Source organism: Georgenia alba (assembly GCF_042665525.1).
Lineage (GTDB): Bacteria > Actinomycetota > Actinomycetes > Actinomycetales > Actinomycetaceae > Allobogoriella > Allobogoriella alba.
In genome coordinates, this window is the sequence record NZ_JBHTCQ010000001.1 from 113,120 (window position 1) to 168,503 (window position 55,384).

Sequence of the window (55,384 nt, forward strand, 5' to 3'; positions counted from 1 at the left end):
CGAAGCCGTCGAACTGGATCTCGCAGACGGGCCGGTACCCGGCGAGGGCCAGGCCGATCGCGGTGCCGACGATGCCGGACTCGGCGAGCGGGGTGTCGACCACGCGGTCGGCACCGAAGGTCTCCTGGAGACCGTCGGTGACCCGGAAGACACCGCCGAGCGGTCCGATGTCCTCGCCCATGAGGACTACGGACGGGTCACGCTCCATGGCGGTCCGCAGCCCGGCGTTGATGGCCTTGGACAGCGCTGTCGCGCTCATGACGCCGCCCCGGCGTCGTCGGCGAAGCTCTCCTCGAGGGCGACGAAGTCGGCGCGCTCGCCCGCCACCAGCGGATGGGGGGTGGCGTAGACGTGGTCGAACATCTCCGTCGGCGGACCAACCCGGAGGCTGCGGCAGTGGTCGCGGGTGGCGGCGGCGAGCTCGTCCGCCTCGTGCTCGACGGCGGAGAAGAAGTCCTCCTCGGCGCGCCCCTCCCGCTCGAGGCAGGCACGTACTCGCCGGATCGGGTCCTTCCGGGCCCAGCTCTCCTCCTCCTCGCGCGTGCGGTAGCGGCTCGGGTCGTCCGAGGTGGTGTGGGCACCCATCCGATAGGTGACCGCCTCGATCAGGGTCGGCCCGCCGCCGGACCGGGCACGCTCCAGGGCGATGCGGGTGGCGGCGTAGCAGGCGAGCGGGTCGTTGCCGTCGACCCGGAGCGACGGGATGCCGAACCCGCCGCCGCGCATGGCCAGCGGAACCCGCGACTGGGTGGAGCTGGGCACCGAGATGGCCCACTGGTTGTTCTGGACGAAGAAGACGACGGGGGCGTTCGCGGAGGCGGCGAAGACCATCCCCTCGTTGGCGTCGCCCTGCGAGGTGGCGCCGTCGCCGAGGTAGCACACGACGGCGCGGTCGCGTGCGGGATTGCCGGTGCCGACATCGCCGTCGCGCTGGATGCCCATGGCGTAGCCGACGGCGTGCAACGCCTGGGTCGCGATGACGATCGAGTAGAGGTGGAAGTTGTGGGCCTTCGGGTCCCAACCGCCGTGCCGCGTGCCGCGGAAGAGCGCGAGCAGCTCGCGCAGATCGAGCCCGCGGACCTGCGCGACGCCGTGCTCGCGGTAGGAGGGGAAGACGTAGTCGCGTGCGGCGAGCGCATGGCCGGAGCCGACCTGGGCGGCCTCCTGGCCGAGGCTCTGCGCCCAGAGGCCGAGCTCTCCCTGACGCTGCAGGGAGGTGGCCTGGGTGTCGAACGCCCGGGTCAGCACCATGTCGCGGTACATCGCGCGGACGGCGTCCTCGCCGAGCGCGTCGAGCGCGGGGGTCAGCTCCGGGTGGCGGTGTCGCCGGCCCTCCTGATCCAGCAGCTGGATCGTCGACGGGGCGGCGTCGGTGAGGGTGAGCGGGTCGGTCAAGGGAACCTCCTCGGCGGGCGGCCTCGGTGAGCCTCCGTGAATCCGCCGTGCCCGCCGCAGGGGTGGCGCGGCGAGGCACGGCGGTGGGTCAGGTCAGGGTGGCGACCCGAAACCTACGCCAGCGTAGGCTACGGCACCGTCGGTTGCGATTCGTGGATACCTCCAAAGAACTGCGGGTCATCGTTGATCAGCCGTCCTCGATCTGTGGGATTCCACAGGGTTGTCCCCTCCTGTGGGTACCACGAGCCGGCGCGGGCGTCCACAGGACACCCCACGGAGAGGCGGAGCGGCGGAGGAACTCTTGGCGGGCGCCGTCAGGCGTTCGCGAGCGGGGCGCGATCGGCGATCCAGTCCGCGGCGATGTCGAGGAAGAGGTCGTTGCCTTCCGGCTCGCCGACCGAGACACGGACCCCCTCGCCGTCGAACGGGCGCACCAGGACCCCACGGTCGCGCGCGGTCGCGGCGAAGGCGGCGGAACGGCGTCCCAGCTCGAGCCAGACGAAGTTGCCCTGCGGATCGGGGATCTGCCATCCCTGCTCGGCGAGCGCCGCCACGACGCGGTCGCGCTCCGCGACCACCTGCGCCACGCGCTCGTGCACGGTCTCCATGGCGCTCAGGGCCGCGAGCGCGCCCGCCTGCGCCATGGCGTTGACGCCGAACGGCGTCGACGCGGCCCGGATCCCGGTGGCGAGCCGCCGCCGGGAGACGGAGTAGCCCACGCGCAGGCCCGCGAGGCCGTACGCCTTGGAAAACGTGCGCAGGACCACGAGGTTCTTGTGCTCTGGGAGCAGAGCGATCCCGTCGGTGGGGTCCTCGATGCGGACGAACTCCAGGTACGCCTCGTCCAGGACTACCAGCACGTCCGGTGGGACGGAGGTGAGGAACTCCCGCACCTCGGTCTGGGTGAGGGCCGGACCGGTCGGGTTGTTGGGGCTGCAGAGCAGCACCACGCGGGTCTGGTCCGTGATCGCGTCGTGCAGCGCGTCCAGGTCGTGCCGTCCGGCATCGTCCACGGGGACCTGGACCGCCACCGCGCCCGCGACCGGGACGGCGATCGGGTAGGCCTCGAAGGACCGCCACGGCATGACCACCTCGTCGCCAGGTCGGCACACCGCCGCGAGGATGTGGGAGAGCACCGCCACGGAACCGTTGCCCACGACGATCTTCTCGGCCGGCACCCCCAGCCGCTCCCCGAGCGCCTCGGTCAGCTCGGCGGCGTACATGTCGGGGTAGCGGTTCAGCTCCACGCCGGCATCGGCGAGCGCAGCGCCCACCGGTGGCAGCAGCGGGAAGGGCAGCTCGTTGCTGGAGAGCTTGTACACCTGCCGCCCGCGGGTCGGTCGCGCGCCGGGGACGTAGGCGGGAAGGGCGGCGATCTCGGGCCTGAGGCTGACGGAGCGGGAGGCGGCCATGCCGCCATGATTCCGCACCGCGTGGCCCGGAGACCAACCCGTGGGGACGGTCCACCACGCCGGCCGGCAGACGCGTGCACCGCGACGATGGCAGGATCGGACCATGAGGTTCGTGATCCGGCTCCTGGTGAACGCGGCGGCCATCTGGTTGTGCGACTGGCTGTTCGGCGGCATCGCCCTGGCGCCGAGCTCGAGCACGGGGCAGATGATCCTGTCGCTGGCGGTGGTCGCCCTCGTCTTCACGCTGGTCAACATGCTGGTGAAGCCGGTGGTCAAGGTGCTGTCGCTGCCGTTCTACATCATCACGCTCGGCCTGTTCTTCCTCGTGGTGAACGCCCTGATGCTGCTGCTGACAGGCTGGATCACGTCCTTCACGAACTTCGGCCTGAGCGTCGACGGCTTCGGTACCGCGGTCGTGGCCGGCGTCGTCATCGCGGTCGTCAGCTGGCTGCTGCATCTGGTCATCCCCGGCAAGCGCTGAGTGCGGCAACGGGGCCACCGGGCTAGCGGTGCACGTGCGCCGGGTGCCCGGTCTGCGCCGTGATGTCGTGCTCGGCGGCCTCCATCAGCCGCTCCGCGAGCCGGTGCAACGCACGGCCCGCGGCGACCTCGTCGCCGATGAGCGGGACCGCGTCGTCGCCGGGATCCTTGCGGGCGTGACCCACCGCCCGTAGCTGGTCCGGGCTCCCGCCCACGAGCGTCGCCTCGGCGACGGTGCTGCCGCCGGACTCCACGAGCGTGAGCTGCACGTGCCAGGTCTGGGACCGCACCTGAGACGGCGGCCGCGGCGCTCCCGCCGCCTCGCCCGGTTCCTCCGGACGGACCACGCTGTCCGGGCCGGGGTGGCAGATGGTCTCCTCGGCGGTGTCCGACCAGCGCACCCGATAGGGCGGTGCGCCGTCGACGCCCATGACCTCGACGATCACGCCCTCGCGCACCGCGCCACCGACGACGCCGGACGCCGTCACGATCCGGTCTCCCGTGGTCGCCTTCATCCGTCCTCCTCGACGTCGAGCTCCGGACACGACCATCATGCGCCCAGCCGGGTGGGTCGGCACGGGGAACGCGGGTCCGGTCCGCGACGGCTACTGCCGGTGGAGCTCGAAGACGAAGGACTCGGTGCTGGCTCCGTCGTCATTCATGCCCATGCTCTCCTCGGCGATCGCCCCCCAGCGTTCCGCGGCGGGGTGGCCGCTCTCGGGCAGGCGCTCGGCCATGTCCACGTAGGGCGGCAGCTCGTGGTACTGCCCGGGGCTGGTGGCGCTCTCGCTGAGGTGCGTCACCGTCGTGCGGTTCGGTGCGGACTCGTTGCTCTCGCCGTCGAGGCCGACGATGCCGTCCTGGATGTCCTCGAGGTGCATGAGGTTCGTCTCGTGCGGGATGTCGTCGATGGTGCCGACGGGGCTGCCCGCGGTGAGCACCGTGGAGATGTCGTACTGCTGCTGCATGATCGGGTCCGCCGCGATCGCCGTCGCGACCATGCCGCCCTGGCTGTGGCCCACGATCGAGACCGGCTCGTCCGCCGGGATGCCCATCTGCCGCATGGCCTGGGCCACGCCGATCTCCATGTCCGACTGCACCCCGGCGATGACCTCGAGGTTGGTCTGCATGTCCATCGGGTTCGTGTTGCCGACGGCGAGGGACTGGGTGCCGGGGACCAGCACCGTCCAGTGCCGCTCGCCGTCCGACGTCGTGGTGCGCAGGATCTCGATCGCTCCGGCCCCTCCCCCCGTGAGGCGGTGCAGCTGGCCGGGCAGACCGGAGCCGTGGCGCCACCGCAGGTAGTTCGAGGTCTCCTCGAGCCGTGCCAGCGCCTCGGCCGGGCTGCGCGGCGTGGCGACGGCGCGTCCGATCGCCGTCGGGATCGCCTGCGGCGTTCCCGTCTGCCCGCTGACGCCAGGCCGTTGGAGGCCGGCACGGTCGATGAACGGGTTCGTCCGCACGTCCGGACCTCCCGCCCCGACCAGGAGCGTGGACGGCACCCGCAGCCAGCTGAACGCGACCAGTGCCGCGCGTTGTACGGGCGTCATCCCGGTGACGTCGATGGGCTGCCCGCCGTGGATGTAGTAGCCGCGGACGATCTCGTGGTTCATGTACTGCATACGCTCACCGAGCTCGTTCGCGAGGAAGCTCGTCATCGGGCCGTAGGGCGCGTCGGGGACGAGCGGGACGTCGCCCGGCACGAGCTGTACGGCGAGCAGGTGTGCGTAACCCCAGAGGTGCAGGGCCACCTCGCCGACGTCCTCCAGGCGGGCCAGGCTGCGCAGCCGACCGCCGATCGGCGGTGGGAGGAGGCTGAGGATCGTCCGCCACCACGGCGGGTCGAACGACGCAGTGACCTGCTGCTCCGCGCCGTTGTACACGATGAGCTGAAGTCGCAGGTCGGACGCCAGCTCCCGGAGGTTGGCGGCGAGCGCCCGCACGCCGGCGGGGCCGTGCCGGACCTCCTCGAGCCGTCCGAGCACCTCCTGGTACAGGTGCTGGACGTCGTGGATGTGTGCCTCGGACTCCACGCCGCCGACGAGCAGCGCCACCCTCTCGTCGACGAGATCCGCGAGCGAGGCGGCAATCTCGAGCGTCGTCGAGAGGTAGAACACCTCGTCCGTGTCGACGCTGATCCGGGCCGGGTCGAAGGGCGGCGAGCCACCGACGACGACGAGGTCGGTGGCCGGGACGTCTCCGGTGAGACCGAGGCCCCCGTCCACCTCCGGGACGCGCACGCTCATACCGAGCGCCCGCTGGCGATGTCGGCTCGTGCCGCGTCCTCGGCCGTGCGAGCCGCCGGGAGCACGCCGTGGAGCGAGGCGTTGATCACCTGGATCTGCTGGAGCAGGCCGGTGATCGCCGACGAGTAGCGGTCGGCTGCGACGCCGTGCCAACGCTGCGGATATGCCTGGACCGTCACCCGGCGCACCTGTTCGAGGGCGTCGAGCGCGGAGCCGACGCCTGCATCGACGGTGAAGATCCCGTGTCCGCCGCTCATCTGAAGCCCTTCCGGTCGTGCCTGCCCCGTCGTCGTGACGCTAGGTCGCGGCACGGGCGCGCCCTCCTCCCGAGCGGCGGCGCTGTGGAAAGCGCGTCATGATTGGTCGGCTGTGGACATGTGCGTCCGGGGCGTTGGGCGCCGCGTGCGAGGATCACGCCCGATGGCCACCGCTGAGCGTCCCGCTGAGACCGACCCGGACGCTGCGCTCGCCGCGCGGCTGCGTGCGGCGGGCTGCGTCTTCGCCGAGGAGGAGGCGACGCTCCTGCGCGTCGAGGCGGGTAGCCCGGAGACGCTCGAGACCATGGTCGCGCGCCGGGTCGGCGGCGAACCGCTCGAGCAGGTGCTGGGATGGGCCGAGCTGGGGGGCGTCCGGGTCGATGTGGCACCCGGGGTGTTCGTGCCCCGGCGACGGTCCGCGCTGCTGGTGCGCCTCGCCGTCGACCAGCTGCGCGCCGTCCGCGACGCCGTCGTGGTCGACCTCGGGTGCGGCACGGGTGCTCTCGCGGCCGCCGTGCTCCGGCAGGTAGGCGATGCGGAGGTCTGGGCGAGCGACGTCGACCCGGACGCCGTCGCGTGCGCGCGGCGGAACCTGCCGCCCGAGCGGGTGCTGCTCGGTGACCTCTACGACCCGTTGCCGGAGAACCTGCGGGGCCGGGTCGACGTGCTGCTGGCGAACGCCCCGTACGTGCCGACCGACCAGATCGCCCGCATGCCGACCGAGGCGCGCGATCACGAGCACCGCGTGGCTCTCGACGGCGGCGGCGACGGGCTCGACGTCCAGCGGCGGGTCATCGCCGGCGCACCGGACTGGCTCGCCCCGGGCGGCATCCTCCTGCTCGAGTGCTCGGCGGGGCAGGCAACCGCCGCGGCGGCGCTCGTCCGCGCCGCCCGCCTGGCGGCATCGATCCACGACGAGGAGGAGATCGGGGCCACGGCTGTGCTCGGACGGTCAGGCACGATGGACGCGTGAGCACCTTTCGGAAGACCGGCCCGGAGCGGGCGATCGCGTTCGAGGTCGCGGGACTGCGCTGGCTGGCGGAGGCCGGCGGCGCCGCGGTCGCCGAGGTCGTCAGCCACTCCCCCGGCGTGCTCGAGACGCGGCGAGTGGACGACGGCGCCCCGACGGCGGAGGCCGCGGAGGCGTTCGGTCGGGCGTTGGCCCTGACCCATGCGGCGGGCGCCTCCCACCACGGCTGCCCACCACCCGGGTTCGACGCCGGCAGTGACCACGCCGGCGGCTTCATGGGCCTCGCGAGGCTGCCGTTGCGCGCGGCGGCCACCGGTACGAGCGACTCGACGGGCGCGGCTCCGGCGTCGGACGCGTCCTGGGGCGAGTTCTACGCCGCGGACCGGATCATGCCGTACCTGGCCGACGCCGTCGGGAACGGCTCGATCGACGAGGCGGGTGCGGCGACCGTCGAACGCTGCGCCGAACGGGTGGCCGCCGGGGTGCACGACGCACCGCAGCCTGCGCTCGTGACCGACGGGGTGGCCCGGCTGCACGGAGATCTGTGGTCGGGCAACGTGCTGTGGTCGCGCGAGCATGGCGGCACACTCATCGATCCGGCCGCCCACGGGGGTCATGCGGAGTCCGACCTGGCGCAGCTGGGCGTGTTCGGCGCCCCGCACCTGGAGCGGATCGTCGCCGGCTACCACGAGATCTCGCCGCTCGCGGAGGGGTGGCGCGAGCGGGTCGGGCTGCACCAGCTGCACATCCTGATCGTGCACGCGGCGCTGTTCGGCGGCGGGTACGGGGCCCAGACCGTCTCGGTGGCGGCGCGCTACGCGTGATCAGTCGGCACAAGAGTGACGAGTCGCGGCGGGGTCAGGTGCGGGGCTGGCGCTCCGCCCAGTCGGCCAGCTCCACGCGCGGGCCGGTGAAGAACGGGACCTCCTCGCGGACGTGCCGGCGCGCGCCCGTGGCGCGCAGGTCCCGCATGAGGTCCACGATGCGGTGCAGCTCCGGCGCCTCGAAGGCGAGGATCCACTCGTAGTCGCCGAGCGCGAACGCCGCCACCGTGTTGGCCCGCACGTCGCCGTAGCCGCGCGCGGCCAGGCCGTGCTCGCGCAGCAGGTCGCGGCGCTCGTCCTCCGGAAGCAGGTACCAGTCGTAGGAGCGCACGAACGGGTAGACGCACAGGTACTTCCCGGGCGCCTCACCGGCGAGGTAGGCCGGGACGTGCCGCTTGTTGAACTCGGCGGGGCGGTGCAGCGCCACCACCGACCACACGGACTCCAGGTGCCCGCCGAGGTCCGAGGCGAGCAGCCGGTGGTAGGCGTCCTGGACCTCCTCGACGGTCTCGGCGTGCCACCACACCATGAGGTCGGCGTCGGCGCGCAGGCCCGCGACGTCGTACCAGCCGCGGACCGTGACACCGGCGGCCTCGACGCCGCCCAGCGCCCCGGCGACGAGCTCCGAGCGCTCGGAGGTGCCGCCGGGCAGCGGTGCGGCCGTGGCGAACACGGCCCACATCGTGTAGCTGACCTGGCTGTTGATGGCCTCGGTCGCGGACTCCTCGAGGTCGCCACCGATCCGCGGGGCGTCGCTCATCAGGCGACCGTCACGACGTCGGTCTGCTCGCACGCGGCCGGCACGCCAGAGTCGACGCCGGCACGCAGGTAGCAGCACCCGGGCGGGCAGACGTCGTGCCAGGGGCCGAGCGTGCCGAGGGTGGGCCGCTCGGGGGCCTCACCCCGCTCGGTCGCGGCGCGCTCGAGGAGGAGGTCCACCAGGCCCGAGACGAACGACGGGTGCGTGCCGGCGGTCGCCGCCCGCTCCATCGGCATGCCGAGCTCGTCCGCGGTCTCCTTCGCCTCGGTGTCGAGGTCGTAGATGACCTCCATGTGGTCGGAGACGAACCCGATCGGGGCAAGCACCACGTTCGCCGCGCCGTCGGCGTGCAGCGCGGCGATGCTCCGGCTCACGTCCGGCTCGGTCCACGGGGTGAACGGCGTGCCCGAGCGGGAGCAGTAGGCCAGCTCCCACGGGATGGGCGCGCCGAGCAGCTCAGCGGCACGGCCGGCGACCACGGACGCCACGTCGAGGTGCTGGCCGGAATAGCTCGCGGGGTTCCCGACGCCGGAGGCGACCTCCATCGTCGTCGGGATGGAGTGGGTGACGAACACCAGGGGCGCCGCGGGCGACGGCGGGACCCCGAGCCGCTCGTACGCGCCCACGACGGCGTCGACGTTCGCCGCGACGAAGCCGGGGTCGTTGAAGTACGGGCGGACCTTGTCGACCTCGAGGTAGCGGCCCTCCTCGGCGAGGGTGCCCAGCGCTGCGGCGAGGTTCTCCCGGTACTGCCGGCAGCCCGAGTAAGAGGCGTAGGCGCTGGTCACGAGGGTGAGGACGCGCCGGGCGCCGTTCTCGTGCAGCTCGCGCAGCGCGTCCACGAGGTACGGGTCCCAGTTGCGGTTGCCCCACGCGACCGGGATGTCCACGCCACGCTCGCCCAGCTCGCTGCGCAGCGCGGCGAGCAGCGCCTTGTTCTGGTCGTTGATCGGGCTTCGGCCGCCGAACGCGTAGTAGTGCTCGCCCACCTCCGCCAGACGGGAGTCCGGGATACCGCGGCCGGCCGTGACATTGCGCAGGAACGGCACGACGTCCTCGGGCTTCTCCGGGCCACCGAAGGAGAGCAGCAGGACGGCGTCGTATGGGGTGAGGTGGTTCATCGCGTTCTTTCGGTGCTGAGGGTCTCCGGCACGGTGACCGGCTCGGGTGCCGCGGCGGGCGCGGTCCTGGTCGTGGTCGTGGGGGGCTGCTCGACGCTGACGCCGAGCACCTGCTCCAGGGCGCGCAGGTGCTCCTCCGCGCGCCCCTCACGGCCGGCCTCGCGGGCCAGGACGGTCGGCAGGTGCACGAGGCGGGCGGCGAGCCGGCGCAGCGACTGCGCGGCACGGTCGGCGGGCACGGACCCGTCCTCGGGCAGGCGGTCGAGCTCGTCGGCGACGACGTCCGCCACCTTCGCGCGCAGTGCGACGACAGCGGCGTCCATCTGCCGCTCCGCCGTCGCCTCGGCGAGGCTCCGCACACCGTCCTCGACGAGGGCGCGGGCCCGGAGGATCTCGGCGGCGGTGGTGGCCGGCGCGTGCTCGCGGACGGCCTCGAGGTCCACGAGCAGCACGCCCGGGCGGGTCGCGACGGAGGGTTCGACGTCGCGGTGCAGCGCGAGGTCGACCACCACGAGCGGCGGGCCGTCCTGGTCCCGGGCGGCGAGGGCTCTGCCGACGGTGCCGGCGTCCAGGACCGGGGTACCGGTGCCGCGGCAGGTGACCACGAGGTCCGCGGCGGCGAGGGCGGCGTCGAGGTCGGCGGGCGCGACGGCGGTCGCGTGGGAGGCGGCGAAGGACTCGGCGCGCCCGGACGCGGACCAGACCGCGACGTCGGAGACGCCGCGGGCACGCAGCGCCGCGAGGGCGGCGCCCGCATAGGCACCGGTGCCGACGAGCAGCGTGCGGCGCCCGGCCCAGCTCTCCTGCGGGATGCCGTGCGCGTTGTGCGTCGCCTGCTCATGGTCGGATCGGGGCTCGTCACCGTGGCAGAAGAGCCGCGCCGCGGCGAGGTCGAGCGCGACCGCCACGACGGATCTGCCGGCACGCGCGAGATCCGTCTCGACCGCAACCTGCCGCGAGGTGCGAGCGGCGTGCTGGAGGGTGCGCTCGAGGAGCGGTGTGGTGATCTCCGCGCGGCGGGCGTCGGCGAGCGCCCGACGTACCTGCCCGGCGATCTCCCGTTCGCCCACGACCATCGAGTCCAGGCCGGCGGCGACCTCGAAGAGATGCGCGACCGCGGTCTGGTCCTGGGAGATCCGCATGAGACGGGCCACCTCGTCCAGCGAGATCCCGCTGCCGTCCGCCACGGCCCGGTAGACGGCCGCCGCGGCCGCGGACTGGCCGCCGTCCTCGGCGTCGAGATAGACCTCGAGCCGGTTGCACGTGGCGAGCACGACGGCGCCGCGCACGGCAGGGGCCTGCTCCACGACGCGGGGGCCGAGCCCGATGGCGCCGGTCGAGAGGCGGTCGATGTCGGCGAGGTCCACGTCGTGGTGGTTGGCGGAGAGCATCACGAGCACCACAAGACCTGTATTCAACCATTTCTCCGACGGGCAGGCACAATGTCCTGGTGACGAATTCAGCACCTGGCGCAGATGTGTCGCCGGACACACCCGAGCACGATTCCCAGGAATTGCCGGGTCCTGCCCTGCTCGAGGCATTCCGCGGCCGGCGCACCCCGACGCTGCCGGTGTGGTTCATGCGACAGGCCGGCCGGTCCCTGCCGGAGTACCGCGAGGCCCGCCGCGGCGTCGGGATGCTCGAGTCGTGCCTGCGGCCGGACCTGGCGGCGGAGATCACCCTGCAGCCGGTGCGACGGCACGGGGTGGACGCCGCGATCCTGTTCTCGGACATCGTCGTCCCGCTCCGCCTGGCGGGCGTCGGGGTGGACATCGTCGCCGGCGTCGGGCCCGTGGTGGAGCACCCGGTGCGCACGGCCGCCGACGTCGACGCGCTCGTCGCACACGAGCCCGGCGACCCGTCCGCCGTCGCCGAGGCGGCCCGCCTCGTGGTCGCCGAGCTCGGGGAGGCCACCCCGCTGATCGGCTTCGCGGGCGCGCCGTTCACGCTGGCCGCCTACCTCGTCGAGGGTCGGCCCTCGCGCGACCACCTCGCGGCCCGGACGCTCATGCACGCCGACCCCGCGACATGGCGGCGACTCATGGAGTGGGCCGCGGATCTGACCGGGCAGTTCATGCGGGCGCAGGTCCTCGCGGGGGCCCGGGCCGCCCAGCTCTTCGACTCGTGGGCCGGCGCGCTCTCGCTGCCGGACTACGCCGCGCACGCGGCTCCCTACAGCGCCCGGGCGCTGGCGCACCTGGACGACCTCGACCCGACCCGCGTACCGCGGGTGCACTTCGGGACCGGCACCGGCGAGCTGCTCGCCGCGATGCGGGACGCCGGCGCGGACGCCGTCGGCGTGGACCACCGGATCCCGCTGGACGAGGCCAACCGGCGCCTCGGTGGCCGCACGCCGCTGCAGGGCAACATCGACCCGGCGTTCCTGGCCGCCCCGTGGCCGGTGCTCGAGGCGCACGTGCGGGACGTCGTCGAACGCGGCCGTACGGCACCCGGGCACGTGGTGAACCTCGGGCACGGGGTGCCGCCGAGCACCGACCCCACCGTGCTGACACGGCTGGTCGAGCTGGTGCACACGCTGTGAGCCTGGTGCCGGGACTGTGAGGCTGGCGAGGTGACCCCGGACGCGCGGCAGGCGGACGCCGTGGTGGTCGGCGCGGGCATGGCGGGCCTGTCCGCCGCCCACGCGCTGGTGAGCCACGGCGTGCGGCCCGTGGTGCTCGAGGCGTCCGGCGACGTGGGCGGCCTGGTGGTCGGCGACGTGGTCGGCGGTCACGAGATCGACCTCGGGGCCGAGGCGTTCGCACTGCGCCGCCCGGACGTGCGCGAGCTTGCCGAGTCGCTCGGGCTGCCGGTCGAGACGCCCGCGGGGCGCTCGTGGGTCTACACGGCGGACGCCACGTTCCCGATCCCGGCCGAGTCCGTCCTCGGCATCCCCGCAGACCCGGCCGACCCGGAGGTGGTGGCGGCACTCGGGCCCGACGGGGCTTCCGCGGCCGCACAGGATCTCCGGCTCGGGGCGGACGTGGGGGCCGGCAGCGAGGACCTGGCGGACCTGGTCCGGCGGCGCATGGGCGAGGCGGTCCTGGACCGGCTGGTGCGGCCCGTGGCGGGCGGTATCCACTCCGCCGACCCGGCCGACCTCGCCGTCGACTCCGTGATCCCCGGGCTGCGGGACGGGCTGGCCCGTCACGGCTCCCTCTCGGCGGCGGTCCGGGCGCTGCGCGCCGCGGCCCCGGCGGGACCGACGGTGGCCACGACGACCGGCGGCCTGTTCCGCCTGCCGCGCGCCCTGGCCGCGGCCGTCCGGGCCGGCGGGGGCAGGATCCGCACGCGCGCCGCGGCCGCCCGGATCGTGCCCGGACGGGGCTGGGAGGTCGAGGTTCGCGCCGGTGACGGCGGGCCCGCCCGGATCGCCACCTCCCGCCTCATCGTCGCCACCGACGGCGCAACCGCGCTGGGGCTGCTCGGCGAGGTCCTGCCCGGCCCGCTCCCCCAGCTGCCGGCCGGCGCGACGATCACCCACGTCACGCTCGTGGTTCGGGCGCCGGCGCTGGACACCGCGCCCCGCGGGTCCGGCCTGCTGGTGGCCCCGGGGGCCGGCCCGGTGGACGCCAAGGCGCTCACCCACGCGTCGGCGAAGTGGCGCTGGCTGGCCGCCGCGACGGCACCCGGGGAGCATGTGCTGCGGCTGTCCTACCACGGTGGTGCCGGCGAGGTGGACCGGGCGACGGCGGACGCGAGCCGGCTGCTCGGCGCCCCGATCGAGGAGGTTCTCGACGCCGCCGTCGTGGTCCGGGCCGGGGCGCTGTCCCCGACCACACCCGCGCACCGTTCCGCGGTCGCGGACCTGCGCAACCGGGTCGCGATGCTGCCCGGGCTGGCCGTGACCGGCTCCTGGGTTGCCGGGACCGGGCTGGGTGCCGTGGTCCCCGACGGCGCGGCGACGGGGACGCGGACGGCGCAGACCACAATTGCTTTCTGACAGCTTGTCAAATAGTTCTGACGGGCCGTCATAATCACATTGTTCGTGATTTTCGGCACGCAACCCTTGCGTATTCGTCGTCCGTCACCCGAAAGAATGACCGGCGTCACACCGCGGGAATTGTTCTGACGCAGCGTCATTAAGCCGTCTCGACTTTTCCTCGGAGGGTGGCGAGACTGGCCTGCGTGACTGCACCCACGCCCGCCACGCGACCCGCGCCGCTCCGCATCGGCACGCGGGGCAGCGACCTGGCCCTCACCCAGACGACGACCGTGGCCGAGGCGATCGGCGCGGCGTCCGGGCGCGATGTCGAGCTGGTCCGGATCCGCACGGAGGGCGACCGCTCGTCCGCGTCCCTGTCCACCCTCGGCGGTGCCGGGGTGTTCGCGGCCGCGCTGCGCGAGGCGCTGCTGGCGGGCGAGTGTGACGTCGCGGTGCACTCCCTCAAGGACCTGCCCACCGTCCCGACCCCGGGCCTCACGGTCGCGGCCCTGCCGCACCGGGCCGACGCCCGTGACGTGCTGTGCGCCCGGGACGGCCGCACGCTCGCAGACCTGCCGCAGGGGGCGCGTGTGGGCACCGGCTCGCCACGCCGCGCCGCGCAGCTGCGTCGGCACCGGCCGGACCTCGAGGTGCTGGACATCCGCGGCAACGTCGAGACCCGCCTGCGCCGGACCGAGGAGGACCTGCACGCCGTGGTGCTGGCCCGTGCCGGGCTCACCCGTCTGGGCCTGCTCGGCCGCGTCACCGAGACCCTCGGTCCCGACATCATGCTCCCCGCCCCCGGGCAGGGGGCGCTGGCCGTGGAGTGCCGCACGGAGGACCTGGACGGCCCGTTGGGCGAGTCCGTACGGCGCATCGACCACGTGCCGACCCGGCTCGCGGTCCTCGCGGAGCGCGCCGTCCTGCGCACCCTCGAGGCGGGCTGCACCGCACCCGTCGGAGCGTACGCCACGCTGCACGACGGCGAGCCGGCGCGGCTCGAGCTGCGGGCGGGTGTCTTCGCCCCGGACGGCGGCGAGGCACTGGTGCGGACCGCCAGCACGGCGGTGCCCACGGAGGCGGACGTCGCGGCGCTGGCGGAGGAGACGCCGGACGCCCTGGACGAGCAGGTCTGGAACCACGCGGTGCAGCTGGGCGAGCGGGTGGCCGAGGAGATGCTCGCCGAGGGGGCAGCGAAGGTCGCCGGGCTGTGACGCACGCGAAGGCCCCGAGACAGGTGACGGTCCCGACACACGTGAAGGCCCCGGCGCGATGAAGGTGCTGCTGCCACGCGACCGGAGGGACGACCCGCTCGCGCGGGCGCTCCGCGACGCCGGTCACCAACCGGTCACGGCCACGCTGGTGCGGACGGTTCCCGCCGAGCCGGCGGTCCTCGACCAGGCCCTGGCGTCCTGGCCCGACCATCGGTGGGTCGCGGTGACCAGCGCCACGACGGCAGAGGTACTTGCCGAGCGCGCCGCGGCCCGTGGCGCCACGCTGGGCGAGCTCGCCGGCCGCGCCTCCGTGGCCGCCGTCGGCCCGTCCACCGCACGGGCTCTCGCCGCCGCCGGCGTCGAGGCGGCGCTCGTCCCACCGCGCAGCTCGGCGGCGGACCTCGTGGCCGCGTGGCCGCCGCCCGGGGAGGACCGGCACGTGCTGTGGCCCCGCTCCGCCCGGGCGTCCGCCACGCTGGCGGCCGGTCTGCGGGAGCGGGGCTGGGACGTGACGGAGATCCCCGTCTACGACACCGTGACCACCCCGCCAGACCTGGAGACCCGGGCCCTGCTCGCCTCCGACGGCCTCGGGGCCGTGGTCCTCACGTCCGGCTCGACAGCGCGGGCCCTGGCCGAGCAGAGCCCGCTGCACGAGGCGATCCGCGTGGTCGCGCTCGGCCCCGTCACGGCTGCGGACGCCCGTCGCGCCGGGCTGACCGTGCACGCCGTCGCCGACGAGCAGACCCCGGACGGCGTGGTCGCCGTCCTCGACTCCCTCGCCCGAACGGAGAACCCATGACACCGACCGGCCCCACCGACCGTCCCAGGCGAGCGCGGACCACGCCGCCGATGCGCCGGCTGCTGGCGGAGCACCGCACGGACCCGGCCGACCTCGTCCTGCCGATGTTCCTCCGGGAGGGCGCCGAGGCACCGGCGCCGCTGGCCTCCATGCCCGGCGTCGCCCAGCACACCCTCGACTCCCTCCGCCGCGCCGCCGTCGAGGCCGCCGAGGCCGGCGTGGGCGGGCTCATGCTCTTCGGCGTCCCCCGGGTGCGCGACGCGGTGGGCAGCGGCGCGACGGACCCGGACGGCATCCTCAACGTCGGGCTGCGCGCCCTGGTGGAGGAGGTCGGCGACACCGTGGTGGTCATGTCCGACCTGTGCCTCGACGAGTTCACCGACCACGGCCACTGCGGCGTCCTGGACGACCGGGGTGCGGTGGACAACGACGCGACCCTCGAGCGCTACCAGGACATGGCGCTCGCCCAGGCAGAGACCGGCGCCCACATGCTCGGCCTGAGCGGGATGATGGACGGCCAGGTCATGGCCGTGCGGGAGGCGCTGGACGCTTCCGGGCACACCCAGACCTCGGTCCTGGCCTACTCGGCGAAGTACGCCTCGGCCTTCTTTGGCCCGTTCCGGGACGCCGTGGAGTCCCAGCTCGAGGGCGACCGGCGCACGTACCAGATGGATCCGGCGAACCGACGGGAGGGTCTGCGCGAGGCGACGCTGGACCTGGTGGAGGGCGCCGACGTCGTCATGGTCAAGCCGGCCATGAGCTACCTGGACGTGCTGTCCGACGTCGCGGCCATCTCTTCCGTGCCGGTGGCCGCCTACCAGGTCTCGGGCGAGTACGCGATGATCGAGGCGGCCGCCGCACAGGGCTGGATCGACCGCCGGGCGGCGATCGAGGAGTCGGTGCTCGGCCTCCGGCGGGCGGGCGCCGACGTCGTGCTGACGTACTGGGCCACCGAGCTGGCCGGCTGGCTGCGCTGAGAGCGCCCGTCAGCCTCGGCGGTACCTTGTGACCGCCGACGACATCCGTACGAGAGGACCGGTATGGACGACCTGTTCGCGCGCGCCCGAGCCGTCATCCCCGGCGGGGTGAACTCGCCCGTTCGGGCCTACGGCTCCGTGGGCGGCGACCCGCGCTTCATCGCCTCCGCCGCCGGCCCGCACGTCACGGACACCGCCGGGCGCCAGTACGTCGACCTCGTCATGAGCTGGGGTCCGGGGCTTCTCGGGCACGCGCACCCCGAGGTGGTCGAGGCCGTGACCGCGGCAGCCCGCCGGGGCCTGTCCTTCGGCGCCCCCACCGAGACGGAGGTGGAGCTGGCGGAGGCGATCCGGGACCGTGTCCGGCCGGCCGAGAAGGTGCGGATGGTCTCCACGGGCACCGAGGCGACGATGACCGCCGTCCGGCTGGCCCGCGGTGCGACTGGGCGCGACCTGATCGTGAAGTTCGCCGGCTGCTACCACGGGCACGTCGACGCGCTGCTCGCCGAGGCCGGGTCGGGCGTCGCGACGCTCTCGCTGCCGGGCTCCGCGGGCGTGACGGCCGCGAGCGCCGCCGAGACCGTCGTGGTGCCGTACAACGACGTCGAGGCCCTGGAGGAGGTCTTCGCCGAGCGTGGCGAGCAGATCGCGGCGGTGATCACCGAGGCGGCGCCGGCCAACATGGGCGTGGTGCCGCCCGAGCCGGGATTCAACGCGACGCTGCGACGGCTGACCGCCGACCACGGGGCGCTGCTGATCCTCGACGAGGTGCTCACCGGCTTCCGGGTCGGGCCCGCCGGCTGGTGGGGCCTGGAGAACGAGCACGACGGCGACGAGCGCGAGCGAGGAACGAGCGGAGCGCGAGGAGCCGGCGACAACAAGCACGACAGCGACGGCGACGGCGACGGCGAGGGTTGGGTCCCCGACCTCGTCACGTTCGGCAAGGTGGTCGGCGGCGGCATGCCGCTCGCCGCCGTCGGCGGACGGGCCGATCTCATGGACCTGCTCGCGCCGAGCGGCCCGGTCTACCAGGCCGGCACCCTGTCCGGGAACCCCCTCGCCACCGCCGCGGGCCTGGCCACGCTCCGGCTGGCTGACGCCGCCGTCTACGCCCGTGTGGACGAGGTCGCCGGTGCGGTCGCGGACGCTTCCGCGGAAGCGCTCACCGCCGCCGGTGTCCCGCACCGGGTGCAGCGCGCGGGCAACCTCTTCTCGGTCATGTTCGGTGAGGCGGCGGCCAAGGACGGCGTGTGGGACTACACCGACGCCCAGGCGCAGGAGACGTTCCGCTACCCGCCGTTCTTCCACGCCATGCTCGAGGCCGGCGTCGCGCTGCCGCCGTCGGTCTTCGAGGCCTGGTTCCTCTCCGCCGCGCACGACGAGGCCGCGGTGGAGGCGATCCTGGCGGCCCTGCCCGCGGCGGCGCGGGCAGCCGCGGAGGCGCGACCCGCCTGACGTCACCGCATGGTCCTACGGTGAGCCGCATGACCGCGCCGTTCGAGTGGCGGCCCGGCTGGGCGTACGACGTCCCCACCTGAGCACGACCACCGCACGCTCAATCCTCCTCCGGAGGAGCCTCCTCGCCCTCGGCCTCGTCGCGCTCGGCCCACTGCAGCAGCGGCGCGATGTCGAAGACCTCCTCGTCGATGCCGGCGTGCAGGTCCCCGAGCCGCCCGTATCTCTCCGGCATGGTCGCGACCGTGAAGTCGCCGGGCTCGCAGTCGGGCACCTCGTCCCAGGTCAGCGGCGCCGAGACGGTGGCCTGTGGGGTGCCGCGAACCGAGTAGGCGCAGGCGATCGTGTGGTCACGGGCGTTCTGGTTGAAGTCGACGAACACCTTGGCCGGATCGCGGTCCTTGCGCCACCAGGTGGTCTCGGCGTCGTCGGGGGTGCGGCGCTCGACCTCGCGGGCGAAGGCGAGCGCGGCGCGGCGCACGTCCTGAAACCCGTGCTCGGGCCGGATGCGCACGTAGACGTGCAGGCCGCCGCCGCCCGTGGTCTTCGGGAACCCGGTGGCGCCGAGCTCGTCGAGGACCTCGTGGGCCACGACCGCGACGCGGCGGACGGTGTCGAACGCGCAGTCGTCGCCCGGGTCGAGGTCGATACGCCACTCGTCGGGTTTCTCCACGTCCGCGCGGCGGCTGTTCCAGGGGTGGAACTCGACCGTGGACATCTGCACCGCCCAGATCACCTGGGCGAGCTCGGTGACGCACAGCTCGTCGGCGGTGCGACCGAAACGTGGGAAATAGACCTGCACGGTCTCCATCCACTCCGGGGCACCGCGCGGCAGCCGCTTCTGGTGGACCTTCTCCCCGGTGATGCCCTCGGGATAGCGATGCAGCATGCACGGCCGTTCCCGCAGGGCGTTCACGATGCCGTCACCGACGGCGAGGTAGTAGTTGGCGAGGTCCAGCTTCGTGTGCCCGGGCTCCGGGAAGTACACCCGGTCCGGGTTGGAGATGCGCACCGTGCGACCGCCGACCTCGAGCTCGGTCGACGGCGCACTCGCCTTGGCCATAGGGCTACTCCACCACAGGCGCGTCACCCGAGGGAGCGAACTGCGCCACGGAAGCCGCACCCGTCTCCCTCGCGGTCACTGCTCCAGAAGGCCGGACGCCGACTCGATGGGCCCAGCCATGCCGTGGGCGCGGACGTGCTCGATCCACCCGGGCGGCAACCAGGCGCCTCGGTCCAGCTGTGGGTGGTTCGGCTGGTAGCGGTTGACCCAGAGGACGAAGACCAGCTCCGCCCAGTCGGAGCGCAGGATCCAGCGGACGGGCCCGCTGGCCGAGCGGCCCGCGAGCAGCAGCTCGCCCGCACCGACCATCTGGACCTGGTGGATGTCCTCGTAGTTCCAGATGTGCAGGCCGCGCGGGGTCTCCAGGTAGAACCCGCGGTCCGAGACGACGAGCTGACCGCCGTCGACCTTGACCCACCGCGGCACCGCGTCCTCCTGGGCCTTCTTCTTCCGTGACCGGTTGCCCGCGAAGGTGGTGGCGGCCACGACGCCGGTGATGGCGAGGCCGACCGGGCCGGTGCCCAGGAACAGCCCGCCGCCACGCCGGTAGCTGCCGTCCCCGACGGCCTGGAAGTTGAGCAACTCGAACCGGCCGGCGGCCATCATCACCTCGTCCGGCCCGAACGCGGGCCGGAAGGTGACGGCGAGGTCGAGCGGCGGGGTGAGGGGGCGGCCGGTGCGCAGCTCGACGTGCGCACGGCATGCCGCCAGGCGTGCCGAGTCCGCCGTCGTCCACGGCTCGAGAGCCGGCGTACCGGTCATGCCAGTCCTCTCTGTCGCGCCGCTGCGACCAGGCATAACCGACGCCGTCGCCGCGGTCAAGGCGGGCCGGCGGACTTGCCAGGACCTCCCCCGGGCCTGGTACGACACGGAGGTCGCCGGCCGCCACGCGGCCCTCGGCCGTCCCAGCCCGCCACGAGCCCCCAGGAGTGTCGTGTCACGTCACCGCCCACCGACCCTGATCCGCCCGTTCGCCGTGGCGGTCGGCCTGCTGCTCGCCACGACGGCGGCCGTCGTCCCGGCCGCGGCGGCGCCGCCCGCCGAGCCTGGCACGGGACCGTCCGCCGACCCCGCGGCCGAGCGAGCCACGCCCCGTGACCCCGACAAGTCCTTCGCCGTGTACGTGGGCAAGAACCTCACGCAGGACGGCGCCACCATGCTCGGCGGCTTCGGTCACGAGCCGTCGAGCCACTGGGTCGAGGTCGTGCCCGCGCAGGACCATCCCGAGGGGTCCACGATCACGGTCGGCGCGACGCCGGAGGCGGACATGCCCGCCCGGCTGACCGAGATCCCGCAGGCCGAGCACACCGCCCGGTACATCACCTCCAACTACTCCGAGTTCGCGGGATTCCCCGCGCCGCTGACCAACGGCGGCCTGAACGAGCACGGTGTGGCCGCCCGGGACGTGTGGTCGAACTCCCGCGAGGAGCTGTGGGACATGACGCCGGAGGACCAGACGGGCCCGCAGTACTCCGACCTGTCCCGCATCGCCATGGAGCGCGCGACCTCGGCTCGGGAGGCCGTGCAGATCCTCGGCGACCTCATCGACGAGCACGGCTTCACCACGTACGGCGGCAACTCGCACCTCTTCGCCGATGAGAACGAGGGCTGGGTCTTCGTCGAGTTCTCCGGCGGCGAGGGCCTCTGGGCCGCCGAGCGGCTCGGCCCGGACGAGATCCGGGTCTCCTACCCCGGCTACATCCAGGACTTCCCCGTCGAGGCCGCCGGCGGAGACCATCCGGACTACATGGGGTCGGCGAACCTCGTCTCCTTCGCCGAGGAGCAGGGCTGGTACGACCCGGAGACCGACGAGACGTTCGACCTCCAGCAGGTCTACGGCCAGCCGTTCCCCACGGAGGAGTTCGACGTCGGGCAGGTTGCCGACCCGGAGGATCCGGCGCCCTACCGGAACCCGATCTCGCTGGAGCGCGAGTTCGCCGGCCTCGGGGACCAGATCCGGCTCGAGGACGTCATGCGGATCGTGCGCGACCCGCGCTGGTCGGACGACCGGTCAGGCTACGGTCACGTCGCGCAGCTGCCGGCCGATGTGGACCCGGCGCTGCGCACGCTGTGGGTGGCACCCACGGCGGCGGCGACCGCGCCGTACATCCCGATCGCCATCGGGACCGAGGAGCTGCCGGTCGAGTACACCCAGCACCGCTACCTCACGGCCGAGGCGTCGTCCACCTACCTCTCTCCGGAGTATGCGGAGCAGGAGGCGACCGAGTACGCCACGCAGACGTACAAGCGGCTGATGTACGCCACGTGCTCCCGTCCCGAGGAGTACCTCGGCGAGGTCACCGCAGCGTTGGAGGGTTTCGAGGCGCAGTCGATCACGGACTGGCGAGAGATCCAGGAGGAGGCCGCCGCGGCGGACGACCCGGGCACGGTGCTGACGGACTACACCTACGACCGGGCGCTGGAGGGTCTGGCCCTCGGCAACCACCTTCTCGACGACGTGCTGGCCCGCTCGCGCCAGGACGGAGGCCTGCGCGCGCCGGAGGTCGACGTGCCGCCGGGCACGACCGCCTCGGGCCGCTCGCTCCCCATGGCCATGGAAGGGGTCTCCGCCCGGGACCGGATGAACTGCGACGTCGGGGGCGGCTGGCAGGCCGGGAACGCCACCGAACGGGCCGGCGAGTACGGCGACCCGGCCGACGTGCCCGACTACTCGGCGGCGCGCATCTCGGGCAACCCCGACGCGACCGGCTCCGGCGGCTCGGCTGACGACGGCCCGTCCGAGGGCGGCTCATCACCGGCCGGCTGGGTCTGGGGCGTGCTCGGCGTCGTCGTCGGAGCGGTGCTGGGCGGCCTCGGCGCCTGGCGGGCGGCGAGCGGACGCCGCTGACCCACCCACCGCTGCACCGGTCGCCCACCGCTGCTGGCATGCCTGCAGCGGTGGGCGACGGTTGCCGCACCCGGCCGATGGAAGGATGGGCGTCATGCCTGCACGCGTCGACCTCTCCTCGATCACCCCGCCCGTCAGCCTCGGCGCCCTCGACGGGCGCTACCGTCCCGCCGTCGCACCGCTCGCCGACCACCTCTCCGAGGCGGCGCTGAACCGGGCCCGGGTGCACGTGGAGGTGGAGTGGCTGATCCACCTGACGGACTCCGGCGCACTCCCGGGCGCCCCGATGCTGTCCGACGCCGAGAAGGACTACCTGCGCTCCGCCGTCGCGTCCTTCGGCGCGGACGAGATCGCTGAGCTCGCCCAGATCGAGCGCGAGACGCTGCACGACGTCAAGGCCGTCGAGTACTTCCTGCGACGCCGGCTCGACGCCGCCCCCTCCGTCCTCGGGGAGGCGAGCGCGCTCGGGTCGCGCGGCGTGGCCGAGATGGTGCACATCTTCTGCACCAGCGAGGACATCAACAACCTCGCCTACGCGCTGATGGTGCAGGGCGCCGTGACCGAGGTGTGGCTGCCCCGGGCGTCCGCGGTCGTCGACGACCTCGCGGCGCTCGCCCGGGAGCACGCGGCGAGGGCGATGCTCGCCCGCACGCACGGCCAGCCCGCGACGCCGACGACCCTCGGCAAGGAGCTGGCCGTGCTGGCGGCCCGGCTGCGCCGGCAGCTGCGGCGCGTCGCGGACGCCGAGTACCTCGGCAAGATCAACGGCGCCACCGGCACCTACGGCGCACACGCGATCTCCGTCCCGGGCACCGACTGGGAGGAGGTCTCCCGCTCCTTCGTCACCCACCTGGGTCTGACCTGGAACCCGCTCACCACGCAGATCGAGTCGCACGACTGGCAGGCCGAGCTGTACGCGGACGTCGCCCGGTTCAACCGGGTCCTGCACAACCTCGCCACCGACGTGTGGTCCTACATCTCGCTGGGCTACTTCACGCAGCGGCTCTCCGCGCAGGGCTCGACCGGGTCCTCGACGATGCCGCACAAGGTCAACCCGATCCGCTTCGAGAACGCCGAGGCGAACCTGGAGATCTCCTGCGCGCTGCTGGACACCCTCGCCTCCACGCTGGTGACCTCGCGCCTGCAGCGGGACCTGACGGACTCCTCCACGCAGCGGAACATCGGCACGGCGTTCGGCCACTCGCTGGTGGCGATCGACAACGTCCGCCGTGGCCTGGCCGGGCTGGACGTCGACCCGGCGGCGTTGGCGGCGGACCTCGACGCCAACTGGGAGGTGCTCGGGGAGGCGGTCCAGTCGGCCATGCGGGCCGCGGCGGTGGCGGGCGCGGAGGGGATGGCGAACCCCTACGAGCGGCTCAAGGAGCTGACCCGGGGGCGCCGCGTGGACGGCGCGGGCATGCGGGAGTTCATCGCCGGGCTCGGCCTGCCGGCGGACGTGGAGCAGCGGCTCCTGGCCCTGGAGCCCGGGACCTACACCGGGCTCGCCGAACGGCTGGTGCGGCACCTCGACGGCTGAGGCCACGGACTGCTCAGAACCAGGCGGTTCCTTCGTCGTCCTCGAGGAGGACGAACTCGTCCACGGAACGGAGCTCGATCCGTGCCTGGCCGGTGAGGTCGAGGATCTCCTCCCCGCCGTCGTGGACCGCCCGCACCGCGGCGGTCAGTGACGCCGTCACGATGCCGGGGGCGCCACCGCCACTGCGGATGGTGACCGTCTGCGGCGCTCGGACCACCGCGTACCCGACGGGCACGTCCTGCACGCCGGCCGGACCGAACCGGCACACCTCGTGCACCACGTAGTCGTAGTTCCGGCTGAGCCCGACGCAGTCCGAGAGCCAGTGGCCCATCTCGTCGGCGATCGCGCGGCCGAGAGCGTCGGTGGCCTCGAGGCCGAGCAGGATCGTGCCGGGATCGGTGTCGCCGCCGCTCGCCACGGTCTGCTCGCTTGCCTCACCCGCGAGCAGCGAGCCGCTCTCGGGCGCGATCGCGTACGTCCCCGGGTAGAGCGTGATGGCCGTGGCCGTCTCCGTCATCGTCGGCGCACCGGCCGAGGTGGTCGCACGGAGGTCTCCGACGGAGAACGCGAACTCGCCGACAGGCACGAGGTCGGCTCCCGGGGCGGCCGTGCGGACCTGCTGGACCGAGGCAAGCGTGTCGGTCAGACGCCAGGTCCCCTGGTCGCCGACGGCGACCTCGAGGACGTCCGTGTGCTCGGCGCCGGCCAGCCGGTACGACACCCTGACCCACGCCTCGTCCCGCCCCGGCCCCTCTCCGCTGTCGATGATCTCCACGTCACCGATCGATGTCGCGCCCGCCATCGCCTCGGGAACCAGCCCGTCGATCGGCCCATGGTCGACGCCCCACGCGTTCTCCGGTTCCACCCCCGGCGCCTCGAGGGCGCGTGCCCGCTCCGGGTCGCCCGCGGCGATGGCCCCCAGGTACCGCAGGACGACGGCGCGCGCCTCGTCGGTCGGGCTCGAGCAGGCGGCCACGCCCGCGAGCACCAGCGCCACCGGCGCCACCGCGACCGCCAGCCGACGGCCAGCCCGTCCGCGACCACGACCCGGCCTCATCGCGGAGGCGACGTCCATGCGGTGTTTCCCAGGTGGTCACCGATCGACATGGAGTCGGCGGACTCGAACTGGCAGGCGAGGAGGCCTTCCACCGGGATCTCCTCGGACTGCGCGGTGCGCCGCCCGTCGGGGCCAGTGGCGTCGAACTCGGCGCGGACGGTCGCGGTCGCGTCACACCAGCCGTCGGTGCGAACCGGCGGGTCCACGATCGACCACGCCACCGGTTCGTGCACCGTGCGCTCCTCGCCGTCCCGCGCACCGGAGACGTAGATCCCCGTGCACAACAGCCTCGTGCGGTGGAGGCACTCCTCGAGGTCCGCCGTCGCCAACTCCGTGAACTCCTCCTCGAACCGTTCGGTGGGTTCGAAGGTGAGGACGACCCGCTCCTCGTCCCACACCGGATCGACGCCCGCCGCGGTGAACGTGCCCGGCACGCCGCGCAGCAGATCGCCACCGGTCGGCGCGATGTCGTAGACACCGGGGTAGAGCGCGAGGACGGTGTTGATCTCATCGCTGTCCTCGGGGAGCGGCTCCACCTCCGCCTCACCGACGGTGAACGCCCAGGGGCCGAAAAGGCCCCTGTCGCCGGTGGAGATCTGCTCCGACCGCCCCCAGATCTGGTACGTCTGGGCCAGGCCTCGGGTCAGCATCAGGTCCTCGCCGGTGTCGTGCACGGTGAGCGTGGACTCGTGCCGCTCGCCGTCGAGCCGGTAGGTCACGTCGAAGGCGAACTCGCCGTCGGACCGCTCGCGGCCCTCGGAGACGGTGGGGTCGGTGATGGTCTCGGCGCCCGCCATCGCCTCGTTCGTGCGCCCGTCGCGGACCGCCGGCATGGCGGATCCGAGCTCGATCGGGTCGTATTCGGGGTCCATCAGCCCGTTCGCCCGCGCGGCGTCCCCCACGGCGATCGCATCCAGATACTCCACGACGACGTCACGCGCCCCGTCGGTCGGGCTCGGCCGCAGCGTCCACACCGCGACGCCCACGGCCACCAAGGCCGCCACGACCAGGACGACGAGCAGACCGCGTCCCTTACCGGATCCGCGACCCGTCCGCTCGGGCGCCGTGGGAGCGCCGGCGTCCTTGACCTCTGTCATGGTCGTGGATCCTTGCGTGGCCGCGTGTCCACGTCGATGGGGAGAAGAGCCCACTGCGCCTGGGACGTGGCAGGCTCACGGACGTGAGCGCCCATCACGGACATGAGCATCGACCCGGCCTGCTGCACCGGCTCCACCGGCGCTTCCACCGCACCGGCGAGATGGGTGTCGACGGGGAGGTCTACGACCGCACCTCCGGCCGGCTGAACGGGCGGCTGTACCGGCGGGCCGCGGCCGACGTCGCCCAGGTGGCGCAGGAGGTCGCGCCGGATGGCGCCGCGGTGCTCGACGTCGGAGCCGGCACGGGGCGGCTTCTCGCCGCCCTGGCCGACGTCTTGCCGGGCGCCCGGATCACCGGCGTCGACGTCGCGGAGACCATGGTGGAGGTGGCCCGACGGCGGACGGCCACGCTCGAACGGGTCACCGTGGACGCCGGCGATGTCGGTGAGCTGCCCTACCCGGACGCACAGTTCGACGTGGTCGTCAGTACCTTGAGCATGCATCACTGGCCCGACCAGGCGGCCGCGGTGGCCGAGGTCGCGCGGGTGCTCCGTCCTGGTGGCGCCCTGCTGGTGTTCGACTTCGCCCGGGTCGACGCCTCCGCGCTGGCCGCCGCCGCCCGCGACGGCGGGCCGTTCGCCGGAGCCGCACCGGACCGGACCAGACTGCCGCTACTGCGGTTCTTCCCGGTGCCGCGGCTTGCCCGGTACACGCTGCACCGGGCGTGACGTCGATCGGTAGCATGCCGCTGTGCTCGAAGGCTTGTTCGTCCTGACGGTGCTGTTCCTGATCGTCATCGGGGTCTGGGGACTCGTGAGCCCGCGGTCGGCCATCCGGTTCGAGCGTTCGCTGCGGGGGTGGCAGTACAAGGACCGCAAGGTCCCGGAACCGTCGGACGCCATGGTCGTCGTGACGCGGGTCGTGGGCTTCGTGTCCATCTTCTTCGCGATCATCGCGGCGGCCCAGCTCTACGGGTAGTCGCCCGTCGGTCGTCGTCGGCGCCTCAACCGGCGAGGATCTGCGCGAGGGCCTCGCGGCCGAGCGCGGCCAGGACCGGTTCGTCGTCGGAGCCGTCGAGCATGGCGGTGGTCATGCTGAGCGCCCAGCCGCGGGCGCGGCACCAGGTGGCGTCGTCGTAGCGGCCCGTCAGCTCGGTGCGGAAGGCCGCCCGGCCTGCCGCGTCGAAGGTGAGCCACGCGGTGGCGAGGTCGGTGGCCGGGTCACCCGCGGTCAGGTCCCCGAAGTCCACGACGGCGACGAGCCCGAGCGAGGAACGAGCGGAGGGCGAGGAGCCGGCGCCATCAGACCCTGCGGCGACGAGCCCGAGCGAGGCGCCGGCGTCACCCACCTCTCCGAGGACGATGTTGTGCGCGTGGAGGTCGCCGTGCAGCCACACCGGCGGACCCGACCAGGCCTCGGTGGCCACCAGCTCCTCCCACAGGGCGGCGACCTCCCGGCCGCGGGGAATCGCACCCCGCGCGAGGCGGTCACGCACGTACGGGTCGCGCGTCGTCAGCGGGATCCCGCGGACCGGGTTCACCGGGTAGTCGGCCGGCGCCGGGACATGCAGCGCCCGCACGACGGCGGCGAGCGGCCCGGCAGCGGGGGTACGGCTCTCGAGGGGCACCGTCGCGGCGGAACGGCCGTCCACCCACGGCACGACCGACCAGGACCAGGGGTACTCCGCCGTCGGTCGCCCGGTCCGCACCGGCACCGGCAGGGTGATGTCGACGGCCGCCTGCACGCGCGTCGCGAGCTCCGGCAGCCAACGTTGCTCGTTCGCCACCAGCTCCACCGCCGCGGCACGGCGGGGCATCCGGACCGCGAGGTCGTCGCCGAGCCGCCAGACGAGGTTGTCCCACCCCTCGTTCGCCAACGCCAGGGGCAGACCCGCGAGGTCGGGGTGCTGCTCGGCGAGCATGCGCCGGACGAGCGCCTCGTCGACGTCGACCTCGGCGGCAGGCATACGGGCCATGACGCTCCTTCCGGGGAATGGCGGCGCGTCAGCATGCCACGGGTCATACCCGGGGTGCAGGCGAAAATCCGTCCGAGGCGTGAGGTGACGCCCGCGGCGGGAACGTACCGTGGTCCCCCGTGACCTCCGTGCTCTCCGCCCAGGCCTCCCAGGACTCCGCCCTCGGCGGGGTCGCCGCGTGGGCGGTGGGCGTCATGGAGGCCCTCGGAGGTCTCGGCGCCGCGCTGCTCATCGCGTTGGAGAACCTCTTCCCGCCGCTGCCGAGCGAGATCATCCTCCCGCTCGCCGGGTTCACCGCCTCGCGCGGCGACCTCGGCCTGCTCGAGGTGATCGCCTGGTGCACGGGCGGCTCCGTCGTCGGGGCGTGGGTGCTGTACGGCATCGGCGCGCTCCTGGGCCGCCGGCGCACGCGGGCGATCATGAACTGGCTGCCGCTGGTGAAGATCGAGGACGTGGACCGCACCGAGGCGTGGTTCGACCGGCACGGCCGGGGCACGGTCTTCCTGGGCCGGATGATCCCGATCTTCCGTTCGCTCATCTCGATCCCCGCCGGGATCACCCGGATGCCCCTGCCGCTGTTCACGGCGCTGACGCTGGCCGGGTCGGCCATCTGGAACACGCTGCTGATCCTGGCGGGGTACTGGCTGGGCGAGCAGTGGCACGTCGTCGAGGAGTACGTGGGCACGTTCTCGAAGCTCGTGATCCTCGCCGTCGTCCTCGCCCTCGCATGGTTCGTGGTGGCGCGTGTGCGCACGATCCGGACGGAGCGCCGCGCCGGGCAGGACGGCTCCGGGAGCGACTGACCGGCGCACCGACCGTCTCCCCAGCCGGAGGATCCGCTGCAACGATGGGCACATGGCCACGGCACAGGAGATCACCGACCGGATCGTGACCGAGACCGGGGCCGCACCCCGTGACCGGACGGTGGACGGCATCGTCTTCGGTGACCCGGCCACCGAGGTCCGCGGTGTCGCGACCGTCATGATGCCCACGCTCGACGCCCTGCGCGGCGTCGTCGAGAGGGGCGCCAACCTCGTGGTGACCCACGAGCCGCTCTTCTACGACCACCTCGGGGACGACGCCGCGCTCGCCTCCGAGCAGGACCCCGTCCACGCCGCCAAGACGGCGTTCCTGGCGCAGCACGGCCTGGTCGTGTGGCGCTTCCACGACGCGTGGCACGACCGGCGGCCGGACGGCATCCTGGCCGGCGTGCTCCGGGCCCTGGGCGTCGCGGACGACGGCGGACCGGCCGCCGCGCGCCCCGCACCCGAGACGCCCGCACCGGCGCACCCGGCCGAGACCACGCTCGGGCAGCTCGCCGCGCACGCCGCGGCGGCCCTCGGCGCGCGGGCGGTCCGCGTGGTCGGCGACACGGCGATGCCCGTGGCGCTCTCCCGGGTGGCGGTCCAGCCCGGCTTCGTCGGCTTCGAGCGGAACCGGCACGCCCTCGCGGACGCCGACGTGCTGATCATCGGTGAGGGTCACGAGTGGGAGATCGGGCAGTACGTCACCGACGCGGCGGCGCTGGGACTCGGCAAGGGGATGGTCGTGCTCGGGCACGCGCCGTCAGAGGCGGCCGGCATGGACGAGTGTGCCCGCTGGCTCCGGACCTTCCTGGAGGAGCCCGTCGAGTTCGTCGCCGTGCCGGACCCCTACCGTCCGGTCCGCGCTACAGCCGCTCCATCCGGCGCAGGATGACGCCCTCGCGCAGCGCCCACGGGCAGATCTCCAGCTCCTCGATCTCGAGCGCCTTCATCGCCCGCTGCGCGACGATCGCCCCGGCGACGATCTGGTAGGTGCGCTCCGCGGTGATGCCCGGCAGCTCCGTACGCTGCTCGGCCGGGATCTTGGCCAGCCGCGGCGTCCAGTCCCGCAGGTCGTCCAGTCGCATGCGGCGGCGTTCCTCCGGCCCGACGACCGCCACCTGGTGGCCGGACAGCCGGGCCAGGGACCGGAACGTCTTCGACGTCGCGACCACGTGGTCTGCCCGGGGCAGCTCGGCAAGGTCCTTGGCCACCGGAGCGAGCACCTTCTTGACGTGGTCCTTCAACGCCTGCAGCTGCTTGGGGCTGGGTGGGTCGTCGGTGAGGAAGTCGCGCGTGAGCCGACCCGCGCCGAGCGGCACCGACACGGCGTACTCGGGTGTCTCGTCCAGGCCCTGGGCCACCTCGAACGAGCCGCCACCGATGTCGAGGACCAGGAGCCGGCCCGCCGCCCAGCCGTGCCAGCGGCGCGCAGCGAGGAACGTCAGCTCCGCCTCCGCCGGCCCGCTGAGCACCTGGAGCTTCACCCCGGCGGTCTCCGCGAGGTGCTCGAGCACGGTCGCGCCGTTGGCCGCCTCCCGGACGGCCGACGTGGCCAGCCCGATCAGCTCGTCGACGTCGTGCTTGGCGGCGGCCTTCACCGCGCGGCGGACCGCGTCGGTCAGCGCCTCGACGCCGGCAGGGCTGATGGCGCCGTCGTCGTCCACGTAGCGCATGAGCCGGACCGTGGAGCGCTCGTCCACCTCCGGCATGGGTCGCGCGTCGGGCGCGGCGTCGACCACGAGCAGGTGGACCGTGTTCGAGCCGATGTCGAGGACGCCCAGGCGCATGGGCCACAGCGTACGGACCGGTCCGGGCCGGCCCCCGGTCGAGTCCGGCCCGCAGGACGCCTTAGAGTCATGACGAGCGCACCCGAGCGGAGATCCCGAACGAGACCATGAGCACGATCCTCCAGAAGGCCGTCACCCCCCAGATGTCGGCCGCGTACCTCGACCGCGGGCTCGACCGGGTGGCCGGCTACGTGGTGCCGGCGGCCGACGCGGCCTCGGTGACCACGACGGCAGGGCTCTTCGAGCTCCACGGTCTCGGCTTCGACGGCACGCCGTTCTCTCCGGACTCGCCGATCGACATCCTGCACCTGCCCACCACGCCGACCGCCGTCGTCGTGCCCGCCACGGGCGGCACCGACGCCGAGAGCCGGAAGGCGACCGGCGGGACGTTCATCGAGAAGCCGCCGTTCACCGGGACGGGCTTCACCTCCTCGGGCGACGCCGTCGTGCCGCTGTCGTGGATGGAGCACACGCGCATCCCCGCCGGCGCCCGGCTGTGGCGGTTCACGCCCGACGCCGAGGAGCCCGAGCTCATCGGGACGTACCACGGTGTCGCGTTCGGGTGGCAGAACCACCTCGGGGACGACACCTTCCGCGCGGTACCGCCGTCGAAGCTCGTCGGCTACGTCGCCAAGGTCGACGCCGGGACGTTCCCCGCCGACATCGCCACGGACGAGGGCGGCCGGCCCAGCGTCGTCACGCTCGTCTCGCACGTGGAGCCCGAGGCGGACGGGTTCACCCAGACCGAGGCCGGGATGTGGGCCAAGCGGGTCCGCGCCGACGACGTCGCCGAGCTGTTCGAGATGCATGCGACCGCGACCTGGAACGACATCCCGGTGCGGATCGTCGACCAGGGCCCGAGCACCGAGGGGGAGCAGGTCGCGCACGTCACCTCGCTGCTGCACGACGCGCTGACGGCCGAGCGGCTCGGCATGGACAAGCTCGACGCCGGCGTCTACGAGAAGACCGTCCCGCTGGCCGACCTCGTCAAGCCCGCCTACGCCCAGCGGGTGCCGCGGGCGTGGGCGCGCGAGGGGCAGCTCGAGAAGGCCCGGGAGCACGCCGCGCGGCGGCAGGCGGGAGCCGGCGAGGTGCCGCCCGCCGGTACGGCACGTCCGACGGCGACCGTGAGCACCCCGAAGCTCAACGTCCCGGAGGGCACCGACCCGGACGAGAACCCGATGAACCGGCATGCCGAGTCCCTCAAGCGGGTCGCGCAGGGCCTGGTGGACGTCGCACCGGCGGGCTGGACGCAGGCGAGGGTGCTCGCGCGGATGATCGGCAAGCGGGGCGAGCTGGTCGCGGCCTACACGGGCGAGGACGGCAAGCAGAAGGCCCTCAAGGGCCTGCCACCCGACGTCGGGCGCGCCCTGGCGGAGATGAAGGGCGCGAGCCACGAGCCGGGCAAGGGGACGTGGCTCACCGCTCTCGTGACGCTCGAGCGGGGCGGGAAGCTCACCCTCAACATCGACCGCACGAACGAGCAGAAGTGGACCAAGCCGCCCGAGCCGTCCGACTACGAGCACGAGCTCAAGCGGTTCCCGCGGGACCCCGAGAACGTGCCGGACTGGTTCCGGGAGCGGATGGACGGCTCAGGCTCGGGTTCCGGGAGCGCCTTCTCGAAGGACTGACGGGTCGAACCGGGCCATCTCCTCGGCGAGTTGGTCATGACGATAGGGACCCGGTTGCCGCAGGGCCGTCCGGATGCGCTCGCGCACCTCGGGCGTCTTGTTCTGGCTGAGCTTGGCGCGGGCGTCGAACCGCGTGACCCGGAGCCGCAGGCCGACCGTCCCGCGCGCTATCGCCCGCGCCATGTCCGAATCCATGGCGAGGCTCCGCGGCTGCTCGACGCCCCGTTCCATGCGGTCGACGAGCTCGCTCAGCACGCGGAAGTTCTCCTCCGGGTCGAGGAGCTCCGGGACGCCGTACAGGTGAGCGGTCACGTGGTTCCAGGTGGGGATGTTCGTCTCGTCGCCGTACCAGCTCGGCGAGATGTAGCCGTGCGGGCCCTGGACGATCAGCATCATCTCGCGCCCCTCGGCCAGCTCGTGGAGCTTGTCGTCGGGGCGGCCGACATGGCTGACGATGCTGATTCCCTCGGCCTCCTCCTCCAGCACGATCGGGTAGTGGGAGGCGAGGAGGCCGCGTGAGGTCTGGGAGACGAAGGTGGCCCACGGGTTCTCCCGGACGAGCGCCCGGATCTCCTCGGGGTCCTCGAGCAGGTAGTGCCGGGTGGGCAGCATGCGCCTCTCCTCTCAGCGGCGGGTGGTCCGGCCGGTGCGGCAATGGGTCACAGGGCGATCCGGTCCAGGAGGGCGGCCGGGTCGTCGGCCGCCATCGCCCCCCGGAAGCGCTCGATCGGATAGCTGGTCATGGTGCCGAGACGGACCGAGGTGACGGCTCCGTCGTCGTCCCGCTCGACCGTGACCGGCTCGCCGGTGGGGCCGAACCCGGGAAGCGGCTCCTGGACGAGCCGGTCCCCGGAGACGGTGAGCCGGGCGTGGGCGTTGACAGGTTCTGGCAGCCGCGGGTTGATCGCGTGCAGGATGCCGCCGAGGTCCACGAGGTCCGTCACCGTCCACAGGCTCGCGAACCGGCCGGTCACGGCGAGGTCGACCGGCACCGGGTCGGGGTCCTCCTGCGCGGCTGCCGTGGCCAGGTTCACCAGCTGCACGACGCCGGTGGCGATGGCGTCCGCCGGGCCGTCGATCGCGTTCGTCAGGGCACTGACCACGAGCCCGTCCTCGGGGTCGATCCAGGTCCGGGTGATGTGACCGGGGTAGCCGCCGGAGTGGCCGACGACCTTCCGCTCACCGATCGTGCCCAACGAGAGGCCGAGACCGTACCGGCCGACCTCGCGCCCGCGGATCTGGACCACAGACTCCTCGCGCTGCATGAGCCGCTTGCTGGCGTCGGTGAGCAGGCTGGTCTCCCCCAGGACGTGGGCGGCGCCGTATGTGGTCAGCTCCCGGGCGGTGGAGTACCAGCCGGTCGCGGCGGCCATGGCGCGGGTGTCCACGTGCCGGATGACGCGGCGCCGGTCCCCGTGCGCGGTCAGGCCGGTGTGCCCGGCGGCGTACTCGGCGGCCCGCTCGGTGACGTACTCGGGGCCGGAACGCTGCAGGCCTAGCGGGCGGACGACGAGCTCGTCGCACAGCTGGGCGTAGCCCTTCCCGGTGACCGACTCGAGGACCAGGCCGAGGACGCTGTAGCCGATGTTGGAGTACTTGAACCGTTCGTTCGGTTCGTAGACCACGCCCTCGGTTCGCACGACGTCGAGGAGCTGCTCGCGGTCGAGGAACGGGCGAGAGCGCTGCCAGAAGTCGCCGTCGGAGGAGTCGCGGATCACCCCGCCCTGGTGCCCGAGGAGCTCGCGGACGGTGACGCCGGCGGCCGGGGTGCCGGCAAGCTCCGCGACGTGGTCCCCCGCCCGGTCGTCCAGCCGCAGCAGCCCGTCCTCCACCAGCCGCATGACCACGACCGCGGTCATGGTCTTGGAGTGCGAGGCGATCCGGAACAGGTGCTCGGAGGTCAGCGCCTCACCGGTCTCCACGTTCGCCCGGCCCCAGGCGACATCCACGAGCACCTCGCCCCGGTGCGCCACCGCGAGCTGCAGGCCGGGCACACCGCGGTACTCGGCCTGGAACGTGGCCCACTCGGCCAGGTACGGGGCGATGGAGCGCAGCACGGGCAGGGGGTCGTGGCTCATGGTGTCCTCTCGGGTCACTTCAGATGTGGCCCGAAGTCTCCCGCACCTCGCGACCCGGGCTCACGGCCTTTCGCGGACCGCGCCGCTCGCGTCGTAGACGACGAGCCCGTCCCGCCCGGCGACGACGTACTGCCAACCGCCCAGGCGGGTCACCGCGCCGTCGAGCCGACCATAGGGGACGGCGAGATCGTCGAGGGCGTTCCGTTCGCCGTCGCAGACGAAGGCGGCCTCGCCGGCGCCCGCGTCCTCGTCCGCCCCGACGGGTACGTCCGCGCGGGGCTCGAGACACAGCAGCCGGGCGGACGGGGCGAGCTCGGTGAGGCTGCCATCCGCGGGGTCGACGTCGACGACGCGCCCGTCACTGACGACGGTGATGGCGCCGGTGCCCTGCCGGAAGCCGTTGCCGTCGAGGTTCTCCTCGTCGAACGGCACCTCCCACATGATGTCCCCGGACTCCGGATCGACGCCGACGAGGTCGATGTGGGTCGGCAGCGCGGTGATCCTGCGCTCCGTCTCCGGATCGAGCCGGGTGGTGCCGGCGTTCCACCGGCAGTACGTCAGCACGTCGTCGACGCCCCCGCGATCCACGCAGTCGTTCAGGCCCGGGTGCCGCCACAGAATGCTTCCGCCCTCCACGGCGACCGCCGCGACTGCCCGTCGCCGGGGTTCCTCATAGACGAGGTCGCCGTCCTCCGCGATGGTCGGGTAGCCCTCGGAGCTGAGCGCGACGCCTTCCTCGTCGTCGCCGAACCAGTGGTACGCCCACGCGAAGTACTCCGAGAAGTGCTCCTCACCCATGACCTCGGACCAATTCCTCTGCCAGGCGACGTCGCCGTCCGCGACCCGCCCGATCGTCGCCTCGACGATCTCCACGCCCGTGTCCACCTCGGGCGTGACGAAGACGCCGTCTGCCAGCACCTGGGCGCCGCGCGGCACACCCTCCAAGGATGCGTCCGGGGCGACCTCGCCCGTGGCCACGTCGATCCGGTGGGACGGGCCGCGACTGGGCCCGTCGAGGACTCGGCCGCGGAAGCACACCTCGGGCCGCTCCTCCCCGCAGGCCGACGGTCGCCCCATCGCGTCCACGCCCAGCTCGACGGCGCGCTCGCCCGTCTCGAGGTCCGCGACGACGAGGGTCTGCGCGTTCTCGTGATCCGGGTGCGGTGCGAGATAGACGACATGACGGGTGCCGTCGACGTCGATCGCACGGACGCTGACGTTCACCGCTCGGCTGTCCTCGTCCGAGAGCGCGACCTCGTCACGCCAGAGCTCGTCACCGTCCGCCGGGTCCCAGGCCGCGATCTCCAGGCCGCTCTCGCCGCGGACGTACGAGGCGACCGCGGACCCCGAACCCGTCGGCCGGCCCACCAGATCGGCCTCGATCGTGCGGGCGGGCTCGATCAGGGTGTCGGGGAGCGGTGGCTTGGGCTGCGCCAGGTGCGTGCGGCCCGGTTCGTCCGGCACGCACGCCGCGACGGCGAGAAGGGTCGCGGCCGCCGTCGTCGCCGCGGTGAGGATCCGTGCCATGGCGGCACGCTACGAAGCCTGCGAGGCCGCCCGCAGACGTTATCCACAGGCCCGGGCGGTCATCCGTCCTGGACGATCGGCGCCAGGCGAACATCCTCGAGTGCACGACTCAGCCGGCTGACCGCGACCGGACCCACGCCTCGCAGGGCCAGCAAGTCCGCCTCCCGCATCCCGGCGACCTGCTCCAACGTCGTCACCCCGGCGGCAGCGAGGGCACGGCTCGCGGCGGCGCCGACGTGTGGCAGCGGCGTGCCCGCCGGCCGTTCGGGACGATCGGTGCGCGGCTCGCCGGTGAGGTGGTCGAGCACCGCCTCACCGCGCGGGGAGAGCCGGTAGCCGATGTCGAGCGACTCGGTGAGCCCGAGCTCCTTGAGCTTGCGGACGTCCCGCTTGAACTCCGCCGTCGGCCGGCCGACCTCCGAGGCCAGGTCCGGGGCACGGCGGCCGGGATGCTCGTCGATGAGCTCCAGGGGCTGCCGGGTCCAGGGACCGTCGGCTGCGGCACGGTCCAGTCGCGCCAGGCGCCCGGCCAGCCCGGCGAGCTCGTCCGCGTCCGGCACCGACTCCCGCAGCGCGATGCGTGGATCGGGTCCGGCGTACCGGAGGCCCACGCGGTACACCGGCCGTTCCGACCGCTGCTCGAGGCCGCGGAGCAGCGCGGCCAGCGACGCAGCCCCGGCACGGCGGGCATCCTCCGCGGTGAGTGCGCTGTCCTCGACCCGCTCCAGCGACGTCACCTCGATCAGCCCGATCGCGGTCCGCATGCGGGTGCCCACCCGCACGCGCGGAGTCTCCCAGCGCCGGAAGGCCAGGTCGATCGCGCCGGAGCGGATCCCGTCGAGCTCGGCCGGTCGGATCATCACCCGCACATGGTCCCGCAGACCGCCGCGGCGGGCAGGCGACCCGGTGCACCACCTTCTCCCGAAATCGGCCTCGGACACGGTGCCGATCTCGGGAGAAGGTGGTGCCTCGGTGCGCGGGAATACCCCAGAGGGGTATGGTGCTGAAGAGGGCGACGACCAGGACCACGCACGGACGGAGGACACGATGCCGGGCTACAGCGGCACGAAAGAGGACTACGCGCGCCGACTGCGCCGCATCGAGGGCCAGGTGCGCGGGATCGCGCGCATGGTGGATGAGGACACCTACTGCATCGACGTCCTCACGCAGATCTCCGCGGTGACCAAGGCGCTGCAGGCCGTGGGCATCGGGCTCGTCGAGGACCACCTCGGCCACTGCGTCGTCGAGGCCGCGAGGTCCTCCGAGCAGGAAGGCCAGGAGAAGGTCACCGAGGCCACCGACGCGATCGCCCGACTGGTCCGTTCCTGACCACCCCGACGAGGAGAGAGATGACTTCCACCGAGATCGACCGCACCACCGTCGTGGACGTCCAGGGCATGACCTGCGGCGCCTGCGTCGCGCACGTGACCGCCGAGCTCAAGGCACTGCCTGCCGTCAAGAACGTGTCCGTCCAGCTCAACGCCGGCGGCACCTCGCCGGTCACGGTCGTCTCCGACTCGGTGCTCGCCGACGACGCCCTCCGCGGCGCGGTCGACGAGGCGGGCTACTCCGTCGCCGGGATCCATCGCGACTTCTGACCCTCTCGACACACGCCCGCGCCAGGCCGGCCGCGCGAACCTTCGCGACCCCGACCCGGCGCGCCACCGTGACGGCGCGGCCTTCGCCCCGTCACCACTGGACGACGCCCTGACGGGCCGATCCGAGGACCACACATGACCGCACCCACGAACCACCAGCACCACGCCGGCAACGGCTCGCACCACGCCGGCAACGGCTCGCACCACGCTGACGGCGCCACCCGCCCCGACGGCGCAGCCCGCCCCATCGAGGTCGAGCTCGCCGTCGACGGCATGACGTGCGCCTCCTGCGTCGCCCGCGTCGAGAAGAAGCTCAACAAGGTCCCCGGCGCCGAGGCGACCGTGAACCTCGCCACCGAGTCCGCGCACGTGACGCTTGCCGAGCCGGTGGACGTGGCGGACCTGGTCGGCGCCGTGCGCGCCGCCGGCTACACCGGACGCGTGACGCGCACCCGTGGGCTCAAGCCTCACCAGGATCACAGCGACGATCACGAGCAGCACGGCGAGCACCACGAGCACGACCCGCTCTCCGGGCACAGCCACGCCGGACACGGCGGCGAGGACACCTCCGCCGTCGACCGCGCGAGTGACCTGCGGCGTCGACTCGTCGTGTCGGCGGCACTCACCGTCCCGGTGGTCGCGCTGTCGATGATCCCGGCCCTGCAGTTCCCCGCGTGGCAGTGGGTGGTGCTCGGCCTCGCCCTGCCGGTCGTCACCTGGGGGGCATGGCCCTTCCACCGCTCGGCCGTCCGGGCGGCGCGGCACGGCGTGTCGACCATGGACACGCTGGTCTCGCTGGGCGTCATCGCCGCGTCGGTGTGGTCCTTGTGGGCGCTGACCCTCGGCGGCGCCGGCGAGATCGGCATGCGGATGGAGGTCACGCTCCTGCCCTCGCAGGCCGAGCACGGCTCGGCGCCGGAGATCTACCTCGAGGTCGCCACGGTGGTCTCGACGTTCCTGCTTGCCGGCCGCTACGCCGAGTCCCGCTCCCGCCGTCGCGCGGGCGACGCGCTGCGCAGCCTCCTGGCGCTCGGGGCCAAGGACGTCACGCGCGTCCTGCTCGACGGCGCCGGCCGCCGCACCGAGGAGCGGGTCCCGGTCTCCGCGCTGGCCGTGGACGACCTCTTCCTCGTCCGGCCGGGCGAGAAGGTAGCCACCGACGGCGTCGTGGTCGAGGGCCGCTCCGCCGTCGACACGTCCTTGCTGACCGGCGAGCCCGTCCCGGTCGACGTCTCGGACGGTGACCCGGTGACCGGCGCGACGGTCAACACCTCCGGCTCGCTGCTGGTCCGCGCCACGCGGGTCGGCGAGGAGACCACGCTCGCCCAGATCGGGCGGCTGGTCAGCCAGGCGCAGACCGGGAAGGCGCCGGTGCAGCGGCTTGCGGACCGCATCTCGGCGGTCTTCGTGCCCGTGGTGCTCGTCATCGCGGTCGTCACGTTCGCGGCCTGGCTACTGCTCGGCAGCCCGCTGCAGGCCGCGTTCACGGCCGCCGTCGCGGTGCTCATCATCGCCTGCCCGTGTGCACTTGGCCTCGCCACTCCCACCGCGCTGCTCGTCGGCACCGGCCGCGCCGCCCAGCTCGGCATCGTCATCAAGGGTCCGGAGATCCTGGAGTCCACCCGCCGCGTGGACACGATGGTGCTCGACAAGACCGGCACCCTCACCGAGGGCCGGATGAGCCTCGCCGAGGTGCTGCTCGACGGCGGCGACTCCCCCGACCGCGAGCGCGACGACGAGCAACGCGCCCTGGTCCTGCGGCTCGCCGGAGCCGCCGAGTCGGCCAGCGAGCACCCGATCGCGCAGGCGATCACCGCGGCCACCCGGGGCGCGGACGAGCACAGCGGCGAGACCGTCCAAGACTTCGCCAACCACGCCGGCCGGGGCGTCACGGCCACCGTCCGGGTCGACGGCGGCACGCACGAGGACCCCACGTCCTACGAGGTCGCCGTCGGCCGGCCCGGCTGGCTCGCCGAGCTCGGCGTCACCGGCGTCGGGGAGCACGATCCCCTCACCCGGACCTTCCGCGACGCCGAGGGGCGCGGCACCGCCGTCGTCGTCGCGTGGGACGGACGCGCCCGTGGCGTGGTGACGCTGCGGGACGAGGTCAAGCCGTCCGCCGCCCCGGCCGTGGCCGAGCTGCGTGCGCTGGGCATCACGCCACACCTGCTGACCGGCGACAACCGGGCGACGGCGGAGCACGTCGCGGCCGAGGTCGGCATCGCCCCCGAGCACGTCACGGCCGAGGTCCTGCCGGAGGACAAGCTCGACGTCGTCGCTCGCCTCCAGGACGAGGGGCACGTCGTGGGGATGGTCGGCGACGGCGTCAACGACGCCGCGGCCCTGGCCCAGGCGGGCCGCCGCGGGCTCGGGCTCGCCATGGGGACCGGCACGGACGTGGCCATCGAGGCCGGCGACATCACGCTCGTCCGCGGAGACCTGGGCACGGTCCCGGCCGCCATCCGGATCTCGCGCACGACCCTGCGGATCATCAAGCAGAACCTGTTCTGGGCCTTCGCCTACAACGTGGCCGCGGTCCCGCTCGCCGCACTGGGTATGCTCAACCCGATGATCGCAGGTGCTGCCATGGCCACGAGCTCGGTGATCGTGGTGACGAACTCGCTGCGGCTGCGGCGGGCCGGCTGAGGACGCGATGGTTCACGTCGTCGGTCATCGCGGTGCGGCCGCCGTCGCGCCGGAGAACACCCTGACCTCGTTCCGGCGTGCCATCGCCGATGGTGCTGACGTCGTCGAGCTCGATGTCCATGCCTCAGCCGACGGCCGGATCGTGGTCATCCACGACCGGACGGTCGACCGGACCGCCGTCGGCGGCCGAGCGACGGGCACGGTGGCGGAGCTGACCTGGGCGGAGCTGCAGCAGGTGGAGCTGCCCGGCGACGAGCGCATCCCGCTGCTGGAGGAGGCACTCGCAGCCATCTCCACGCCGGTGCAGCTCGAGATCAAGGCCCCCGCCGCCGCACTTGCGGCGGCCGAGATGGTGCGGTCGGCCGGCCTCGCGGACCGCGTGACGATGATCAGCTTCAACGCCGACGCGTTGCGGACGGTCCGGCACACGGACCCGACCCTCCCGGTCGGCGTCGTGACCTCGCGGCCCACACCGGAGAAGCTCGCCGTGGTCGATGAGCTCGATGCCGCGATGCTCTCGGTCGAGATCCCGCACCTGGACGGCGAACGGCTCGGTGGCCTGCAGGAACGGGGCGTGCGGCTGTGTGCCTGGACCGCGCTGCGCGACCCCGACGTGAGGGCGGCGGTGGACGGCGGCGCCGACCTCGTCGCGGCCGACGACCCGGCCTGGTGCCGCTCGGTGCTGGAGAGCTTGGTCGACAGGGTCTGACCGGCACTCGCCACGTGCCACCAGCTCAGCCGAGCGCGGCCACCCGATCGAGCGTGAGCTCGTCCAGGCCGTCCAGCGTGAGGTCCGCGAGCGCGAGCGCATCCTCGGCCGGCGGATGTGCCGGGTGCGGCACTGCCACCACGTGCATGCCGGCGGCGGCCGCCGACCGCAGACCGTTGGAGGAGTCCTCGACGGCGACCGCGCGACGCGGGTCCACGCCGAGCAGCTCACACACCCGCAGGTACCCGTCCGGCTCCGGCTTGCCGGCCGGCACCTCCTCGGTGGAGACGGTGGCGCCGAAGTGCTTCGCCAGACCGGTCATCTCCAGCACCCGGTCGATGAGGCGCCGGGGCGAGGACGACGCCAGCCCGACCGGCCACCGACCCGCCGTCCGCTCCACCGCGGCGACCGCGCCCGGCATGAGCGGCAGGTGCTCGCGGTACCGATCGGTGACGCGCGAGATCGCCCGCTCGGCCACCTGCGCGGCATCACCCTGCACGCCGACGGTGGTGGCCAGGTAGTCGGCCCACTCCGGCGTCGACATCCCCATCATCCGGTCGGTGGCGTCCTCGGGCCACGGCACGCCGTCCTCCCGGGCGAGGCCGCGGCGCACGTCGTCCCAGATGGGCTCGGTGTCGGTCAGCACGCCGTCCATGTCGAACACGACGGCCAGGATTCTGTCGTTGCTCACCGACCCATGGTGCCTGGAAGGTCGGGGACAATGCCTGTCATGCCTTCCGAGCAGCGCACCGAGCACGTCGAGCACCACCGCGGCGGGACCGTCTGCGCGCGCGGCTACCTGATCGGCGACGTCCTCGACGGGTACTGGGAGTGGTACCGGACGGACGGGACACTCAAGCGCTCCGGGTACTTCGACCGCGGCGAGCGGGTCGGCGAGTGGATCACGTACGACAAGCACGGCGCCCCGTACAAGGTGACGGACCTGGGGGCGGGCGAGGCACCGTCGTCGGGCGTGGCGCGGTCGAGCCGGGGGCGCACGTGAGCGACGGTGCCGGCGAGCACCGGGTGACGTCGAACGGCCCGGGCGTCGCCACGTCGGACGCGAGCGGGCCGCGGGCGGCCGACGCTCCGGTGCGCCGTCGTCCCCGGCTGCGTGCCGAGATCCTCATCGTGCTGGGGCTCAGCCTCGGGCAGTCGGCGGTCTACGCCGTGGTCGACATCATCGGCCGGCTGACGGCGGACGTCCCGCTCGGTGAGCAGGCGACCGCGCTGAACCCGTCCCGCTCCGAACGGCCCTACCTGGACCTGACCTACCAATTGCTCTCGATCGGGTTCGCGCTGATCCCGGTGGCGCTCGCGCTCTACCTGCTCTCCGAGTCCGGGCGGCGCGCCACCGCACGGATCGGGCTCGACATGGCACGGCCGTGGCGCACCCTCGCCGCCGGCGTGGGCCTGGCAGCCGTGATCGGCGTTCCGGGCCTGGGCCTCTACCTGGCCGGGCGGGCGCTCGGCGTCACGGTGGAGGTGCAGGCCGCGACGCTGAACTCCCACTGGTGGACGGTCCCGGTGCTGCTGCTCGCCGCGCTGCAGAACGCGCTGCTGGAGGAGGTGGTGGTCGCCGGGTACCTCATCGAACGGCTCGAGCAGCTCGGGTGGCGCCCGGTGCCGGTCCTGGTCACCAGCGCCCTCGTGCGCGGCGCCTACCACCTCTACCAGGGCTTCGGTCCGTTCGTCGGCAACGTGATCATGGGCCTGATCTTCGCCGAGTACTACCGCCGACGACGGCGCACCATGCCGCTCGTCATCGCGCACACCCTGATCGACGTGGTCGCCTTCGTCGGCTACGCCTTCCTGCCGGACTCGGTGCTCTCCGCCCTCGGACTCGCCTGACGGGGACGTGCCCGGCGAGCTCACTGCTGCGGTGGGGGCGGGACGGGCCAGCCCGGCAGACACCGGCCAAGGCTGCGGCATCGGCGGAAACATGCGCCGTAGACTCGGCCACCATGAGCCTGCACCCGGGCGAGAGCGGAGCGGCAGCCCCCGCGCCGGTCCCGGTGGAGGAGGTCCCCCCGCAGCGCGAGGTGCTGCTGGTCGACGCTCCCGAGACCCGTGTCCGGCGGCCGAGCGACCTGCTCGCGCTGCTGGCGTGCCTGCTGGGCATCGGGTTCGTGCTCACGCTCGCCGTCTACGCGAACGCCACCACGCAGGGCGTGACGCAGGACGTGCAGTCCGTGGTGGCGGACGTGCTGCGCCAGGTGCTGCTCATCCCCGTCACGGTCCTCGAGGGCCTGGTGTCGTTCATCGTCCCGCTCGTGGTCCTGGTCGAACGGGTGGTCCGCCGGTCCTGGCGCTCGGCGGCCGAGGCGCTGGCCACCATGGTGGTCGCCGTGGTGCTGGCCGCCGGTGCCCTGTGGCTCCTGGACCACATCGCCCCGCGGGAGATCTCCCGCGGCCTGACCATCACGTCCGAGGGCGAGGTGGTCATCGCCCTCAACGTCTACATCGCGGGTCTCGCCGGCGTGCTGACGGCGGTCGGCGACCGGTCCCACAACCGCATGCTGGGCTGGTCCTGGAACCTGCTGTGGGTGGTGCTGGGGCTCTCCGTGGTGCAGGGCGACCAGACCCTCCCCGGCGCGATCGTCGCGGTCCTCCTCGGCCGCGCCGCCGGCCTGGGCATGCGCTACGCCTCCGGCGTCCTGCACGAGCGGGCCACCGGACCCCACCTGGTACGTGGCCTGCGCCGCGCAGGCCTGGACCCGGTCAGCGTGGTGCGCATGGACCCGCTGCTCAGCGGTACCCACGCGCAGGCCTGGCGCGTGACGAGCTACAGCCCGATCGGGTACACCGAGCGTCTCCGCGAGCCCAGCCAGTCCACGAACAACGGCCAGCAGGAGAACGTCGCACCGGCCACCCCGCCCGACCGGACCGACACGATCGTCCCCGACCCGACGACGGACCCGTCCCAGGTGCTGCAGGAGGTCTCCTCCTCGGCCACCAAGACGCTCGACGTCGAGAGCGCCCATCGCCTGTACGCGATCTGGGACGTCGAGGGCCGGCGCCACGACGTGACCGTCCTCGACGGCGACCGGCACGTGGTCGGGATGCTCGCGTCGCTGTGGGACAGCATCCGGCTGCGTGGCCTCGACCGCCGCCCGGCCACCAACCTGCGGGAGGCGGCCAACCGCGCCGCGCTCATGGCGCTCGCCACGAAGGACGCTGGCGTGCGGACCCCCGAGCTCGTCGGCATCACCGAGTCCCGGGACAGCGTCCTGATCGTCACCGAGCACGTCCCACGCGCCAAGCGACTCTCCGAGCTGCCGCCGGCCGAGCTCGACGACGACCTGCTGGACGAGATCTGGTCCCAGCTGCAGGCCGCGCACGCCAAGGGCCTCGCCCACCACGAGGTCAGCGCCGAGTCGATCCTCGTCGACGACGAGCACCACGTGTGGATCGTCGACTGGGAGAACGGCGAGATCATCTCCTCCGAGCTCTCCCGCCGGATGGACCTCGCCCAGCTGCTGGCGATGCTCGCCGTGCTCGCCGGCACCGAGCGTGCTCTCGCCTCGGCGGCGCGGACGCTGACCCGCGACCAGCTCGCCTCCATCGCCCCGCTGCTCCAGCCGGTGGCCATGCCCTCCGCCACGCGCGCCGCCGCGAAGCGGGAGACCCTCGCCTCGCTCCGCGGCTCGCTCGTGTCCCTCATCCCGACGGCGGACGTCGCCCCGATCCCCCTCGCCCGGTTCGCGCCGCGCACGGTCATCACGCTCACACTCGCCGTCGTCGCGGTCTGGGCGCTGCTGTCGTGGATGAACTTCGAGGAGGTCGCCGATGCGGTCACGAGCGCCAACCCGGTGTGGATCGTCGTCGCATTCGCGCTCGGCCTGCTGACCTACGTCGGCTCCGCGATGGGGCTGGAGGCCTTCTCCCCGGAGAAGCTCGGCGTGTGGCGCACGATCCTCGTGCAGGTGGCCGCGTCCGTCGTCGCGCTCGTGGCGCCGGCGGGCATCGGCCCCGCGGCGCTCAACCTCCGCTTCCTCAACAAGCGGCGCGTCTCGACTCCGCTCGCAGTGGCCACCGTGGGCCTCGTGCAGCTCTCCCAGCTGATCACCACGGTGCTGCTGCTCGTGGCCGTCGCCCTCGTGACAGGGTCCGCCGGAACCCTCAGCGCCCCCGAGGGCTCAGTCATCACCGCGGTCGGGCTGGTCCTGCTCGCGGTCGCCGTGGTGCTGCTGGTCCCGCGGCTGCGCACGTGGGTGTGGCAGCGGGCAGCCCCGACCCTGCGGCAGGTCTGGCCCCGGGTGGTGTGGGTCGTGTCCAACCCGGGCCGGCTCCTCATGGGTATCGCCGGGAACCTCATCATGACGGCCGGCTACGTGGCGGCGTTCGGCGCCTGCCTGGCGGCGTTCGGCCACTCCTTGCCCGTGACGAACCTGGCGATCACCTACCTCGCCGCGAACTCCATCGGCGCGGCGGTGCCGTCCCCCGGCGGTATCGGACCGGTCGAGGCGGCACTGACGACGGGTCTGACCCTCGCCGGCATCCCGGCCGGCACCGCCGTCTCCGTGGCCATCCTCTTCCGTGTCCTCACCTTCTGGGGCCGCGTCCCGCTGGGCTGGGCCGCGCTGCGCTACCTGCAGCGCCGGGAGTCTCTGTGACCCGTCGCGGACCGGCTGCCCTCGCGCGGCGTCTGCGGTGGTCATGACGCGCGCGGCAGTCCCGGCCCGCACCCGTGCCGGCCTGGGTGACCGCGTGGTGCCCTGGCTCGTCGCGGCGGCAGCAGCGGCGGTCTACGTCACGTTCGCCGTGACCCAGTGGCGACTGCTGGAGTCGCCGTCGTGGGACCTCGGGATCTTCACCCAGCTCGCGCAGGCCTACTCCCGGCTCGACGCCCCGATCGTCACGATCAAGGGCGAAGGCTTCAACCTGCTCGGGGACCACTTCCACCCGTTGCTGGTCCTGCTCGGCCCGCTGTACCGGCTGCACCCGTCCGGGGTGACGCTGCTGGTGGCGCAGGCGGTGCTGATCGGGCTGTCGGCGGTGCCGGTCACCGCCGCGGCACGGGAGCTGCTCGGGAGCCTGCGGGGCACGCTGCTCGGTGTCGCGTACGCGTTGTGCTGGGGGCTCCAGGGCGCGATCGCCGCCCAGTTCCACGAGATCGCGTTCGCCGTGCCGCTGCTCGCGGCGTCGCTCGCCGCCTACCTGCGCGGCAGGTGGTGGTCGTGCGCCGTGTGGGCCGCTCCGCTGGTGTTCGTGAAGGAGGATCTCGGCCTGACCGTGGCGGCCCTCGGGCTGGTGCTGTGGCTGCGTGCCGGGCAGCGTCGCGCCGGCGCGGTGCTGGCGGCGTGGGGCGTGGGGTGGGTGGTGCTCGCGATCGGCGTCATCCTGCCCGCGCTCAACCCGGGCGGGACGTGGGACTACTACGGGCGCCTGGGCTCGTCGGGCGGGGGCGACGGCGCCGCCGCGCTCTCCGACGTCGTCGCCGTCCTGCTGGGCTTCTTCGTCCCGGCGGAGAAGTACGCGACCGTGGGACTGCTCGTGCTGGCGGCCGGCGTCGTCGGGATGCGCTCGCCGCTGGTCTGGCTGTGGGTCCCGACGCTGGCATGGCGGTTCCTCGGGAACGTCGAGTACTACTGGGGCTGGGAGTGGCACTACTCGGCGATCCTCATGCCGGTCGCCGTCGCCGCCTTCCTCGACGTGCTTGCCGGCCGCACCGGACGCGGCCACACCGGCCGCCCGCTTGCGCCGGTCCACGGGCGCTGGGCCACCGCCGGCGTGGCGGTGGCCACTGCCACGACCCTCGTCATGACCCTCACCGGGCCGATGATGCGCCTGACCGACCCGGCGACGTACGAGGGGTCGCCGCGGGCCGAGGGCGCACGCGCGGCGATCGCGGCCGTCGAGGACGGGAGCCGGGTGGAGGCCGACATCTACCTGCTGGCATACCTGGTCCCGCGCGCCCAGGTCTACTGGGTCGGCAACACGGGCAACCCGCCGCCGGACCACGTGGTCCTGGACACCACGCGCCGGACCTGGCCGGAGCTCGTCGACGACGCGGCCGCGCTGGCCGAGGACCGGCACCCGGGGACCGACTACGAGCTCGAGTTCGACGCCGACGGATATCAGGTGGCCACCCGGGTCCGGTGAGCCGGGCGGGCTCCTCGCGGCAACGGTGGAGGCGGGTGCGGATGTGACCGGTGCGGAGATCCGCAGGAGAGCCGGGCACGGGCAGGTCGCCGACGCAGGCAGGCCCGGCGCGGGCGTACCGTGACGGTGTGCGTCGCGCTCGTTCTCGCTCCCCGCTTCTCGTCCCCCTCCTCGCCGCCGTGGCCATGCTGACGTTCGCCCCCGGTGCGGCCGCGCACGACGTCCTGACCGGCTCGAGCCCGGCGGAGGGCGAGACCCTCTCCGAGTCGCCCTCCGAGGTCGCGCTGACGTTCAGCAACGAGCTGCTCGACGGCAACAACGTCGTCGAGGTCTCGCCGTCGGGGGGCGAGCCGGTGGTCGAGGGTGCGCCGTCGCTCGACGGCGACACGGCCACGCTCGAGCTGCCCGAGGCGCTGGACGGTGGCGAGTACACCGTCACGTGGTCCGTGGTCTCCTCCGACGGTCACCGGGTCGAGGGCGAGTACGCCTTCACGGTCGAGGCCGGCGCAGGCGAGGCCACCACCGTCCCGGGCGGGACCGAGACGACCGGCGAGCCCGACCAGGCGGGCACGCCCGTGCCGACCGCGGACAGCGCCGAGGAGGAGCGCGACCGCAACCCGGTCGACATGCCCGCGTGGGCGGCCATCGCCGTCGCGATCGCGATCGCCGTCGGCCTGGTGGCGATGATCGTGCGCCTCATGAGACGCCGCTGACGAGCGGCGCGGGGACCGACCGGTTCGGGTCGGCCCCGTGATGTGTCATGCGCGCCCGGACGGGACGGCGGCGTGCGCCGCGGTCTGCGGACCTGCCGTGCGGCCCAGTGCGCGCGCACGATGCGCCGAGTAGGCACCGCACCCGGCGAGGACCAGCGCGAGCGGCGGGAACCAGGCCACCGCAGCCACACCTCCGACCAGGCCGACGACCGCGATGACCTGCCAGCCGCGCCGGTGGTGCGCGGCCAGCGCAGCCTGCTCCGGCGACGGCGCGACGACGGCCCGCGGCCCGGCGGGCCGCGCGACGGGACGACCGGCCGGCCCGCGCAGCGCCAGGACGAGGTAGACGAGGGCGAGCACGGCGAACACGCCGGCGAAGACGAGGTCGCCGTCGGTGACCCGCCACACCGACAGCAGCGTGAAGCAGGCGGCCGAGACGGCGGCTCCGGGCCTCATGCGAGCAGCTCCCAGGTCGAGACGACCCCGAGGAACGTCAGCAGGATGCCGGAGAGCAGCACCCACCAGCGGCCCGGTCGGGTGAGGCGGTGCGACTCGGGCAGCACCTTCTTCTCCGTCCAGAGGATCGCCAGGCAGAACAGGCCGGAGGTCAGCAGGCCTCCGAGGACCGACGCCGGGGTGACGATGATGACCAGCTCCCCCACGGTCCAGACCAGCGCGAGGCTCGCGACGAGGATGTACAGGTACATCCACGGCCGCACCCGGCGCTGACCGGCGAGACGGACCTTGGTGAAGACCGGCGCGAGCGTCTCGAACGCGGTGTAGGTGTACAGCTCCCAGAACGCGTACAGCGACCCGAAGAATGCGAAGAACACCGCGACGTAGTACAGGTACTCCAGCGTCGGGTGGACCGCGGTGAGGAACTGCGCCTGGAAGGTCAGCGTGTCGTTCTCGTCCGGGATGAGCTGCTCGGCGGCCAGCAGGCTGGCGCCGTTGAGCATGAACATCGTGGCGAAGACGGCGATCGCGGCGAACGACAGGACCGTGTCACCCAGCGGAGCCCGGCTCCAGGCCTTCGCCCGCGCGACCTGCTCGGCGTCGGTGGAGAGCGGGAGGCGCTCGGTGTGGGAGACGCGGGCGAGCCGCTCGCCGAGAGCCACCTGGTCCCGGCGACCCAGCATGCCCCACCGCTTCTCGCGCATCATGCCGGCGTACCCGATGTAGTCGTAGGTGCCGCCGCCCACCGCGCCGAGGTAGGTCGCGACCTCGAGCCACACCGGTCGCTCCGTGACGGCGGGGTAGGCCTCGCCCACCCACGCGTTGTACTCGGGGACGTTCGGGACCAGCCCGGCGAGGGCGGCGAGCCAGTCCGGCTGCAGCACGACGACGCTGACGGCGATCGCCAGCAGCATGAACCCGACGATGACGGTCTGGGCCTTCTCCAGGCGGGCGTACCCGCCGAACCAGGACAGGATCCCGGACAGCACGATCAGGCCGGTGGCCCACAGCGCGCCGCTGCCGGTGAAGATCGTGCCCATCAGGTCGCCGATGCTGATGCCCAGGCCACCGACCCACGAGGGCACGGCGAGGATGGAGACCACGCCCATGAGGAGGGTGAACCAGCCGCGCGGCCCGCGGAAGAGGACCGCCCAGCGCGCCATGGGGTGCTCGCCGGTGACGACCGTGTACCGGTTGAACGAGTAGGCCAGCGCGGCCTTCGCGACGGCGGAGACGGCGAACGCCCAGATGAGTGCGTAGCCGAAGACGGCGCCGCCGCGCGAGGCGAAGATCATCTCGCCGGATCCGATGTTGGCCGAGGCCACGATGGCGCCGGGCCCGAGGACGGCGACCGCCGCGGCGACCGTCAGCCGCTTGCGCAGCCGTTCGGGCGGGTCGGGGTAGGTCAGAGCGTCGAGATCGTCCGGGGTGAGGCGTTGCTCGGTGCTCATGTCGCTCCTTTGCGATGGGGACGGCCGGGGCCGGCGTGCGTGGACGAGTCGGACGTGCCGAGCAGCGCCATGCGGCGTCCACCCTGCAGAAACGTCGAACCGGACGAAACATAGCCGAAACGGCTCGTCGGAGTAGCGTGCCGGAGCACGAGCCCGACGCGGTGGAGGAGTCATGCAGACGGTCCATGTGGTGATCCTGGTCCTGTACGTCCTGGTGATGATCGGCACCGGTGTCTGGTTCACCCGGAGGAAGAAGGTCCAGACCGGTGACGACTTCGTCTTCGCCGGACGATCGCTGCCGCTGGTCGTCATGGTCGGGACCCTCATCGCCACCTGGGTGGGCTCCGGCTCGATCATCGGCGGAGCGAGCTTCGCGTTCAGCTACGGACCTCTCGCCGCCATCGTCTACAACCTCGGCGCGCCGGCCGGCATGGTCGTGCTGTTCTTCCTCGCCCGGCGCATCAGGGCGTCCGAGGCCTACACCGTCCCGCAGATCCTCGAGAACCGGTTCGGCATCCCCGTCCGGCTCGTGGCGTCGGCCATCACGCTCCTGGCCTACGTGGGCATCACCAGCTACCAGTTCACCGGGGGCGGGCGCATCATCGCCCTGGTCACCCCGCTGAGCCCGGGTGAGGGCGCGATCGTGTGCGCGGCGGTCATCACGTTCCTTGCGCTCGGCGGTGGCCTGAAGTCGGTGGCCTGGTCCGACTTCCTCTCCGCCGTCGTCATCATCGCGAGCCTCATCGTCGCCCTGCCCATCATCCTCGGCGAGGTGGGCGGGTTCTCCGGCTGGTGGGAGGGACTGCCGGACCACGCTCACACGATGTCGGGTGGGCTGACCGGCGTGCAGCTTCTCGGCTACTTCCTCCCCACCTTCCTGCTGATCATCTCGGACCAGAACATGTACCAGCGCCTCGGCGCCGCGAAGAACCCCGCCGAGGCCCGCAAGTCGATGGTCGGGATGTTCCTCGCCAGCCTGCTCATCACGGTCCCGATCGTGCTGCTGGCGACCTCCTCCTCCGTCCTCCAGCCGAACCTCACACCGGACGACGCCGTCCTCTCGCTCGGCTCGGAAGGCTTCCTGCCCACGGTGCTCGGCGGCCTGCTGCTGGCCGGCGCACTGGCGTTCATCATCACGACCGGGTCGTCGTTCCTGCTGTCGGTAGCCGGCAACGTCGTGTACGACGGCTTCCAGCGCTTCTCCACCGAGACGCTCGACGACCGGCGCCGCATCCGCATCCACCGCGTCACGATCCTCGTGATCGCGGCGGTCGCCTACGTGCTCGGCACCTACTTCCCGACCGTGCTCGTGATCCAGATGTACAGCTACACCGTCTACGGCGTCGCCCTCGTGCCGGCCCTGTTCGCCGGGTTCTTCTGGAGGCGGGCGACGACGGCCGGCGTGCTGACGTCGATGGCGCTCGGCGTCGTCGTCACGATCGGCTGGGAGCAGCTCGGCCGTCCCGACGAGGTCAACTCCGTCATCATCTCGCTGCCTGTGGCCGTCCTCGCCCTCGTCCTGGTCAGCCTGGTGACCCGACCTGCCCGGACGTTGCCCGTCGCGAGCGCCGCCGCCACGCCCACCACCGAGTCGAAGGAGAACTGAGTCCATGCCCCAGCACGCATCCGCTCCGGTCGTCATCCGGAACGCGTCGGTCGCCGACGTCGAGGCGGGCACCCTCGAGCCCGACCGGACGCTGGTGCTGGCCGACGGGCGGATCCAGGAGGTCGGTGGCGCGTCCACGCCGTCGCCGTCCGGCGCCCGCGAGCTCGACGCCGCCGGCCGGGTCGTGGTCCCGGGGCTGGTCGACGCGCACGTCCACGTCATGGCCGGAACCGCGAACCTCGCGGCCCAGGCCGAGGAGTCACCGTTCTACGTCGCCGCCCAGGCGTCGGTGATCCTCCGGGGCATGCTGCGCCGCGGCTTCACCACGGTGCGGGACACGGGCGGTGCCGACTTCGGGATCGCCCGCGCCGTCGGGGAGGGGCTGTGGGAGGGGCCGCGGGTGATCTTCGGCGGCAAGGCGCTCTCCCCGACCGGCGGCCACGGGGACAGCCGCGGGCCGGGCCGGATGTCACTGCCGGACGAGTGCTGCCACCTCGCCACGGTGGTGGACGGCGAGGACGCCGCGCGGCGCGCGGCCCGGCACCAGCTGCGCACCGGCGCCCACCACGTGAAGGTCATGCTGTCCGGAGGCGTGGCCTCGCCGACCGACCGCATCGACTCGACCCAGTTCGGCGACGCCGAGGTCCGGGCGATCGTCGAGGAGGCCCAGGCGGCGAACCGGTACGTCACCGGGCACGCCTACACCGCCCGCGCGGTCAACCGGGGCCTGCGCCTCGGCGTGCGGTGCATCGAGCACGGCAACCTCATCGACGACGAGTCGGTGCGGCTGTTCGTCGAGCACGACGCGTTCCTGGTCCCGACCCTCGTCACCTACGAGTACCTCAAGAAGGAGGGCGCGGCCGCCGGCCTGCCCAAGGAGAGCCAGGAGAAGGTCGACACCGTGCTCGTCGCCGGTCTCGAGGCGCTCGAGCGGGCCTGGCGCGGCGGGGTCAACATCGCGTTCGGCACCGACCTCCTCGGCGCCATGCACGGCCACCAGAACGACGAGTTCCGCATCCGGGCACAGGTCCAGCCCGCCCGGGACGTCCTGCTCGCGGCCACCGTCGGCGCCGCGAGGCTGCTCGGCCTGGAGGACGAGATCGGCGTGGTGGCCCCCGGCGCGCGGGCGGACGTGCTCGTCGTGGACGGCAACCCGCTGGAGGACGCCGGCGTGCTGGCGCGGCCGGAGGCGAACCTGCGGGCTGTCGTGCAGGCCGGCCGGGTCGTGACAGAGTCCCTCTCATGAAGATCCTGCTGCCGGACACCATGCCGCTCGCACCCGCACTTCCCGACGGCGTGACGCCCGTGACGTACGACGTCACCTCCCCCGTCCCACCCGAGCACCGCGACGCCGAGGTGCTCGTCATGTGGGGCAACTCCGCCGACGCGCTGGCCGACGCCGCCCGAACGCTGCCCGACCTGCGGCTCGTGCAGAGCCTGGCGGCCGGGCCGGACCAGATCCTCGCCGCGGGCTTCGCACCCGAGGTGGCCGTCAGCTCCGGCGCCGGGCTGCACGACCGCACCGTGACCGAGCACGCGCTGCTGCTCACCCTGGCGCTGCTGCGCCGGATGCCGCAGATGCTGCGCTCGCAGGCCGCGCACGTGTGGGACCGGGAGCTGGGCGGGCTGCAGCCGCTCCGACCCGAGGGTGCCGTCACCTCGCTGATCGGCGCGGAGGTCCTGGTGTGGGGCTTCGGCAACATCGGTCAGAACCTCGCCCCGCTGCTGACCGGGCTTGGTGCGAACGTTCGCGGGGTGGCCCGGTCCGCCGGCCGGCGGTCCGGCTACGACGTGATCGCCGAGTCGGACCTGGACGCCGAGCTGTCCGGGACGGACGTCCTCATCATGATCCTCCCGGCCACGCCGGCCACCGCGAAGGCGCTCGGCGCGGACCGCTTGGCGCTGCTGCCCGAGCACGCCTACGTGGTGAACGTCGGCCGCGGAGCGACGGTCGACGAGGACGCCCTGCTCGGGGCGCTGACCTCCGGCGCGATTGCCGGCGCGGCACTCGACGTGACCGCCGTCGAGCCGCTGCCGGCCGAGTCGCCGCTGTGGGACGCGCCGGACATCATCATCAGCCCGCACGGCGCGGGCGGGCGGCCTGTCGGTGCGGACGAGCTGATCGCGGCGAACGTGGCCGCGCTTGTCGAGGGACGGGAGCTGCGCAACCTCGTCGAGCGGTAGCCGGGCCGCCTCAAGACCCGATCGACTCCAGGACGCAGACCGCCTCAGCCGTGCCGTCCTCGGCCCGGATGCGTTCACCGATCTCCGCAGCCCGACGCCGGTAGGACGGTTCGCCGACCAACCGTCCGAGCCGCTCCGCCAGTCCGGCCCCGAGCCGCCAGCTCGACAACGGCGGCGGACCCGCGCCGATCTCGTGGACCCGCAGTCCCCAGAACGGCTGGTCGGCGAGGAACGGGCAGATGAGCGTCGGCCGACCGGCGCGCAGGCCGGCTCCCGTCGATCCGGCGCCGCCGTGGTGGACGACCGCGCGGACCCGGGGGAACAACCAGTCGTGCGGGACCTCGTCGACCACGAGGACGTCGTCCGACGGCGCGTCCCCAGCCGTGAGCCCGCCCCACCCGGTCGCGACCACGCCGCGGAGCCGGTTGGTCCGCAGCGCGGAGAGGACGGCGTCGCGTCGCTCGTCGGCACCCATCCCGAAACCCATCGACCCGAACCCGACGTAGACGGGCCGCTCACCGGCCGCAAGGAAGTCGGCGAGCAGCGGCGCCGGCCGCCATCCGTCGTCGTGCGGCAGGAACCAGTACCCGGTTACGTGGACGGACGGCGGATAGTCCGCGGGCACGGGCGCGACGTGCCGGCTGAACGGGTAGAGCACCGGGACCGGCGCCCCGTCCGGCGCGCGCAGCGGGTCGGCGAACCAGCTCGCCGACCGGAGGCCGATCCGATGACGGAACTCGTTGATCATCCTTCCGTACATGGCGTTACCGGCGTACCGGAACAGGTAGCTGGCGCGGTTCAACCGAGTGCCCAGCGTGCGGCCGAGTCCGAAGGGAGCGGGGAACTGCCCGGTGGGCGTCATGAGCGGGATGGGCAACGACAGCACGCCCGGAACGCCGAGCCGCTCCGCGATGTGCGGCGCAGCGAGGGTCTTCGGGTGGTACACGATGAGGTCGGGCTCCGCCGATCGGGCGGCCCGCCACTGGTCGACCATGTGTCGGCGCATCGCACTACGCATGCGTCCGAGGAGACGGACGGTGCCGCGCGGCCCTCGCATCGTCGGCATCTCGTCCTGGACCAGATTCAGCAGCGCTGAGCCTGCCGGGACGAAGCCGGCGTCCGCTACGGCACTGCGCGCGAGCGCACGGAACGCCTCGGGCACGGCCAGGGTGACCTCGTGCCCGGCACCGCGCAGGCTGGCGGCGAGAGCTACGTAGGGCTGGATGTCTCCCCGTGTCCCGAAGCTGGTGATGAGGACGCGCATCGTGACCGTCTCCGCATGCCTCAGGCGTCGACGTCCAGAGGCTCCCCGGCGGGGCCGTCCGTGAGCGAGGTGTCGACCGCTGGGCCGCCGATCGCCTGGTCCTCCCAGGTCAGCGTGGTCCAGGCTTCGGCTGCGGTCTCCAGCACGACGACGCCGGTGTTGCCGACCGGCGTGCGTGCGGCGAACTCCCGGCTCACGTTGTCGCTGCGCGCCGGCACCCAGGAGCGGATGGCGGCGCCGTGGCTGACGATGACGGCCGTGGACGCGCCGGTCGCGACCACCTCGTCGACCACGGCGTCGAACCGGGCGAGGAACTCCTCGCCGCTCTCGCCGCCCGGGACGCGCGCGGCCGGGTTGCCGTTGCCCCAGCTGAAGATGGCCTCGAGATAGGCGTGCACCGCGTCGTCGTCGCCACGCATCTCGAGCTCTCCCGCCGAGATCTCTCGGACGCCGTCGCGCACCCACGGCTCGACGCCGAGTGCGTCCGCGAGCGGTGCGGCGGTCTGCTGGGTGCGGACCAGCGTGGAGGTGACGATGAGGTCCACGGGGATCTCCCCGAGCGTCTCCGGCAGCGCCGCAGCCTGGCGCCGGCCGAGCTCCGTCAGGTCCGCGCCCGGTTCGGCGGTGTCGAGGAGTCCCTCCACGTTGGAGCTGGTCTGGCCGTGCCGGACGAGGATCAGTCGCATGGCTCCATCCTCTCCCGGAACCAGCCGGGACCGTCGGCCCCGCGACCGACGGCGAGGTGAACAGCCGGAGATGTCCCGGTCACGGCCCGCCGAGAGTGCCGATCGTCAGGCCGAGCGGCGGCGAAGCGCGGCCAGGGTCTCCTCGAGGATGCTCTCGGGACCGCCCACGCCGGAGATCCTGACGCCGTTCTCGTCCGGACCGAGCTCCTCGAGGGTGTCGAGCTGGCTCCGCAGCAGGCTGGCCGGCATGTAGTGGCCCCGGCGCCGCTCCATGCGGGCGGCCGTGACCTCCTCCGGCGGGTCGAGGTGGACGAAGATCGTCTCCCCCTCCGCACCGCGCAGCACGTCCCGGTACCTGCGACGCAGGGCCGAGCACGTCACGACGGTGGACCGTCCCGCGCGGGCACGCTCGGTCATCCAGTCCCGGATCGTGGCGAGCCAGGGTGCACGGTCGTTGTCGTCGAGGGGCACGCCGGTGCGCATCTTCTCGCGGTTGGCGTCGCTGTGGAAGTCGTCGCCCTCGGCGAACGTGTGGCCGAGCTCCTCGGCGAGACCTGTCGCGATCGTGGTCTTGCCGCTGCCGGAGACCCCCATGACGACGATGTGCTGCACCCTCACTCCTCCTGCTTCGCTCTCACGTCCCGCCCTGGCGGGCGATGACGGCCGCCTCCAGGCGGGCGATGTCCGGGTCGAGGTAGGTGCCGCCCCGCACCACCGGCCGGGGG

At 73.2% G+C, this 55,384-nt stretch carries 54 protein-coding genes (2 of these 54 cut by a window edge); 28 read left to right on the plus strand and 26 right to left on the minus strand.

The window, feature by feature from the left end:
* From ACFQQL_RS00540 to hisC, 3 genes are all read right to left on the minus strand, one after another.
* A protein-coding gene (locus ACFQQL_RS00540; RefSeq protein ID WP_382390169.1) for an alpha-ketoacid dehydrogenase subunit beta crosses the window boundary here: on the minus strand, positions 1-259 show its start. Its footprint begins 740 nt before the window's first position; only the first 259 of its 999 coding nucleotides appear in the window; the start codon lies at positions 257-259; its stop codon lies off the left edge, out of view.
* The gene (gene pdhA / locus ACFQQL_RS00545; RefSeq protein WP_382390171.1) at positions 256-1,395 is read right to left on the minus strand and encodes a pyruvate dehydrogenase (acetyl-transferring) E1 component subunit alpha; all 1,140 of its coding nucleotides are present in this window, start codon (positions 1,393-1,395) and stop codon (positions 256-258) included. Before pdhA ends, ACFQQL_RS00540 begins: the two co-directional genes overlap by 4 nt.
* A gap of 314 nt (positions 1,396-1,709) precedes the next feature.
* Complete coding sequence (hisC, locus tag ACFQQL_RS00550; protein ID WP_382390173.1) at positions 1,710-2,807, minus strand: histidinol-phosphate transaminase; 1,098 nt, start codon at positions 2,805-2,807, stop codon at positions 1,710-1,712.
* 103 nt (positions 2,808-2,910) lie between these two features.
* Between hisC and ACFQQL_RS00555 the strand changes: the two genes are divergently transcribed.
* The gene (locus tag ACFQQL_RS00555; protein ID WP_382390175.1) at positions 2,911-3,288 is read left to right on the plus strand and encodes a phage holin family protein; all 378 of its coding nucleotides are present in this window, start codon (positions 2,911-2,913) and stop codon (positions 3,286-3,288) included.
* A gap of 22 nt (positions 3,289-3,310) precedes the next feature.
* Here ACFQQL_RS00555 and ACFQQL_RS00560 read toward each other — a convergent pair whose 3' ends face one another.
* The 3 genes from ACFQQL_RS00560 to ACFQQL_RS00570 all read right to left on the minus strand — a co-directional run bounded on the left by ACFQQL_RS00560 (position 3,311) and on the right by ACFQQL_RS00570 (position 5,790).
* Positions 3,311-3,802, minus strand: a complete 492-nt coding sequence (locus tag ACFQQL_RS00560) for a dsRBD fold-containing protein (RefSeq protein WP_382390177.1) — start codon at positions 3,800-3,802, stop codon at positions 3,311-3,313.
* Between the two features lie 90 nt (positions 3,803-3,892).
* Complete coding sequence (locus tag ACFQQL_RS00565; protein ID WP_382390179.1) at positions 3,893-5,533, minus strand: PGAP1-like alpha/beta domain-containing protein; 1,641 nt, start codon at positions 5,531-5,533, stop codon at positions 3,893-3,895.
* Positions 5,530-5,790, minus strand: a complete 261-nt coding sequence (locus ACFQQL_RS00570) for a hypothetical protein (protein WP_382390181.1) — start codon at positions 5,788-5,790, stop codon at positions 5,530-5,532. The genes ACFQQL_RS00565 and ACFQQL_RS00570 overlap by 4 nt, the downstream gene beginning before the upstream one ends.
* 163 nt (positions 5,791-5,953) lie before the next feature.
* Between ACFQQL_RS00570 and ACFQQL_RS00575 the strand changes: the two genes are divergently transcribed.
* Complete coding sequence (locus ACFQQL_RS00575; RefSeq protein WP_382390183.1) at positions 5,954-6,763, plus strand: putative protein N(5)-glutamine methyltransferase; 810 nt, start codon at positions 5,954-5,956, stop codon at positions 6,761-6,763.
* Positions 6,760-7,584 carry a fructosamine kinase family protein gene (locus tag ACFQQL_RS00580; RefSeq protein ID WP_382390185.1) on the plus strand — a complete coding sequence of 275 codons (825 nt, stop codon included), beginning with the start codon at positions 6,760-6,762 and terminating at the stop codon, positions 7,582-7,584. Before ACFQQL_RS00575 ends, ACFQQL_RS00580 begins: the two co-directional genes overlap by 4 nt.
* A 34-nt stretch (positions 7,585-7,618) precedes the next feature.
* On the opposite strand, the gene hemQ is transcribed toward ACFQQL_RS00580, so the two are convergent.
* The 3 genes from hemQ to ACFQQL_RS00595 are packed head-to-tail and all read right to left on the minus strand — an operon-like array spanning position 7,619 to position 10,883.
* Positions 7,619-8,344: a hydrogen peroxide-dependent heme synthase gene (hemQ, locus tag ACFQQL_RS00585; RefSeq protein WP_382390187.1), complete on the minus strand. Its 726-nt coding sequence runs from the start codon at positions 8,342-8,344 to the stop codon at positions 7,619-7,621.
* Complete coding sequence (locus ACFQQL_RS00590) at positions 8,344-9,465, minus strand: ferrochelatase (protein WP_382390189.1); 1,122 nt, start codon at positions 9,463-9,465, stop codon at positions 8,344-8,346. The genes hemQ and ACFQQL_RS00590 overlap by 1 nt, the downstream gene beginning before the upstream one ends.
* Complete coding sequence (locus tag ACFQQL_RS00595; protein WP_382390191.1) at positions 9,462-10,883, minus strand: glutamyl-tRNA reductase; 1,422 nt, start codon at positions 10,881-10,883, stop codon at positions 9,462-9,464. Before ACFQQL_RS00595 ends, ACFQQL_RS00590 begins: the two co-directional genes overlap by 4 nt.
* A gap of 95 nt (positions 10,884-10,978) precedes the next feature.
* On the opposite strand from ACFQQL_RS00595, the gene hemE reads away from it, so the two are divergent.
* The 6 genes from hemE to hemL all read left to right on the plus strand — a co-directional run bounded on the left by hemE (position 10,979) and on the right by hemL (position 17,835).
* Entirely contained in the window at positions 10,979-12,007 is a 1,029-nt protein-coding gene (gene hemE, locus ACFQQL_RS00600; protein WP_382390193.1) for a uroporphyrinogen decarboxylase, read from the plus strand.
* Between the two features lie 30 nt (positions 12,008-12,037).
* Positions 12,038-13,408 (plus strand): protoporphyrinogen/coproporphyrinogen oxidase, encoded by a 1,371-nt coding sequence (locus ACFQQL_RS00605; protein WP_382390195.1) that lies wholly within the window; start codon positions 12,038-12,040, stop codon positions 13,406-13,408.
* Positions 13,409-13,593: 185 nt separating this feature from the next.
* A complete protein-coding gene (hemC, locus tag ACFQQL_RS00610; RefSeq protein ID WP_382390197.1) occupies positions 13,594-14,604 on the plus strand; it encodes a hydroxymethylbilane synthase in 1,011 nt (336 codons plus the stop codon).
* Positions 14,605-14,662: 58 nt separating this feature from the next.
* The gene (locus ACFQQL_RS00615) at positions 14,663-15,403 is read left to right on the plus strand and encodes a uroporphyrinogen-III synthase (protein WP_382390199.1); all 741 of its coding nucleotides are present in this window, start codon (positions 14,663-14,665) and stop codon (positions 15,401-15,403) included.
* Positions 15,400-16,380 carry a porphobilinogen synthase gene (hemB, locus tag ACFQQL_RS00620; protein WP_382390201.1) on the plus strand — a complete coding sequence of 327 codons (981 nt, stop codon included), beginning with the start codon at positions 15,400-15,402 and terminating at the stop codon, positions 16,378-16,380. Before ACFQQL_RS00615 ends, hemB begins: the two co-directional genes overlap by 4 nt.
* 63 nt (positions 16,381-16,443) lie before the next feature.
* Positions 16,444-17,835 (plus strand): glutamate-1-semialdehyde 2,1-aminomutase, encoded by a 1,392-nt coding sequence (hemL, locus tag ACFQQL_RS00625; protein ID WP_382390203.1) that lies wholly within the window; start codon positions 16,444-16,446, stop codon positions 17,833-17,835.
* A 100-nt stretch (positions 17,836-17,935) separates the two neighbouring features.
* Here the strand turns inward: hemL and ligD are convergent, their stop codons facing one another.
* Together ligD and ACFQQL_RS00635 are read right to left on the minus strand one after the other, a co-directional pair.
* On the minus strand, positions 17,936-18,898 hold the full coding sequence (ligD, locus tag ACFQQL_RS00630; protein ID WP_382390205.1) for a non-homologous end-joining DNA ligase: 963 nt from the start codon (positions 18,896-18,898) through the stop codon (positions 17,936-17,938).
* A gap of 75 nt (positions 18,899-18,973) precedes the next feature.
* Positions 18,974-19,660 (minus strand): hypothetical protein, encoded by a 687-nt coding sequence (locus ACFQQL_RS00635; protein ID WP_382390207.1) that lies wholly within the window; start codon positions 19,658-19,660, stop codon positions 18,974-18,976.
* A 172-nt stretch (positions 19,661-19,832) separates the two neighbouring features.
* Here ACFQQL_RS00635 and ACFQQL_RS00640 point away from each other — a divergent pair, with 172 nt between their 5' ends.
* Together ACFQQL_RS00640 and purB are read left to right on the plus strand one after the other, a co-directional pair.
* A complete protein-coding gene (locus ACFQQL_RS00640) occupies positions 19,833-21,746 on the plus strand; it encodes a C69 family dipeptidase (protein WP_382390209.1) in 1,914 nt (637 codons plus the stop codon).
* 94 nt (positions 21,747-21,840) lie between these two features.
* Complete coding sequence (purB, locus tag ACFQQL_RS00645; protein WP_382390211.1) at positions 21,841-23,283, plus strand: adenylosuccinate lyase; 1,443 nt, start codon at positions 21,841-21,843, stop codon at positions 23,281-23,283.
* 13 nt (positions 23,284-23,296) lie between these two features.
* Here purB and ACFQQL_RS00650 read toward each other — a convergent pair whose 3' ends face one another.
* Positions 23,297-24,280 carry a hypothetical protein gene (locus ACFQQL_RS00650; protein ID WP_382390213.1) on the minus strand — a complete coding sequence of 328 codons (984 nt, stop codon included), beginning with the start codon at positions 24,278-24,280 and terminating at the stop codon, positions 23,297-23,299.
* Between the two features lie 56 nt (positions 24,281-24,336).
* Complete coding sequence (locus ACFQQL_RS00655; RefSeq protein ID WP_382390215.1) at positions 24,337-25,437, minus strand: hypothetical protein; 1,101 nt, start codon at positions 25,435-25,437, stop codon at positions 24,337-24,339.
* 83 nt (positions 25,438-25,520) lie between these two features.
* On the opposite strand from ACFQQL_RS00655, the gene ACFQQL_RS00660 reads away from it, so the two are divergent.
* A complete protein-coding gene (locus ACFQQL_RS00660; RefSeq protein WP_382390216.1) occupies positions 25,521-26,165 on the plus strand; it encodes a class I SAM-dependent methyltransferase in 645 nt (214 codons plus the stop codon).
* A gap of 22 nt (positions 26,166-26,187) precedes the next feature.
* The gene (locus ACFQQL_RS00665; protein ID WP_382390217.1) at positions 26,188-26,415 is read left to right on the plus strand and encodes a DUF6199 family natural product biosynthesis protein; all 228 of its coding nucleotides are present in this window, start codon (positions 26,188-26,190) and stop codon (positions 26,413-26,415) included.
* A gap of 25 nt (positions 26,416-26,440) precedes the next feature.
* Here ACFQQL_RS00665 and ACFQQL_RS00670 read toward each other — a convergent pair whose 3' ends face one another.
* Positions 26,441-27,412: an aminoglycoside phosphotransferase family protein gene (locus tag ACFQQL_RS00670; RefSeq protein WP_382390219.1), complete on the minus strand. Its 972-nt coding sequence runs from the start codon at positions 27,410-27,412 to the stop codon at positions 26,441-26,443.
* Between the two features lie 194 nt (positions 27,413-27,606).
* Between ACFQQL_RS00670 and ACFQQL_RS00675 the strand changes: the two genes are divergently transcribed.
* Positions 27,607-28,215: a DedA family protein gene (locus ACFQQL_RS00675; RefSeq protein ID WP_465254005.1), complete on the plus strand. Its 609-nt coding sequence runs from the start codon at positions 27,607-27,609 to the stop codon at positions 28,213-28,215.
* 52 nt (positions 28,216-28,267) lie between these two features.
* Positions 28,268-29,110, plus strand: a complete 843-nt coding sequence (locus ACFQQL_RS00680) for a Nif3-like dinuclear metal center hexameric protein (RefSeq protein WP_382390223.1) — start codon at positions 28,268-28,270, stop codon at positions 29,108-29,110.
* Here ACFQQL_RS00680 and ACFQQL_RS00685 read toward each other — a convergent pair.
* A complete protein-coding gene (locus tag ACFQQL_RS00685; RefSeq protein ID WP_382390225.1) occupies positions 29,082-30,005 on the minus strand; it encodes a Ppx/GppA phosphatase family protein in 924 nt (307 codons plus the stop codon). The two genes, ACFQQL_RS00680 and ACFQQL_RS00685, sit on opposite strands and share 29 nt — an antisense overlap.
* 107 nt (positions 30,006-30,112) lie before the next feature.
* On the opposite strand from ACFQQL_RS00685, the gene ACFQQL_RS00690 reads away from it, so the two are divergent.
* Positions 30,113-31,636, plus strand: coding sequence for a hypothetical protein (locus ACFQQL_RS00690; protein WP_382390227.1), 1,524 nt, complete (start codon positions 30,113-30,115; stop codon positions 31,634-31,636).
* On the opposite strand, the gene ACFQQL_RS00695 is transcribed toward ACFQQL_RS00690, so the two are convergent.
* Genes ACFQQL_RS00695 through ACFQQL_RS00710 form a run of 4 tightly spaced genes read right to left on the minus strand, consistent with a single transcriptional unit; the run spans position 31,598 to position 36,101 of the window.
* A complete protein-coding gene (locus ACFQQL_RS00695) occupies positions 31,598-32,248 on the minus strand; it encodes an FMN-binding negative transcriptional regulator (protein ID WP_382390229.1) in 651 nt (216 codons plus the stop codon). The genes ACFQQL_RS00690 and ACFQQL_RS00695 overlap by 39 nt on opposite strands.
* Positions 32,249-32,295: 47 nt before the next feature.
* A complete protein-coding gene (locus ACFQQL_RS00700) occupies positions 32,296-33,714 on the minus strand; it encodes a serine hydrolase domain-containing protein (RefSeq protein ID WP_382390231.1) in 1,419 nt (472 codons plus the stop codon).
* A 60-nt stretch (positions 33,715-33,774) separates the two neighbouring features.
* Complete coding sequence (locus tag ACFQQL_RS00705) at positions 33,775-35,241, minus strand: hypothetical protein (RefSeq protein ID WP_382390233.1); 1,467 nt, start codon at positions 35,239-35,241, stop codon at positions 33,775-33,777.
* A gap of 59 nt (positions 35,242-35,300) precedes the next feature.
* Complete coding sequence (locus ACFQQL_RS00710; RefSeq protein ID WP_382393739.1) at positions 35,301-36,101, minus strand: helix-hairpin-helix domain-containing protein; 801 nt, start codon at positions 36,099-36,101, stop codon at positions 35,301-35,303.
* A gap of 187 nt (positions 36,102-36,288) precedes the next feature.
* Between ACFQQL_RS00710 and ACFQQL_RS00715 the strand changes: the two genes are divergently transcribed.
* The 4 genes from ACFQQL_RS00715 (at position 36,289) to ACFQQL_RS00730 (ending at position 40,194) form a co-directional block, all read left to right on the plus strand.
* Positions 36,289-36,570 carry a metal-sensitive transcriptional regulator gene (locus tag ACFQQL_RS00715; protein WP_382390235.1) on the plus strand — a complete coding sequence of 94 codons (282 nt, stop codon included), beginning with the start codon at positions 36,289-36,291 and terminating at the stop codon, positions 36,568-36,570.
* 20 nt (positions 36,571-36,590) lie between these two features.
* A complete protein-coding gene (locus ACFQQL_RS00720; protein ID WP_382390237.1) occupies positions 36,591-36,839 on the plus strand; it encodes a heavy-metal-associated domain-containing protein in 249 nt (82 codons plus the stop codon).
* Between the two features lie 135 nt (positions 36,840-36,974).
* The gene (locus ACFQQL_RS00725) at positions 36,975-39,485 is read left to right on the plus strand and encodes a heavy metal translocating P-type ATPase (RefSeq protein ID WP_465253983.1); all 2,511 of its coding nucleotides are present in this window, start codon (positions 36,975-36,977) and stop codon (positions 39,483-39,485) included.
* Between the two features lie 7 nt (positions 39,486-39,492).
* The gene (locus ACFQQL_RS00730) at positions 39,493-40,194 is read left to right on the plus strand and encodes a glycerophosphodiester phosphodiesterase (RefSeq protein ID WP_382390239.1); all 702 of its coding nucleotides are present in this window, start codon (positions 39,493-39,495) and stop codon (positions 40,192-40,194) included.
* 25 nt (positions 40,195-40,219) lie between these two features.
* Here ACFQQL_RS00730 and ACFQQL_RS00735 read toward each other — a convergent pair whose 3' ends face one another.
* A complete protein-coding gene (locus tag ACFQQL_RS00735) occupies positions 40,220-40,885 on the minus strand; it encodes an HAD family hydrolase (protein ID WP_382390241.1) in 666 nt (221 codons plus the stop codon).
* 39 nt (positions 40,886-40,924) lie between these two features.
* On the opposite strand from ACFQQL_RS00735, the gene ACFQQL_RS00740 reads away from it, so the two are divergent.
* The 5 genes from ACFQQL_RS00740 (at position 40,925) to ACFQQL_RS00760 (ending at position 47,012) form a co-directional block, all read left to right on the plus strand.
* On the plus strand, positions 40,925-41,197 hold the full coding sequence (locus ACFQQL_RS00740) for a toxin-antitoxin system YwqK family antitoxin (protein ID WP_382390243.1): 273 nt from the start codon (positions 40,925-40,927) through the stop codon (positions 41,195-41,197).
* An 89-nt stretch (positions 41,198-41,286) separates the two neighbouring features.
* Entirely contained in the window at positions 41,287-42,045 is a 759-nt protein-coding gene (locus tag ACFQQL_RS00745; RefSeq protein ID WP_465254006.1) for a CPBP family intramembrane glutamic endopeptidase, read from the plus strand.
* 113 nt (positions 42,046-42,158) lie between these two features.
* A complete protein-coding gene (locus tag ACFQQL_RS00750; protein ID WP_382390247.1) occupies positions 42,159-44,810 on the plus strand; it encodes a lysylphosphatidylglycerol synthase domain-containing protein in 2,652 nt (883 codons plus the stop codon).
* 43 nt (positions 44,811-44,853) lie between these two features.
* Positions 44,854-46,299: a DUF2079 domain-containing protein gene (locus ACFQQL_RS00755; protein ID WP_382390249.1), complete on the plus strand. Its 1,446-nt coding sequence runs from the start codon at positions 44,854-44,856 to the stop codon at positions 46,297-46,299.
* A gap of 128 nt (positions 46,300-46,427) precedes the next feature.
* A complete protein-coding gene (locus ACFQQL_RS00760; protein WP_382390251.1) occupies positions 46,428-47,012 on the plus strand; it encodes a copper resistance CopC family protein in 585 nt (194 codons plus the stop codon).
* Positions 47,013-47,057: 45 nt separating this feature from the next.
* Here ACFQQL_RS00760 and ACFQQL_RS00765 read toward each other — a convergent pair whose 3' ends face one another.
* Both ACFQQL_RS00765 and ACFQQL_RS00770 read right to left on the minus strand, forming a co-directional pair.
* Positions 47,058-47,468, minus strand: a complete 411-nt coding sequence (locus tag ACFQQL_RS00765) for a hypothetical protein (protein WP_382390253.1) — start codon at positions 47,466-47,468, stop codon at positions 47,058-47,060.
* Entirely contained in the window at positions 47,465-48,919 is a 1,455-nt protein-coding gene (locus ACFQQL_RS00770) for an Nramp family divalent metal transporter (RefSeq protein WP_382390255.1), read from the minus strand. Before ACFQQL_RS00770 ends, ACFQQL_RS00765 begins: the two co-directional genes overlap by 4 nt.
* A gap of 172 nt (positions 48,920-49,091) precedes the next feature.
* Here ACFQQL_RS00770 and ACFQQL_RS00775 point away from each other — a divergent pair, with 172 nt between their 5' ends.
* The 3 genes from ACFQQL_RS00775 to ACFQQL_RS00785 are packed head-to-tail and all read left to right on the plus strand — an operon-like array spanning position 49,092 to position 52,709.
* On the plus strand, positions 49,092-50,525 hold the full coding sequence (locus ACFQQL_RS00775) for a sodium:solute symporter family protein (protein WP_382390257.1): 1,434 nt from the start codon (positions 49,092-49,094) through the stop codon (positions 50,523-50,525).
* Positions 50,526-50,529: 4 nt separating this feature from the next.
* Positions 50,530-51,771, plus strand: a complete 1,242-nt coding sequence (locus ACFQQL_RS00780; protein WP_382390259.1) for a metal-dependent hydrolase family protein — start codon at positions 50,530-50,532, stop codon at positions 51,769-51,771.
* A complete protein-coding gene (locus ACFQQL_RS00785) occupies positions 51,768-52,709 on the plus strand; it encodes a phosphoglycerate dehydrogenase (protein WP_382390261.1) in 942 nt (313 codons plus the stop codon). Before ACFQQL_RS00780 ends, ACFQQL_RS00785 begins: the two co-directional genes overlap by 4 nt.
* Positions 52,710-52,719: 10 nt before the next feature.
* Here ACFQQL_RS00785 and ACFQQL_RS00790 read toward each other — a convergent pair whose 3' ends face one another.
* The 4 genes from ACFQQL_RS00790 to ACFQQL_RS00805 form a co-directional block, all read right to left on the minus strand.
* Positions 52,720-53,973, minus strand: coding sequence for a glycosyltransferase (locus ACFQQL_RS00790; protein ID WP_382390263.1), 1,254 nt, complete (start codon positions 53,971-53,973; stop codon positions 52,720-52,722).
* Between the two features lie 20 nt (positions 53,974-53,993).
* Positions 53,994-54,659, minus strand: coding sequence for a histidine phosphatase family protein (locus ACFQQL_RS00795; protein WP_382390265.1), 666 nt, complete (start codon positions 54,657-54,659; stop codon positions 53,994-53,996).
* 105 nt (positions 54,660-54,764) lie between these two features.
* Positions 54,765-55,253: a gluconokinase gene (locus ACFQQL_RS00800; protein WP_465254007.1), complete on the minus strand. Its 489-nt coding sequence runs from the start codon at positions 55,251-55,253 to the stop codon at positions 54,765-54,767.
* A gap of 40 nt (positions 55,254-55,293) precedes the next feature.
* Positions 55,294-55,384 carry the final stretch of a 2,3-bisphosphoglycerate-dependent phosphoglycerate mutase gene (locus ACFQQL_RS00805; RefSeq protein WP_382390269.1) on the minus strand. It continues 692 nt past the right edge of the window, so 91 of the gene's 783 nt are visible here — the last part of the coding sequence; its start codon lies beyond the right edge, outside the window; it ends in the stop codon at positions 55,294-55,296.

Bases quoted from the DNA above. Each gene is read 5' to 3' on its own strand.
- hisC (WP_382390173.1), bottom strand. From the start codon at position 2,807: ATGGCCGCCTCCCGCTCCGTCAGCCTCAGGCCCGAGATCGCCGCCCTT.
- ACFQQL_RS00555 (WP_382390175.1), top strand. From the start codon at position 2,911: ATGAGGTTCGTGATCCGGCTCCTGGTGAACGCGGCGGCCATCTGGTTG.
- ACFQQL_RS00560 (WP_382390177.1), bottom strand. From the start codon at position 3,802: ATGAAGGCGACCACGGGAGACCGGATCGTGACGGCGTCCGGCGTCGTC.
- ACFQQL_RS00565 (WP_382390179.1), bottom strand. From the start codon at position 5,533: ATGAGCGTGCGCGTCCCGGAGGTGGACGGGGGCCTCGGTCTCACCGGA.
- ACFQQL_RS00570 (WP_382390181.1), bottom strand. From the start codon at position 5,790: ATGAGCGGCGGACACGGGATCTTCACCGTCGATGCAGGCGTCGGCTCC.
- ACFQQL_RS00575 (WP_382390183.1), top strand. From the start codon at position 5,954: ATGGCCACCGCTGAGCGTCCCGCTGAGACCGACCCGGACGCTGCGCTC.
- hemQ (WP_382390187.1), bottom strand. From the start codon at position 8,344: ATGAGCGACGCCCCGCGGATCGGTGGCGACCTCGAGGAGTCCGCGACC.
- ACFQQL_RS00590 (WP_382390189.1), bottom strand. From the start codon at position 9,465: ATGAACCACCTCACCCCATACGACGCCGTCCTGCTGCTCTCCTTCGGT.
- ACFQQL_RS00615 (WP_382390199.1), top strand. From the start codon at position 14,663: ATGAAGGTGCTGCTGCCACGCGACCGGAGGGACGACCCGCTCGCGCGG.
- hemB (WP_382390201.1), top strand. From the start codon at position 15,400: ATGACACCGACCGGCCCCACCGACCGTCCCAGGCGAGCGCGGACCACG.
- hemL (WP_382390203.1), top strand. From the start codon at position 16,444: ATGGACGACCTGTTCGCGCGCGCCCGAGCCGTCATCCCCGGCGGGGTG.
- ligD (WP_382390205.1), bottom strand. From the start codon at position 18,898: ATGGCCAAGGCGAGTGCGCCGTCGACCGAGCTCGAGGTCGGCGGTCGC.
- ACFQQL_RS00635 (WP_382390207.1), bottom strand. From the start codon at position 19,660: ATGACCGGTACGCCGGCTCTCGAGCCGTGGACGACGGCGGACTCGGCA.
- purB (WP_382390211.1), top strand. From the start codon at position 21,841: ATGCCTGCACGCGTCGACCTCTCCTCGATCACCCCGCCCGTCAGCCTC.
- ACFQQL_RS00655 (WP_382390215.1), bottom strand. From the start codon at position 25,437: ATGACAGAGGTCAAGGACGCCGGCGCTCCCACGGCGCCCGAGCGGACG.
- ACFQQL_RS00670 (WP_382390219.1), bottom strand. From the start codon at position 27,412: ATGGCCCGTATGCCTGCCGCCGAGGTCGACGTCGACGAGGCGCTCGTC.
- ACFQQL_RS00675 (WP_465254005.1), top strand. From the start codon at position 27,607: ATGGAGGCCCTCGGAGGTCTCGGCGCCGCGCTGCTCATCGCGTTGGAG.
- ACFQQL_RS00680 (WP_382390223.1), top strand. From the start codon at position 28,268: ATGGCCACGGCACAGGAGATCACCGACCGGATCGTGACCGAGACCGGG.
- ACFQQL_RS00685 (WP_382390225.1), bottom strand. From the start codon at position 30,005: ATGCGCCTGGGCGTCCTCGACATCGGCTCGAACACGGTCCACCTGCTC.
- ACFQQL_RS00690 (WP_382390227.1), top strand. From the start codon at position 30,113: ATGAGCACGATCCTCCAGAAGGCCGTCACCCCCCAGATGTCGGCCGCG.
- ACFQQL_RS00695 (WP_382390229.1), bottom strand. From the start codon at position 32,248: ATGCTGCCCACCCGGCACTACCTGCTCGAGGACCCCGAGGAGATCCGG.
- ACFQQL_RS00700 (WP_382390231.1), bottom strand. From the start codon at position 33,714: ATGAGCCACGACCCCCTGCCCGTGCTGCGCTCCATCGCCCCGTACCTG.
- ACFQQL_RS00705 (WP_382390233.1), bottom strand. From the start codon at position 35,241: ATGGCACGGATCCTCACCGCGGCGACGACGGCGGCCGCGACCCTTCTC.
- ACFQQL_RS00710 (WP_382393739.1), bottom strand. From the start codon at position 36,101: ATGATCCGACCGGCCGAGCTCGACGGGATCCGCTCCGGCGCGATCGAC.
- ACFQQL_RS00715 (WP_382390235.1), top strand. From the start codon at position 36,289: ATGCCGGGCTACAGCGGCACGAAAGAGGACTACGCGCGCCGACTGCGC.
- ACFQQL_RS00720 (WP_382390237.1), top strand. From the start codon at position 36,591: ATGACTTCCACCGAGATCGACCGCACCACCGTCGTGGACGTCCAGGGC.
- ACFQQL_RS00725 (WP_465253983.1), top strand. From the start codon at position 36,975: ATGACCGCACCCACGAACCACCAGCACCACGCCGGCAACGGCTCGCAC.
- ACFQQL_RS00730 (WP_382390239.1), top strand. From the start codon at position 39,493: ATGGTTCACGTCGTCGGTCATCGCGGTGCGGCCGCCGTCGCGCCGGAG.
- ACFQQL_RS00740 (WP_382390243.1), top strand. From the start codon at position 40,925: ATGCCTTCCGAGCAGCGCACCGAGCACGTCGAGCACCACCGCGGCGGG.
- ACFQQL_RS00750 (WP_382390247.1), top strand. From the start codon at position 42,159: ATGAGCCTGCACCCGGGCGAGAGCGGAGCGGCAGCCCCCGCGCCGGTC.
- ACFQQL_RS00755 (WP_382390249.1), top strand. From the start codon at position 44,854: ATGACGCGCGCGGCAGTCCCGGCCCGCACCCGTGCCGGCCTGGGTGAC.
- ACFQQL_RS00765 (WP_382390253.1), bottom strand. From the start codon at position 47,468: ATGAGGCCCGGAGCCGCCGTCTCGGCCGCCTGCTTCACGCTGCTGTCG.
- ACFQQL_RS00770 (WP_382390255.1), bottom strand. From the start codon at position 48,919: ATGAGCACCGAGCAACGCCTCACCCCGGACGATCTCGACGCTCTGACC.
- ACFQQL_RS00775 (WP_382390257.1), top strand. From the start codon at position 49,092: ATGCAGACGGTCCATGTGGTGATCCTGGTCCTGTACGTCCTGGTGATG.
- ACFQQL_RS00780 (WP_382390259.1), top strand. From the start codon at position 50,530: ATGCCCCAGCACGCATCCGCTCCGGTCGTCATCCGGAACGCGTCGGTC.
- ACFQQL_RS00785 (WP_382390261.1), top strand. From the start codon at position 51,768: ATGAAGATCCTGCTGCCGGACACCATGCCGCTCGCACCCGCACTTCCC.
- ACFQQL_RS00790 (WP_382390263.1), bottom strand. From the start codon at position 53,973: ATGCGCGTCCTCATCACCAGCTTCGGGACACGGGGAGACATCCAGCCC.
- ACFQQL_RS00795 (WP_382390265.1), bottom strand. From the start codon at position 54,659: ATGCGACTGATCCTCGTCCGGCACGGCCAGACCAGCTCCAACGTGGAG.
- ACFQQL_RS00800 (WP_465254007.1), bottom strand. From the start codon at position 55,253: ATGGGGGTCTCCGGCAGCGGCAAGACCACGATCGCGACAGGTCTCGCC.